Annotated in this window: 54 protein-coding genes (2 of these 54 running past the window's edge); 38 read left to right on the plus strand and 16 right to left on the minus strand. The window is 51.9% G+C overall.

The genetic code is table 11. From position 1 onward, the window contains the following. The 4 genes from LMED105_RS05435 to LMED105_RS05450 form a co-directional block, all read left to right on the plus strand. Window positions 1–235, plus strand: the final stretch of a protein-coding gene (locus LMED105_RS05435) for an Hsp20 family protein (protein ID WP_008249023.1). Its footprint begins 257 nt before the window's first position; only the last 235 of its 492 coding nucleotides appear in the window; its start codon lies off the left edge, out of view; its stop codon occupies window positions 233–235. A 98-nt stretch (window positions 236–333) separates the two neighbouring features. Next, entirely contained in the window at window positions 334–1,014 is a 681-nt protein-coding gene (pxpB, locus tag LMED105_RS16155) for a 5-oxoprolinase subunit PxpB (protein ID WP_008249025.1), read from the plus strand. After that, window positions 1,007–1,981 carry a biotin-dependent carboxyltransferase family protein gene (locus tag LMED105_RS05445; protein WP_008249027.1) on the plus strand — a complete coding sequence of 325 codons (975 nt, stop codon included), beginning with the start codon at window positions 1,007–1,009 and terminating at the stop codon, window positions 1,979–1,981. The genes pxpB and LMED105_RS05445 overlap by 8 nt, the downstream gene beginning before the upstream one ends. After that, entirely contained in the window at window positions 1,920–2,705 is a 786-nt protein-coding gene (locus LMED105_RS05450; protein ID WP_198006799.1) for a LamB/YcsF family protein, read from the plus strand. The genes LMED105_RS05445 and LMED105_RS05450 overlap by 62 nt, the downstream gene beginning before the upstream one ends. On the opposite strand, the gene LMED105_RS05455 is transcribed toward LMED105_RS05450, so the two are convergent. Further along, on the minus strand, window positions 2,706–3,149 hold the full coding sequence (locus LMED105_RS05455; RefSeq protein WP_008249031.1) for a YkgJ family cysteine cluster protein: 444 nt from the start codon (window positions 3,147–3,149) through the stop codon (window positions 2,706–2,708). Window positions 3,150–3,329: 180 nt separating this feature from the next. On the opposite strand from LMED105_RS05455, the gene LMED105_RS05460 reads away from it, so the two are divergent. The 3 genes from LMED105_RS05460 (at window position 3,330) to mnmH (ending at window position 7,121) form a co-directional block, all read left to right on the plus strand. Next, window positions 3,330–5,291, plus strand: a complete 1,962-nt coding sequence (locus tag LMED105_RS05460; protein ID WP_008249032.1) for a DUF294 nucleotidyltransferase-like domain-containing protein — start codon at window positions 3,330–3,332, stop codon at window positions 5,289–5,291. After that, window positions 5,288–6,022 carry a 3'-5' exonuclease gene (locus LMED105_RS05465; protein WP_008249049.1) on the plus strand — a complete coding sequence of 245 codons (735 nt, stop codon included), beginning with the start codon at window positions 5,288–5,290 and terminating at the stop codon, window positions 6,020–6,022. Before LMED105_RS05460 ends, LMED105_RS05465 begins: the two co-directional genes overlap by 4 nt. A 70-nt stretch (window positions 6,023–6,092) precedes the next feature. Then, window positions 6,093–7,121, plus strand: coding sequence for a tRNA 2-selenouridine(34) synthase MnmH (mnmH, locus tag LMED105_RS05470; RefSeq protein ID WP_040512491.1), 1,029 nt, complete (start codon window positions 6,093–6,095; stop codon window positions 7,119–7,121). Here the strand turns inward: mnmH and LMED105_RS05475 are convergent, their stop codons facing one another. The 4 genes from LMED105_RS05475 to LMED105_RS05490 are packed head-to-tail and all read right to left on the minus strand — an operon-like array spanning window position 7,122 to window position 11,305. Further along, on the minus strand, window positions 7,122–7,538 hold the full coding sequence (locus LMED105_RS05475; RefSeq protein ID WP_008249051.1) for a thioesterase family protein: 417 nt from the start codon (window positions 7,536–7,538) through the stop codon (window positions 7,122–7,124). Between the two features lie 18 nt (window positions 7,539–7,556). Continuing rightward, window positions 7,557–8,729 carry an iron-containing alcohol dehydrogenase gene (locus LMED105_RS05480; RefSeq protein ID WP_040512428.1) on the minus strand — a complete coding sequence of 391 codons (1,173 nt, stop codon included), beginning with the start codon at window positions 8,727–8,729 and terminating at the stop codon, window positions 7,557–7,559. A 30-nt stretch (window positions 8,730–8,759) separates the two neighbouring features. Further along, window positions 8,760–9,254, minus strand: coding sequence for a DUF4442 domain-containing protein (locus tag LMED105_RS05485; protein WP_008249053.1), 495 nt, complete (start codon window positions 9,252–9,254; stop codon window positions 8,760–8,762). A gap of 14 nt (window positions 9,255–9,268) precedes the next feature. Continuing rightward, complete coding sequence (locus LMED105_RS05490) at window positions 9,269–11,305, minus strand: NADPH-dependent 2,4-dienoyl-CoA reductase (RefSeq protein ID WP_008249054.1); 2,037 nt, start codon at window positions 11,303–11,305, stop codon at window positions 9,269–9,271. Window positions 11,306–11,523: 218 nt separating this feature from the next. Here LMED105_RS05490 and LMED105_RS05495 point away from each other — a divergent pair, with 218 nt between their 5' ends. From LMED105_RS05495 to LMED105_RS05510, 4 genes are all read left to right on the plus strand, one after another. Beyond that, window positions 11,524–14,025 (plus strand): ABC transporter permease, encoded by a 2,502-nt coding sequence (locus tag LMED105_RS05495; protein ID WP_008249055.1) that lies wholly within the window; start codon window positions 11,524–11,526, stop codon window positions 14,023–14,025. Between the two features lie 63 nt (window positions 14,026–14,088). Further along, window positions 14,089–14,571, plus strand: a complete 483-nt coding sequence (locus tag LMED105_RS05500; protein WP_008249056.1) for a group II truncated hemoglobin — start codon at window positions 14,089–14,091, stop codon at window positions 14,569–14,571. Window positions 14,572–14,575: 4 nt separating this feature from the next. Next, window positions 14,576–15,994, plus strand: coding sequence for a DNA recombination protein RmuC (locus tag LMED105_RS05505; protein ID WP_008249057.1), 1,419 nt, complete (start codon window positions 14,576–14,578; stop codon window positions 15,992–15,994). Beyond that, window positions 15,966–17,048 (plus strand): asparaginase, encoded by a 1,083-nt coding sequence (locus LMED105_RS05510; RefSeq protein WP_008249058.1) that lies wholly within the window; start codon window positions 15,966–15,968, stop codon window positions 17,046–17,048. Before LMED105_RS05505 ends, LMED105_RS05510 begins: the two co-directional genes overlap by 29 nt. 8 nt (window positions 17,049–17,056) lie before the next feature. Here the strand turns inward: LMED105_RS05510 and LMED105_RS05515 are convergent, their stop codons facing one another. The 8 genes from LMED105_RS05515 to moaA form a co-directional block, all read right to left on the minus strand. Beyond that, window positions 17,057–19,051: a TolC family protein gene (locus tag LMED105_RS05515; RefSeq protein WP_040512430.1), complete on the minus strand. Its 1,995-nt coding sequence runs from the start codon at window positions 19,049–19,051 to the stop codon at window positions 17,057–17,059. Window positions 19,052–19,074: 23 nt separating this feature from the next. Then, window positions 19,075–20,229 (minus strand): cadherin-like domain-containing protein, encoded by a 1,155-nt coding sequence (locus LMED105_RS05520; RefSeq protein ID WP_008249060.1) that lies wholly within the window; start codon window positions 20,227–20,229, stop codon window positions 19,075–19,077. 139 nt (window positions 20,230–20,368) lie between these two features. Further along, a complete protein-coding gene (locus LMED105_RS05525) occupies window positions 20,369–21,661 on the minus strand; it encodes an HlyD family type I secretion periplasmic adaptor subunit (protein ID WP_198006800.1) in 1,293 nt (430 codons plus the stop codon). A 62-nt stretch (window positions 21,662–21,723) separates the two neighbouring features. Further along, window positions 21,724–23,847 carry an ATP-binding cassette domain-containing protein gene (locus LMED105_RS05530; RefSeq protein WP_040512431.1) on the minus strand — a complete coding sequence of 708 codons (2,124 nt, stop codon included), beginning with the start codon at window positions 23,845–23,847 and terminating at the stop codon, window positions 21,724–21,726. 100 nt (window positions 23,848–23,947) lie between these two features. Continuing rightward, window positions 23,948–25,192 (minus strand): gephyrin-like molybdotransferase Glp, encoded by a 1,245-nt coding sequence (gene glp, locus LMED105_RS05535; protein WP_008249071.1) that lies wholly within the window; start codon window positions 25,190–25,192, stop codon window positions 23,948–23,950. 15 nt (window positions 25,193–25,207) lie between these two features. Then, complete coding sequence (gene mobA, locus LMED105_RS05540; RefSeq protein WP_008249072.1) at window positions 25,208–25,801, minus strand: molybdenum cofactor guanylyltransferase MobA; 594 nt, start codon at window positions 25,799–25,801, stop codon at window positions 25,208–25,210. Then, window positions 25,798–26,667, minus strand: a complete 870-nt coding sequence (locus tag LMED105_RS05545) for a formate dehydrogenase accessory sulfurtransferase FdhD (protein ID WP_008249073.1) — start codon at window positions 26,665–26,667, stop codon at window positions 25,798–25,800. The genes mobA and LMED105_RS05545 overlap by 4 nt, the downstream gene beginning before the upstream one ends. 18 nt (window positions 26,668–26,685) lie before the next feature. After that, window positions 26,686–27,804 (minus strand): GTP 3',8-cyclase MoaA, encoded by a 1,119-nt coding sequence (gene moaA, locus LMED105_RS05550; RefSeq protein WP_008249074.1) that lies wholly within the window; start codon window positions 27,802–27,804, stop codon window positions 26,686–26,688. A gap of 120 nt (window positions 27,805–27,924) precedes the next feature. On the opposite strand from moaA, the gene LMED105_RS05555 reads away from it, so the two are divergent. The 9 genes from LMED105_RS05555 (at window position 27,925) to LMED105_RS05595 (ending at window position 37,164) form a co-directional block, all read left to right on the plus strand. Further along, window positions 27,925–28,392, plus strand: a complete 468-nt coding sequence (locus LMED105_RS05555; protein ID WP_198006801.1) for a DUF3305 domain-containing protein — start codon at window positions 27,925–27,927, stop codon at window positions 28,390–28,392. A gap of 4 nt (window positions 28,393–28,396) precedes the next feature. Then, complete coding sequence (locus LMED105_RS16160) at window positions 28,397–29,071, plus strand: DUF3306 domain-containing protein (RefSeq protein WP_008249076.1); 675 nt, start codon at window positions 28,397–28,399, stop codon at window positions 29,069–29,071. 184 nt (window positions 29,072–29,255) lie between these two features. Further along, window positions 29,256–31,370, plus strand: a complete 2,115-nt coding sequence (locus LMED105_RS05565) for a 4Fe-4S binding protein (protein ID WP_008249077.1) — start codon at window positions 29,256–29,258, stop codon at window positions 31,368–31,370. Continuing rightward, window positions 31,367–31,993 carry a molecular chaperone gene (locus tag LMED105_RS05570; RefSeq protein WP_008249078.1) on the plus strand — a complete coding sequence of 209 codons (627 nt, stop codon included), beginning with the start codon at window positions 31,367–31,369 and terminating at the stop codon, window positions 31,991–31,993. The genes LMED105_RS05565 and LMED105_RS05570 overlap by 4 nt, the downstream gene beginning before the upstream one ends. Window positions 31,994–32,007: 14 nt before the next feature. Continuing rightward, the gene (locus LMED105_RS05575) at window positions 32,008–32,226 is read left to right on the plus strand and encodes a twin-arginine translocation signal domain-containing protein (protein ID WP_008249079.1); all 219 of its coding nucleotides are present in this window, start codon (window positions 32,008–32,010) and stop codon (window positions 32,224–32,226) included. A gap of 15 nt (window positions 32,227–32,241) precedes the next feature. After that, on the plus strand, window positions 32,242–35,181 hold the full coding sequence (locus LMED105_RS05580) for a molybdopterin-dependent oxidoreductase (RefSeq protein ID WP_040512432.1): 2,940 nt from the start codon (window positions 32,242–32,244) through the stop codon (window positions 35,179–35,181). A 25-nt stretch (window positions 35,182–35,206) separates the two neighbouring features. Next, the gene (gene fdh3B / locus LMED105_RS05585) at window positions 35,207–35,809 is read left to right on the plus strand and encodes a formate dehydrogenase FDH3 subunit beta (RefSeq protein WP_008249081.1); all 603 of its coding nucleotides are present in this window, start codon (window positions 35,207–35,209) and stop codon (window positions 35,807–35,809) included. Between the two features lies 1 nt (window position 35,810). After that, window positions 35,811–36,074 (plus strand): hypothetical protein, encoded by a 264-nt coding sequence (locus LMED105_RS05590; RefSeq protein WP_008249082.1) that lies wholly within the window; start codon window positions 35,811–35,813, stop codon window positions 36,072–36,074. Window positions 36,075–36,087: 13 nt separating this feature from the next. Then, entirely contained in the window at window positions 36,088–37,164 is a 1,077-nt protein-coding gene (locus LMED105_RS05595; protein WP_008249096.1) for a formate dehydrogenase subunit gamma, read from the plus strand. Between the two features lie 235 nt (window positions 37,165–37,399). On the opposite strand, the gene LMED105_RS05600 is transcribed toward LMED105_RS05595, so the two are convergent. Continuing rightward, window positions 37,400–40,318: an Rne/Rng family ribonuclease gene (locus tag LMED105_RS05600; protein WP_008249104.1), complete on the minus strand. Its 2,919-nt coding sequence runs from the start codon at window positions 40,316–40,318 to the stop codon at window positions 37,400–37,402. A 459-nt stretch (window positions 40,319–40,777) separates the two neighbouring features. Here LMED105_RS05600 and LMED105_RS05605 point away from each other — a divergent pair, with 459 nt between their 5' ends. The 4 genes from LMED105_RS05605 to LMED105_RS05620 are packed head-to-tail and all read left to right on the plus strand — an operon-like array spanning window position 40,778 to window position 43,745. Beyond that, on the plus strand, window positions 40,778–41,746 hold the full coding sequence (locus LMED105_RS05605; protein WP_156799556.1) for an RluA family pseudouridine synthase: 969 nt from the start codon (window positions 40,778–40,780) through the stop codon (window positions 41,744–41,746). Beyond that, on the plus strand, window positions 41,743–42,402 hold the full coding sequence (locus LMED105_RS05610; protein WP_008249108.1) for an HAD-IIIA family hydrolase: 660 nt from the start codon (window positions 41,743–41,745) through the stop codon (window positions 42,400–42,402). Before LMED105_RS05605 ends, LMED105_RS05610 begins: the two co-directional genes overlap by 4 nt. A 6-nt stretch (window positions 42,403–42,408) precedes the next feature. Then, window positions 42,409–42,786 carry a Rieske (2Fe-2S) protein gene (locus LMED105_RS05615; protein ID WP_008249110.1) on the plus strand — a complete coding sequence of 126 codons (378 nt, stop codon included), beginning with the start codon at window positions 42,409–42,411 and terminating at the stop codon, window positions 42,784–42,786. 2 nt (window positions 42,787–42,788) lie between these two features. After that, complete coding sequence (locus LMED105_RS05620; RefSeq protein ID WP_008249111.1) at window positions 42,789–43,745, plus strand: S49 family peptidase; 957 nt, start codon at window positions 42,789–42,791, stop codon at window positions 43,743–43,745. A 16-nt stretch (window positions 43,746–43,761) separates the two neighbouring features. Here LMED105_RS05620 and LMED105_RS05625 read toward each other — a convergent pair whose 3' ends face one another. Both LMED105_RS05625 and LMED105_RS05630 read right to left on the minus strand, forming a co-directional pair. Then, window positions 43,762–44,457 carry an SAM-dependent methyltransferase gene (locus LMED105_RS05625; protein ID WP_040512433.1) on the minus strand — a complete coding sequence of 232 codons (696 nt, stop codon included), beginning with the start codon at window positions 44,455–44,457 and terminating at the stop codon, window positions 43,762–43,764. Between the two features lies 1 nt (window position 44,458). Then, entirely contained in the window at window positions 44,459–45,040 is a 582-nt protein-coding gene (locus LMED105_RS05630; RefSeq protein ID WP_008249114.1) for a nucleoside triphosphate pyrophosphatase, read from the minus strand. A gap of 74 nt (window positions 45,041–45,114) precedes the next feature. On the opposite strand from LMED105_RS05630, the gene LMED105_RS05635 reads away from it, so the two are divergent. The 14 genes from LMED105_RS05635 to lepA all read left to right on the plus strand — a co-directional run. After that, entirely contained in the window at window positions 45,115–45,705 is a 591-nt protein-coding gene (locus LMED105_RS05635) for a DUF177 domain-containing protein (RefSeq protein ID WP_008249120.1), read from the plus strand. A 24-nt stretch (window positions 45,706–45,729) separates the two neighbouring features. Continuing rightward, window positions 45,730–45,912, plus strand: coding sequence for a 50S ribosomal protein L32 (gene rpmF / locus LMED105_RS05640; RefSeq protein WP_008249122.1), 183 nt, complete (start codon window positions 45,730–45,732; stop codon window positions 45,910–45,912). A gap of 65 nt (window positions 45,913–45,977) precedes the next feature. Next, window positions 45,978–47,060, plus strand: coding sequence for a phosphate acyltransferase PlsX (gene plsX, locus LMED105_RS05645; RefSeq protein ID WP_083797109.1), 1,083 nt, complete (start codon window positions 45,978–45,980; stop codon window positions 47,058–47,060). After that, window positions 47,060–48,037, plus strand: coding sequence for a beta-ketoacyl-ACP synthase III (locus LMED105_RS05650; RefSeq protein WP_008249126.1), 978 nt, complete (start codon window positions 47,060–47,062; stop codon window positions 48,035–48,037). The genes plsX and LMED105_RS05650 overlap by 1 nt, the downstream gene beginning before the upstream one ends. Before the next feature lie 37 nt (window positions 48,038–48,074). Next, window positions 48,075–49,019, plus strand: a complete 945-nt coding sequence (gene fabD, locus LMED105_RS05655; protein ID WP_008249127.1) for an ACP S-malonyltransferase — start codon at window positions 48,075–48,077, stop codon at window positions 49,017–49,019. A 13-nt stretch (window positions 49,020–49,032) separates the two neighbouring features. Continuing rightward, window positions 49,033–49,785 (plus strand): 3-oxoacyl-ACP reductase FabG, encoded by a 753-nt coding sequence (fabG, locus tag LMED105_RS05660; protein ID WP_008249130.1) that lies wholly within the window; start codon window positions 49,033–49,035, stop codon window positions 49,783–49,785. A gap of 82 nt (window positions 49,786–49,867) precedes the next feature. Beyond that, entirely contained in the window at window positions 49,868–50,107 is a 240-nt protein-coding gene (acpP, locus tag LMED105_RS05665; RefSeq protein WP_008249131.1) for an acyl carrier protein, read from the plus strand. Between the two features lie 84 nt (window positions 50,108–50,191). After that, on the plus strand, window positions 50,192–51,430 hold the full coding sequence (gene fabF, locus LMED105_RS05670; RefSeq protein ID WP_008249132.1) for a beta-ketoacyl-ACP synthase II: 1,239 nt from the start codon (window positions 50,192–50,194) through the stop codon (window positions 51,428–51,430). A 35-nt stretch (window positions 51,431–51,465) separates the two neighbouring features. Then, window positions 51,466–51,840: a hypothetical protein gene (locus LMED105_RS16780; RefSeq protein ID WP_156799557.1), complete on the plus strand. Its 375-nt coding sequence runs from the start codon at window positions 51,466–51,468 to the stop codon at window positions 51,838–51,840. Beyond that, window positions 51,827–52,429, plus strand: a complete 603-nt coding sequence (rpoE, locus tag LMED105_RS05680; RefSeq protein WP_008249133.1) for an RNA polymerase sigma factor RpoE — start codon at window positions 51,827–51,829, stop codon at window positions 52,427–52,429. The genes LMED105_RS16780 and rpoE overlap by 14 nt, the downstream gene beginning before the upstream one ends. A 16-nt stretch (window positions 52,430–52,445) precedes the next feature. Further along, a complete protein-coding gene (locus LMED105_RS16165) occupies window positions 52,446–53,096 on the plus strand; it encodes a sigma-E factor negative regulatory protein (protein ID WP_008249134.1) in 651 nt (216 codons plus the stop codon). A gap of 14 nt (window positions 53,097–53,110) precedes the next feature. Next, complete coding sequence (locus LMED105_RS05690; RefSeq protein WP_008249135.1) at window positions 53,111–54,091, plus strand: MucB/RseB C-terminal domain-containing protein; 981 nt, start codon at window positions 53,111–53,113, stop codon at window positions 54,089–54,091. Window positions 54,092–54,106: 15 nt separating this feature from the next. Continuing rightward, complete coding sequence (locus LMED105_RS05695) at window positions 54,107–55,582, plus strand: DegQ family serine endoprotease (protein WP_008249136.1); 1,476 nt, start codon at window positions 54,107–54,109, stop codon at window positions 55,580–55,582. A 124-nt stretch (window positions 55,583–55,706) separates the two neighbouring features. After that, window positions 55,707–57,402: the 5' portion of a translation elongation factor 4 gene (lepA, locus tag LMED105_RS05700; RefSeq protein WP_040512512.1), read on the plus strand. It continues 98 nt past the right edge of the window; only the first 1,696 of its 1,794 coding nucleotides appear in the window; its start codon is at window positions 55,707–55,709; the stop codon falls past the right edge of the window.

Below are 57,402 nucleotides of genomic sequence, written 5' to 3' on the forward strand. Positions count from 1 at the left end.
GCACAAAGGCATTGCATTTCGCAGTTTCGAGCGCAAATTCAACCTTGCAGACTATGTGCAAGTGGAAGGAGCCAACCTGAAAAATGGTTTGTTGGTGGTTGAGTTGCGCAAGGTCATTCCCGAGCAAATGAAAGCACGCCGAATTCCGATCGGTGAGGCGGGTCTTCGAACCATTGAGGCAAGCGATGCAAACCAGACCAACCTGGCCAACCAGGACAAGCAAGCCGCAGCGTGAATCATCTAAGCTAATTCGCGTATTGCAAAAAAAGCAGCCGCTGGCTGCTTTTTTTGTGTTTAAACTCAAAGTCTGTTGTTCCAACTTTTGGTGCTTCCATGCCCAAGGCTTACCTTCTTTCCGATCGCGCTATCCAGATAGACTGGGCCACCAGTGTTTACCCAACCGAGCTGGCGCTGTTTCGCGAGGAATTAATCCAGTCTTTTGAAACCCAGGACTGGCCTGTCTGTCAGTGTGTTCAGACGGATCAGTCAATTACTGTTTTGTTTGAAAATTCAATAGTTGTAACAGGGCGGTGCGAAGCCTTGCTTGATCAACTTGACCGCACACTGACCAAACTCGGGAAGGTTAGGATGGATGCCAACAAACCGGGCTGCCATCATCACATTGTTGTGCATTACGGTGGCGTGGCCGGGCAAGATCTCGACTGGTTGGCCGGGCAAACCGGGCTAAGCCCGACTGAAGTAATCGACTTGCACAGCAGCATTATTTATACCGTTCAGTTTTTGGGCTTTTTACCCGGCTTCGCCTACCTTACAGGTTTACCCAAACAGCTTCAGTTCCCGCGCCGGGAAACGCCGCGCCCGCGTGTACCAGCTGGTACATTGGCGATTGCCGCTCATTACTGCGCGGTGTACCCCTGGGAAAGTCCCGGTGGATGGCATTTGATGGGGCACGTCGAGCAGGTCCTTTTTGATCCTGAACGTACAGATCAGGAAGGGCATTCACTGTTCAAGGCTGGTGACACAGTTCAATTCATTCGGGCTGATCATGCTTAAAGTAGTCAGAGCTCAAGGGCAGGGTATTGTCAGCGACCTCGGGCGTTGGGGATACCAGCATGAGGGTGTGCCCATCGGTGGAGTGCTGGATCCCTTCTCGTTCGGTTTGGGTAACCTGGCTTTGGGTAACGCTGTCAATTCAGCGTGTCTTGAGCTTATGGGCCAATTCGATTTTGTATGCGCCAAGCCATGCCAGGTATTGTTTGCAAACCGCGGCGCCCAGGCTTTATTGAACAACAAATCGGTGTTGTGCGGTCAAGTTTTAACATTGCAGGAGGGTGATGTACTGCGCACCAAACCACCTCATTTGGGCTTCTGGAATATGTTGTGCGTGCAAGGTGGTGTGGATCTGCCTGAAATTATGGATTCCCGCAGCACTTGTCTTGCCGCCGGCTTCGGCGGTTTGCAAGGCAGGGCCTTGCAAGTCGGGGATGAACTTCATTTTACCCAGCAGTTTGCTCCCAGCATACGAACTGGTGTTCGTTTGGCCATGCCGCTTGCTCGCTCCGGGCATTTTGTTCCCTTGGTGCTTCATTTTTTGCCTGGTCCGGAATTTTTTGAACTCAGCGAGAATTCGCAACACCTGTTTACACGCCAACATTTTAGCCTGGGTACTCAAAGCAGCAGAATGGGCTATCGGCTTGAGGCTTCAGAGTCACCTTTATCGCTGAAACAAGCGTTGTCCTTGCGCTCTCATGCCGTTCACCCGGGGCTGGTGCAGCTGCCCCCCAGTGGGCAACTGGTGGTGCTGCTGTGCGAGGCTCAGGTCACCGGCGGCTACCCCCGTCTGGGCAGTGTGTTGTCTTGCGACCTCTGGAAATTGTCGCAACTTGGTGCCGGGGAAAGCGTAAGCTGGGTACTGGTGGATCAACAGCAGGCAAGGCGCTTGCACGCAAAGCATGAACATGAATACAAACGCTACCAACACGCCATTGAATGCAACAAGGCAAGCGGTGATGTGGATTAATGCTGATTTGGGCGAAGGTTGTGCCCACGACGAAGCCTTGTTCAAGATTATCGACTGGGCCAATATTGCCTGTGGCGGGCATGCTGGTGATGAACACAGTATTCGCCTGGCCTGCAAGTTGGCGCTCGACCACGGCGTACAGGTGGGCGCCCATCCCAGTTACCCGGACCGGGCCGGGTTCGGGCGTCGAAAGCCCGAGGGTTCAGCTACGCAGTTGCTGAGTGAATTGAAACAGCAAATGGAGTTCTTTGAAAACATCGCCGCGAAACTGGGGTGTACCTCTGGGCATTTCAAACCCCATGGGCAGTTGTACAACGATGCTGCTTTCCAGACCGCTGAAGCTGAGCTTCTAATCGATTTGGCCCAGGCTTTTCCACACCTCAAGCTACTGGCTTTGGCTGGAAGTCCGTTGGTGGCGTGGGCTCGTTCAGCTGGCATCGAGGTGGTTGAGGAAGCTTTCCCGGATCGAGCTTACCTAAGCACAGGCGCTTTGGCACCACGAAGCCAGACCGGTGCTGTGCTTCACGACCCAATTCAGGTCAAGACGCAGGCTGAATTGATTGTTCGAGGCGGGCCGTTGCAGTGCCTGGATGGTTCAAGCCTCGTGATTATTGCTCAAACACTGTGTGTGCACGGCGACAATGCTCAGGCTTTGGACAATGCAAAAGCCGTTCGTGCGGCTCTCACTGAACATGATCAAGACACATTCAGCGGTGCAAGTTGATTAACTGCCAGTGTTGATCTCAGGGGTGGGCAGGGTGATGTGATCCGGCACACCGGCCACGGGCACATAACGCACATTCAATGGAGCAAGGCCGTGTTTGGCGCGCGCCTGGTTACAACGCGGGTTTAATTCGCCTTTGGCATCAAATACATCGTATTCGCGGCATGGTGAGGGCCGGTTCTCGTAAATGGTACAGCTGACCGACTCACCAATATTGCCTGCCAGCGCAATGCAACGGGGTTTGCTTTGTGAGCTGCCTTTCATGCAGCTTCGGTACAGATTCATCTGCTCGGTCAATTCAACTGGCACCACGCCGCCTTCGGCTGCGGTGGTTTCCCCCCAATAAAAACTGATCCTGAACGTGGAGCAGCACACGCCGCAGCTTTGGCAAAGCGCTTCAACGCCGGCGCCATCAACAATGATTGTGGTGGGATTTGACTGCAATTTAACCTCGGGAAAAAACAGCCATGGGGAGAGTTGCGCGAATATATTCCTGCCCCAGGCGCAAAGCAAGCACTATTTTCAAGTGACGTGGCTTGGAAGAAACAAGCTTTTTGTAAGGTGCTGAGGCTACAATAGGGAAAACCATTATAAAAACCATTTAGCCCAGCAAATGGAGAGACTGTGAATCGACCGAATGCCGCTTCTGTGGCCGATTCGGGGGTTGCTGCCCCTGATTCAGCCCAAACCAGTACCAGCCCCAGCGGGCAAATGCTGGATTACATCAAACAACGGCTGGTCAAGCACGCCCCGTTCAGTGAAATTCCCCTTCGCGATCTGGACTGTCTGCTTGAGGGCTGCGCTGAAACCTACTTCGCACCCAACGAAGTGATTGTGCGGCCCGAGGACGGCCCGCCCCAGTTTCTTTACTATGTCGAGAAAGGCTCTACTGTGGGTCGCAAGGGTTTGGCGGATTTGTCCTCCACAGGGTTTCAATACGAGGCTGGTGAAATGTTCCCGGTCAATGCTTTTCTGGCCAAAAGGGCAGTGACCGCGACTTACAGCGCCCGCGAAGACTCCTTCTGTTTGATGTTTACTTTTGACGGTGTGCAAGCCCTGGCGCGTAAAAGCCCGGTGTTCTCCGATTATTTAACCCGGCGCACCATGCAGTTTCTCGACCTGTCCCGAAAGGCGATTCAGGTGGCTTACTCTTCGCAAACACTGGCTGAGCAAACGCTGGAAAAGCCTTTGCGCGATGTGTGCCGTCACGAGCCTTTTTCCTGTGCCCCCAGCACCCCCTTGAAACAGGTATTGGAGGTGATGCACGAGCACCGGATTGGCTCCATGATTGTGGTGAATGAGGCCATGGTTGTTGAAGGCATTTTGACCCGCCAGGATGTGCTGTCCCGCGTGGCCATGGCCCAAAAACCGCTGACCTCGCAAATTGCTGAGGTGATGAACACACCCGTTCATACGCTGGACGAAAGTTGTACCGCCCAAGATGCTGCCCTGTTGATGTCCAGGTTTGGCATTCGCCATGTGCCCGTGACGCGCAACGGCAAACTGAGCGGAATAGTGTCTGAGCGGGATATTTTTGCCATGCAGCGTTTGTCGTTGAAACAAATCAGCAGCAACATTCGTTCAGCGCAAGATGCAGATATGTTGCGTGCCTGCGCCAACGACATTCGCAGTTTTGCCAAGAACCTGTTGGGTCAGGGCATTGCAGCCAAGCAGCTCACTGAATTGATCAGCCATCTGAACGACGTGCTCACCGAGCGTATTCTGGAAGTGGTGGGCAACCGAATGGGCATTGATGCCAACAGCTACTGCTGGCTTAGTTTCGGCTCGGAAGGTCGTTCTGAACAAACCATTGCAACCGATCAGGATAACGGCCTGTTGTTCATCAGCGATCAGCCAGAAGTGGACAGACCTCGCTGGCTGGCCTTCGGCAAAGAGGTGAATCAAACCCTGGATCAGTGCGGCTACCCCTTGTGCAAAGGCAATATCATGGCCAGTAACCCTGAGTGCTGCATGACAGCGGGTGAATGGTTGAACAAGTTTGCGCGATGGATCGATGTGGCCACGCCTGAAAACCTGCTGCGTGTGAACATATTTTTTGATCTCCGTGCCTTGGCGGGCAACAAGGAGCTGGCGCAGCCGCTTCGGGATTACATTGTGACCCGTGCCAAAGAGTCCACCATATTCCTGCGCCTTCTGGCTGAAAACATCATGCGGTTTCGCCCACCCCTAAATTGGCACGGCAGCATAGACACCACTGAGATCGATGACATTCGCACTCTGGATTTGAAAAAGCAGGGTACCGCCGTATTTGTCGATGCGGCACGTTTTTTCTCACTGGTATTTGGGATTGATGAAGTGAATACTCGTCGTCGCTTCGAGGCCGTGGCCAAGCGGCTGAGTGTCGAAGAGCAACGCCGCGATGCTTGGGTGAGCGCCTTTGAGTTTTTGCAAATGATGCGCTTGCGCATTCAACTGGACGAGGGCGTGGCTGTGCCCGATCTTCCCGACCAGCCCAATGTGGTGAACTACGATGTACTCGACAACATTGATCGCCGCATTCTGAAAGAATGTTTCCGGGTAGGGCGCCGCTTGCAGCAGCGGATCGAAATGGAGCACATGCGTTGAGCACCACTTTGCAGGGTCAGCTGCTGCCTACTCAAGGCTGGGCTAGTTATATCAAGAATCGCTTGGTTCAAACGCTCGATTTTTCAAGCCCAAACCCTGACCGCTGGGTGGTGCTTGATGTGGAGTCATCGGGTCTTAATCCGAAGAAAGACCGGCTTATTTCAGTTGCTGCCACCGCGATTGTATTTGATGCACAACGGCGTCCACGAATTTCGCTCACTGATACGTTTGAAGTCGTCATCAAACAACCCCCCGAAATTGTCGATATGATCGAGTTTGAGGCTATCGACAAGAACAATATTTTGATTCATGGAATTGGTATCGGTGCGCAGCAAAAAGGGGTCAAAGCCGAAGTGGCTTTGTCTGAATTCCTGCGCTATGTGGGCCATTCCCCCTTGATTGCCTTTCACAGCTGGTTTGATGAAATCCTGATCAACAAAGCACTGCGCAAGGTGCTTGGCCGCACAACCCACAGGCATTGGCTGGATCTGGAACATTTGGCCGCTGTGCTGCACAAGGAAAATCACCAGCTGCCGCTGGATGTGTGGATGCAGCGCTATGGCATTGAATGTGAACAGCGCCACCAAGCCGCAGCCGATGTGCTGGCCACTGCACAATTGCTGATGAAGTTGTGGCCCATGCTGCAAAAACGAAAAGCCACCGACTGGAAAGGCGTTAAAACAATTGCCGGTGGCCTAAAAACCCTGCCGGGCCGGAATTTGCCAACCTAGTTGTAAAACCGAGGCCCTGTTTTGCGTTATTCTGCCGGGCTGAACCTTCGTTTTGACTTTGGCTTTTTTCATGCATGATTTTTCCGCTTACGACCTGATCATTGACGCACGCTCGCCCCGCGAGTACGGGGAGGATCACATTCCTGGTGCCGTCAACATGCCGGTGGTCAACAACGATGAATATGCAGAGGTGGGCACACTTCACCGAACCGACAAAATGGGTGCGTACAGCATCGGTGTGCGCTACTCGCTGGCCAACATTGCGCGTCACCTTCGCGAAGATTTACCCAAATATCCCAAAAACGCCAAGGTGCTGGTGTACTGCTTCCGGGGTGGCAAGCGCAGCAAGTTGTGGGTTGATGCGCTTGAAACCATTGGTTACGACGTCCAGAAATTGCCGGGGGGCTGGAAAGCCTACCGCCGCTGGGTGAATGACCAGCTTGAAGTAGCGCCCACGAAATTCAATTACCACGTGCTTAGCGGCCCCACAGGTTGCGGCAAAACCCGCCTGCTGTATGCCCTGCGTGAGGCGGGTTGCCAGGTGGTTGATCTTGAAGCAATTGCCCGCCACAGGGGTTCAATCATTGGTGCGCTGCCGGGTACCCCACAGCCGTCCCAGAAGTATTTTGACACCCTGTTGCTGCAGGAACTCGCGCAATGCGATCCAGCTCGACCCCTGTTTGTAGAAGCGGAAAGCAAGAAAATCGGCAATGTTCAGCTACCCACGTCCATGCTCGATTCCATGCGCAAAAGCAAAACCATTCGCGTGCACGCCGACATGCAGCAGCGGGTTGAGTTGTGGCGGCAGGATTACAAACACTTTGAAGAAGATCCGGAAGGCATGCTCGAACGACTGCGTTTTATTCGCAGCCTTGTCGGTGGCGCTGAATTTGAAGAATGGGAACAGTTGGCTGCAGCCCGCCGAATGCCCGAGCTGTTTGAACGTTTGATGACCCACCATTACGACCCGGCTTACCGACGCTCCATTTTGCGCGAGTACCCGAATATTGATGAATCACCTTTGATTGAACTGAATGATTTATCTCCAGCAGGCTTACTGCAAGTGGCGAAAAAAATTCGGGAACAATACGAACCCTGATTAAACCACCAGCAAGGTCAGCTTGCTTCGAATGCCTTCGGGTATCGGTGTGGGGGTGTTGCTGGCCTTGTTCACAAACACATGAATGAAATAGCCTTCTGCACACAATTCGCCCGCAGCATTGAACAAGCCCAGTTCATATCGCACTGAACTATTGCCCAGTTTGCCCACGCGCAGGCCCGCGGTAACCGGTTCCGGGTAGGCCAGTGGTTTCAGGTACTTGCACTGGCTTTCCACCACAAAACCCACCACCTCGCCGTTGTGAATATCGAGTCCGCCTTCTTCGATCAGGTAGCGGTTCACCACGCTGTCGAAGTAACTGTAATACACCACATTGTTCACATGACCGTAAATGTCGTTGTCGTGCCAACGGGTTTGAACGGTTTGATGCAGGGGGTAGTTGGCCAGTGTAGTCATGATTTGAAATGGATTGTTTTAGTACGCTGCTTGGTAAATCGCCAATGCTTCAGCTTCGCTCACATCGCGTGGGTTGTTGCTCAGCAGGCGGGTTTGAAGCATGGCAGCGCTGGCCATCAAGGGCAAATCTTTCTCGCCAATACCCACTTCACGCAAGCCAACCGGCAAACCGGTAGAAGGCGACAAAGTGGCAGTGTAATCAATGAAGGCCTGTGCCAATTGAGACGCATTGTCACCGTGGTGGCCCAGCTTCAATACCTGGGCCAGTTCTGCATATTGCTGTTCTGCTGCAGGCAGGTTAAACCGCAATACATGGGGCAACACAAGTGAATTGCTCAAACCATGCGGCACGTGAAAAATGCCACCTATTGGATAGGCCAGGGCATGCACAGCACCCACTGGTGCGTTGGCAAAAGCCTGGCCAGCCATGCAAGAACCCAGCATCATCGCCTGGCGCGCTTCGCGGTTTGCCGGTTCTTTGCACACGGTGTGCAAGTTGGCGGCCAGTAGCCTTAGTGCTTCGCAGGCCAAAAAATCCGCATACGCATTTTTCAGCCGTTTGCTGGTGTAGGCCTCTATGGCGTGCACCATGGCATCAATACCAGTGGCTGCTGTTACATGCTGGGGCAGGCTGAGTGTCCAGTCGGCATCCAGAATGGCCAGGTCGCCATACAACACGGGCGACACCACACCCATTTTTGTGTCCACACCAGTGGTCACAATCGAAATGGGGGTTACTTCACTGCCTGTGCCCGCGGTGGTGGGAACCAGCACCAATGGCAGCCTGTCGCTGCTCACATTGCCCACGCCGTACATGGTTTTCAGTTCTTGTTTACCGCGTGCCAACACGGCAATCAGTTTGGCCACATCGAGTGTTGAGCCGCCACCGATGGCCACTACCACATCGGCTTTGAAATCTACGGCCAGTGCGGTTACCCGGTGCACCAAGGCCTCGGGCGGGTCTGGTTCTACATCGTTGCAAATGTGCACGGCATGGTCAGCCGAAGTCAGGTTTTCACAAATGGTTTTGAAGGTTTGAGTGCCCGCAATAAAGGGGTCAACCAGCATGAACACTCTTGCCGTTTGCAGCCCGTGTTGGGTCAGCAAAGGGACCAACATGTCAGCCATTCGAAGCGAACTGCCCGATTCGCAAACTATCCGGTTCACTGTTCTGAATTCAAATGGCGCCATGTGCTTGTCTCCCTGCTGTTTTTCTCTAGTTTAGCCTTTGCGCTTTGGGGTCCAGGCCCAAATGGCGCGAACAAAGATAGGTTCTTTGCTTTCGCCGTCAGTAATGGTCACAGCAACATCCACTTCACCCCGTTCTTCGGTTTGCATCATGGTGATTTGTTCTTGTGTCAGCATGGCTTCGGCTTTCATGTCGCCAGCTGCGCGTTTGCGGTAATCCACTTCCATGCGCTTGATCACAGGTATGGCGTTGGCGGGTACATTCAAACCTACCAATGCGCCAGTGGCTGATTCAGCAATCATGATCATGGCCACAGCATGCACGGTGCCAATGTGGTTTTGCACAGTGGGCCGGTTTTTGATCACCACAATTGAATGATTGGGCTCAATCCACTCGAATTTCAAACCACTGGTTTTGAAGTATTTCACCGCACGGCCAAACAGCAGGGTAAAGGCACGGGTTTTCAAAGGTGTGGGCAGTTTGTCTACTTGCGCGTACACCTTTTGCAGCATCGATTTTTCGGTCATTTTTTGTTCTGCCTTTACAGGGTTACAGCCAGGCGAGTGGCTTGGTTAATTGCGCGTTTGGCGTCCAGTTCCGCAGCCACGGATGAACCACCCACCAAATGCACGGGCACGCCCAGTGCTTCAATCGGTTCAACCAGTTCACGCAAGGGATCTTGGCCAGCGCACACAATAATGTTGTCCACTTCCAGAATTTGCGGGCCGTGCGCGCTCATCACATGCAAACCACGGTCGTCAATCTTCAAATATTCAACGCCTTGCATGAAGTGAACACGGCGGCTTTTCAAACTGGCCTTGTGCACCCAGCCTGATGTTTTACCCAAGCGCTTGCCCAAGGGTTCGTCTTTGCGCTGGCACAACCACACCTCACGCGCAGGCTTGGGTGGCTCGGCTTGTACGCCATCAATGCCGCCTGCATTGTTCGGGTCAAAAGTAATGCCCCATTCTTTTTTCCAGCTCTCCAGGTCGAGCGTGGGGGAAGGGTGGGCAAAGTCATGTGTCAAATATTCCGACACATCAAAACCAATACCGCCAGCGCCAATCACAGCCACTTTTCGCCCCACTTCTTTCTTGTGCAGCAGTACATCGATGTAGCTCATCACCTTGGGGTGATCAATGCCTTCGATACCAGGCGTACGTGGTTTGATGCCTGTGGCGAGAATTACTTCTTCAAATTTTTCTTTGGACACCAGCGCGGCATCCACCACGGTGTTCAGGCGCACATCCACTTTCTTCAATTCCAGTTGGCGTTTGAAGTAGCTGATGGTTTCATGAAACTCTTCCTTGCCCGGAATCTGTTTGGCCATATTGAACTGGCCGCCAATTTCACTGGCCTTGTCGAACAGCGTTACATGGTGACCACGGCGTGCCAGTTCAGTGGCGGCTGCCAGGCCTGCGGGGCCTGCGCCCACCACTGCAATTTTCTTTTTGCGCTCCAGGGGTTTGTCCACAATTTCAAGTTCATGGCAGGCGCGCGGGTTCACCAGGCAAGAAGCACGCTTCAAGCTGAACGTGTGGTCCAGGCAAGCCTGGTTGCAGGCAATGCACACATTGATTTCATCAGCGCGGCCTTCTTTGGCCTTGATTGCAAATTCCGGATCTGCCAACAAGGGGCGAGCCATCGACACCATGTCGCAAGCACCATCTGCCAGCAATTGCTCGGCCACATCGGGTTTGTTGATCCGGTTCGATGCAATCACAGGAATCTTGATTTCCTTGCGCAAGCGGGCAGTCAGTTCAGCAAAGGCTGCACGGGGCACGGAGGTCACAATGGTAGGTACACGCGCTTCATGCCAACCAATGCCGGTGTTGATCATTGTGGCGCCAGCTTTCTCAATTTCCTTGGCGATGTAGCTGACTTCATCCCAGGTGTTGCCACCCTCGACCAAATCCAGCAGGGAATGGCGGTAAATGATGATGAACTTTTCACCCACGGTCTCGCGGATTCGGCGAACAATTTCAACCGACAAACGCGCACGGTTTTCAACTGAACCACCCCAGCGATCCGTGCGATGGTTGGTGCGTTTGCAAATGAACTGGTTCAGGAAGTAGCCTTCCGAGCCCATCACTTCAACACCGTCGTAACCGGCTTCCTGAGCAATTTTTGCGGATCGGGCAAATGCCGCAATCGTGCGGCGAATGCCGAAATCACCAATTTCCCGAGGCTTGAACGGGTTGATCGACGATTTCACGTTTGATGCGGACACGCTGAGCGGATGGTAGGCATAGCGGCCTGCGTGCAACAACTGCATCACGATTTTGCCGTCGTGTTTGTGCACGGCTTCGGTTACTTTCTTGTGGTGTTTGATGGCACCACTGCTGCTCAACTTGGATGCAAACGGGTATAGCCAGCCTTCCAGGTTGGGTGAAAAGCCACCCGTCACAATCAGGGCTGTGCCACCTTTTGCACGCGCCTCAAAATAGGCGGCGAATTTGTCAAATTCCTTGTACTTGTCCTCAAGGCCGGTGTGCATCGAACCCATCATGATGCGGTTGCGCAGGGTAGTGAAGCCGAGATCAAGCGGAGAATTCAAATGGGGGAATGCGTCAGACACGTTACCGTCTCCTTAAAAATCGGTAGTTTTTTGTAATGTATTTACTTATGTTACTGAAAAGTAATCTTTGTTGTTGGAGTCTGCGTTCAAAATAGCACGATCGGTCGATTTTTTGCGTGTTTTATTCGTGAAGAAATTACTGCGCCGCAATAAACAGGGGAACCTGTACCCCCACGCTTTGTCCTAAACTGGTGTTTTACCCAGCAAGCGCTTCCTTCATGCAGTCTTTTCAGTATTGGGCGCGGCAGTCTCGCCGTGCATCGTTCCGTATTTTGTTCGTGGCTTTGGTCCTGGCCGTGGCTGCCATTTCGTCTGTAGGGGTGTTCTCAGCTCGAATCGAAGCCGCCTTGGTGCGCGATGCCAGCCAGATGCTGGGCGGCGATCTGGTCATTGAATCCAAGCGGAACACCGACAATGCACCCTGGCTTTCAATTCTTGACAAGCCGGAATACGCAAATCTCAAGAAAGCAGAAAGCGTTGTATTTCCCAGCGTCGTGCCTTCCGAGCGCGTTGATTTGCTGGTTTCATTGAAGGCGGTGAACAACACCTATCCTCTTCGTGGGCAGATGACAGTGCGCAATGCACAGGGCCAGGATGAGAAAGTGGCCAGTGGCCCGCCTCAAGGCGAGTTGTGGGTAGACCAAGGCGTACTGGGTTCGCTGGATGTGCAGCTCGGCGATTCAATACAGGTGGGTGAAATCACCCGCCCTGTGACCCGGGTAATTTTGGTCGAGCCTGACCGTGGCGGTGGCTTTGTGAACTTCGCCCCCCGCGTGATGATGAACACAGCCGACCTGGAAGAATCCAGGTTGTTGGGCTTGGGGTCTCGTGCAACCTGGCGCATTTATTTCACGGGCGCGCAGCCCGTGGTGGATCAATTGATCAGTGAACTCACGCCCGTGCTCTCGCCAGTGGAAGAAATTGAAACGCTGGAAAATGGGCGACCCGAAGTAAGCAATACTTTGGAACGTGCCAACGACTTTTTGGCCATGGCTGCCTTGATCGGCACCATGGTGGCTTGCGTGGGCATTGCACTGGTGGCACATTTGTTTGCCAAAGAGCAAGCCAGCGAACTGGCCGTGCTGAAAAGCCTGGGTTATACACCCAAACGGTTGCTACGCATGTGGGTCATTGGCATGGGCATGCTGACCTTGGGTGCAGGCGCGTTGGGTGTTGCCTTGGGTTGGGCCGCGCATTGGGGCCTGCTGGCCTTGCTGGCTGAACTGGTGGGTGTTGATTTGCCTTTGGCTGGTTTGCATTACCTGCCCATGGGCATGTTGTTGTCGGCCTTGTTGCTGCTGGGTTTTGCGGCGGTACCCACCTGGTATGCACTGCGTGCGCCTGCTGTGGCTGTCATTCGGCACCAAACCTTGAAAAGCAGTCGGGGGCAACTTGTGTTGTCCGTGTTGTTTGGCGTTTTCACTGCGATCGCGGTGTGTTTGTTGATTGTGAACAATGTGGTGCTGGCCCTGTTGTTGTTTGCAGGTTTTGTGGGTACCTCACTGGTGTTCGCCCTGTTGTTCTGGGGGCTTTTAAAGGCGCTGGCTTATTTGGGCAAGGGCCGAAAAAGCGCAGGCACCCACATCGCGGTTTTTCAAAGCATGTCCAAACGTGCAAGTACTTTGGTGTTGCAGGGCGTCAGCCTGGCCCTGGGCTTGGCTGCACTGCTGATGTTGGCAGTGGTGCAGGGTGATTTGATTGACCGTTGGCAAGAAGCTGTGCCCGAAGATGCGCCCAATCGCTTTGTGTTCAACATTCAGCCTGATCAGGTTGAAGGTGTTCAACAAACCTTGAACACGGCCAGTCAAAGCCCTGTGAATTTGTACCCCATGGTGCGCGGGCGTTTAAGCGCCATTAACGACGAAATCATCACGGCCGAAACATTCAGCGATGAGCGCGCGCGCAACACTGTTGAACGTGAATTGAACTTGAGCTTTGCTGACACTTTGCCCACGCACAACTCCATTGCGGCCGGCAGCTGGTTTGATGAAACACCGGTGAAGGCCGAGGTGTCTGTTGAAGATGGCGTGGCCGAGCGTTTGGGCATCGGCATGGGCGACAAGCTCACCTTCGACATCGCAGGTACGCCGCTGACCGCAGAAATCACCAGCATTCGTGAACTGCGTTGGGATTCCATGGAAGTGAATTTCTTCATGGTGTTTCCAACCGAGGTGCTGCAAAGCTTTCCGCAAACCTGGATCACCTCTGTGAGCTTGCAGAAGGACAAAGCCATTCCTGTTTCGCGAGAATTGGTGCGCGAATATCCAAACCTTACCGTGCTGGACACGGAACTGGTGATCACCCAACTGCGTAAAATTTTGGGGCAGGTGGGCCAGGCTGTTCAGTTCGTATTTTTGTTCACTGTAGCTGCCGGCGGTTTGGTGGTGGTGGCTTGTGTCATGACAGGCGCACGGGTACGCACTCGCGAGGCTGCAATTTACCGCGCCATGGGTGCATCAACAGCCCAGTTGCAACGCGCGGCATGGCTTGAGCTTTCCGTGTTGGGCGCCCTGGCGGGCCTGGTGGCAGCCATTGCTGCGCAAGGCTTGGGTTGGGGCGTTGCACATTTTGTGTTCGAGTTTGAATACTTCCTGTCGCCTTTGCACATTGTCGCGGGTGTAGTTGCCGGTGCAGTGGTGTCGGTGCTGTTTGGTGCCTGGTCGGTCAACAAGGTGTGCCGTGCGCCTGTAATGCAAACCTTAAGGCAAGCCACTGCTTAAATCTGTTTCATGCCGGTACAATGTGGATTACGAATTTTCAGTAATCCACACACCGGCATTTTCATGAGCAACAACGATTCAATCAGTAGCGACAGCGCCCAACCCAAACCACCGATTGTTTACTTTGGCAGCACGCCCGAGGAGCAACAGGTGGGCGTGCGCAAGCTGGTCGATCTGTTCTACGACGAGATGGATCAAAACCCCAGTTTTGAGCGCATTCGCAAATTACACCCGGTGCACCTCGATCATTCACGCGAAAAGTTTTACCTGTTTTTGTCGGGTTGGTTGGGTGGCCCCGACTTGTACTCACCTCAATTTGGCCATCCGCGTTTGCGCATGCGCCACATGCCATTTCCCATCTCCAGTGAAGACCGCGACCAATGGCTGCTGTGCATGGTGAACGCCCTGCGCTCAATGCAACTGCCCGAGAAAGTGATCGAAGGGCTGATGCTTTCATTTTTCCGCACTGCAGACTGGATGCGCAATAAACCCGATCCCGAAGGCAGTGCCAAGGGCTTGAACACCATTTCGATCAAGGGCGAATAAGTTGATGGATGGGCAACTGATGTGGGCTGTGGTGGGTTTGCTGGTATTGGTGTTGATTGGTTTGGTGCTGGTCTACCGGAAAATGACGGTCGACAACTCCGCAGAATTGGCGCAGTTTCAGCAGCAGGTTCTTGCAAATCTGGATGAGGTCATGGATGCCCAGGCGCAGCAGCGTTTTGCATCTGAGGAATTGGGCAAGCAACTTCGCCTGCTCAACCAGGACATCGAAGCGCGCCAAAGCAAACAATCTGAATTGTTGACGCAAACTTTTGCGCAAGCCCGCACAGAAAGCCAACAGGCTGCCCATGGTTTGCAGCAGGTTATCGTGGGGCAATTTACCCAAGGCAACCAGCTGCAATCTGAAAAGCTGAACCAGTTTTCTGAAACCCTGCATCGCACCAATACGCTGATTCAAGATCAGCTCACGCAAATTCGTTTGTCAGTTGAACAGAAGCTGAAGGACATGCAGGAAGACAACGCCAGCAAGCTGGAGTTGATGCGTAAAACCGTGGATGAAAAACTTCACGCCACGCTTGAGACCCGTTTGGGCGAGTCGTTCAAACAAGTCAGCGAGCGCCTGGAGCAGGTGTACAAAGGGTTGGGTGAAATGCAAACACTTGCCACCGGTGTTGGCGATTTGAAGCGCGTGCTTACTAACGTAAAAAGCCGGGGCACCTGGGGCGAAGTTCAGCTACAGGCCCTGCTTGAACAAATGCTGACCCCCTCGCAGTTTGGCCGTAACATCAAGCCCGTGCCCGGCAGCCACAATATTGTTGAATTTGCGGTGCGCTTGCCCGGCAAGGAAGACGATCAACCCGTGTGGTTGCCCATCGATTCAAAATTTCCCAAAGAACAATACGAGCGCCTTCAGGAATGCTTTGACAGGGCAGATGCCGATGGCGTTGCCGTCGCCTCCAAAGCCCTTGAAATGGCCATACGCGCCGAAGCAAAAACCATTGCCGAGAAATACCTGGCGCCGCCGTACACCACCGATTTCGGCATTCTGTTCTTGCCCACCGAGGGATTGTATGCCGAGGTGGTGAAACGCCCCGGCTTGGTCGACGATTTGCAGCGCTTGCACCGCGTCACCGTGGCGGGTCCGATCACCTTAACCACCTTGTTGAACGCCTTGCAGCTGGGCTTTAAAACACTGGCACTTGAGAAGCGTTCCAGCGAGGTATGGACTGTGCTCAGCGCGGTTAAAACCGAGTTCGGCAAGTTTGGTGACATACTCGCCAAAACACGCGACACACTTGAACGCGCTGCAAAGAATATCGAGCAGGCCGAAACACGTTCACGCGTCATGCAGAGAAAACTGAAAGGTGTCGATGAGCTGCCTGAAAAAGACGCGATTGAGTTGCTCGGTTTAAATGACGGCAAGGTGGACCCGCTTGATGATGACGACACACCCACAAACGCTTGATACCCTGCCGCGTGTGGCCTTGGTGGCCACCGGTGGCACCATTGCAGGCACCCTGATCGAGGGCTCTGAAACCTGGGCTTATGAATCGGCACAGCGCAGTGGTGAAAGCCTTGTGATGAATATTCCGGGTTTGCTGCGCCGTGCACAATGGCATTTTGAGCAGCCCTATAGCATCGGTAGCCAAAACCTTGAATTGACCCACATGCTGCAATTGCGTGCCGCGTTGATCCGTTTGCTTCGGTCCCCCAATGTAGATGCAATATTGGTGACGCACGGAACCGACACCATGGAAGACATGCTGTACTTCCTTTATCTCACTTTGCCCGCGCCGCTTTTGACCAAACCATTGGTTTTTACCGGCGCCATGTTGCCTTCCGATGCGGACAATGCTGACGGACCTGTCAATTTAAGCGGTGCTCTCGACTTCGCGGTGCAGTGTTTACCGTGCGACCAGCCTGTTTATGCAGCACCATTCGGTTTGTGCATGCAGGGACTGTTTACAGCCGCGCAGTGTGTGGAAAAACAAAGCACGGCTGGTTTGGATGCATTTGATGGTCCATATTCCATGCTGTCAGATTCGAATTGGTTCAGTAGTCTGAATACCTTAAGTCCACCCGCTGATTTGGGTGTTCCTGGACAGTTTTCCAATCTGTTTGGTACAGATACGCTGGCGCATCCCTTGTTTGAAGCCATGGAGGTGCCCATTGTTTTTTGTGTGCCGGGTAACGGGCCGCTGCGTCAATTGAATGACCTTCTGAACCGCAAGCCTGCATCCGTTGTTGTTGCTGCACCGGGACACGGCAACATTCCCGAATTCTGCGTGCCCGTGTTACGTCGACTTCTATTAAATGGTGTTAGCGTGGTGCGTGCAAGCCGAGTGGCTGCAGGTGGCGTGGAGCAGGGTGGCGAATTCAATGCACTCGACGATTTTCGAGAAGGCACGCTGCCTGCGGGTACAGTTGGCGTTTATTCAGAATCGGGCAGTTTAAGCTTGAGCAAGTGTGTAGTCTACGAACGGCTGCGAGTGCTAACCCGCAGCCTGATAGGGCTGTAATTTTTATTTTATTCAACCTGCGCTTGAGCAACATTCAGATTTTTTCTGGTCTGGGTTTGCGCCGTACTGACAGGCATGTTTTGTTCCCGAATAATTTGCCAAACACCTTTGTTTTCTTGCCAGGTCAAAACTTTTTTCGAGCGTTCCTGATACAACTTTGCGCGGTAGTCCTGAACAAAGCTGATTTCGTATTCATTGGGTTTGTCGAAGCTCGGTATCACTAGTAAGTCGGAAATCTCGATATCGATTCCCTGTGCTTTCGTAATGCGATCTCGGCGGTTACTGACCCATGCTTCATAGCTGCCTTCTTCGGGTTTGAAGTTTGGCGCGTAAAACGCGATGTAACTGTTCAAGTCTTTGTTTTCCCAAGCCCTCGCCCACGCTTTGGTCTTGTCGATCAGGCTTTTAGACACTTCTGCGGGGTCTCCAAATGCAGCCACCTGTTGGCTTGCAAGGTCACCGTTGTCCAATTGGGCCAATTGAATGGGCGGCAGGCTGTTGGTCGAATTCACTGACTTCAATGCCTCATCGAATCCAATGTTGGGCAAATCAAAGTCTTCCAGATTGATAAGGCGAGTGGGGCACCCTTCGGCCTCAGCGCCACTGTGGGTTTGTTCTTTGTAAAACAGAACATTGCGCTTGGTGGGTTCATCCACATTCACCAGTTCATCGACAGCAAATAGCGTGATCAATTGGCCGGTGGCCGCCAGCAATTTCAATTTTGAAACACTTAAATCGGCTTCAATATTAATCAAAGCCCTTTGTGCCTGATAGTACTCATTCTCTGCACTCAGCAAATCGAGCAGGCTGCGTCGCCCCACTGCAAATTGCTGTTCATAGGCTGCGCGCGCCTTGGAAATTGCAGCCGCCTGTTCACGAAAGTAATTCAGCTTTTTTTGAGAACTGACCACATCAAAAAGCGAGGTTTGTGTGGACTGTCGAATGGCCCTGCAAATCACCAGTTTGTCGTCCAGACTGCGCAGTCGACGTTTGATTGCCGCATTACGGGAGGCATTGTCGGCTCCACCACGGTACAGGTTAATCGTAGCCAGCAAGTCGATCGACGAAATTTGGCGCTCGTCAAATGTGGACAGGTAGTTGCTGTACACATCGGTTTTTGCGCGTAAATCAAGGCGGGGGTGAAAGCCTTCGCTGGCCGCAGTTACTGCCTGTTTGGCGGTAGCAATGGATGCATTGGATGCCTTCAGTAGCGGGTGGTTGTTCAGGGCGAATACCAAACGTTCGCGGTTTTCAACCTCAAAGTTGGCATTGACTACGTATTCACCTGCCTGATTGACTGGCCAAACTGTGTCGGTAATTCGTTGATAGTTGGCCATCGCGGAAAAAGTGTTGGCTTTCTCGGTGGCCAGGTTACCCAAAGCCAAAGTGTACCGGCTGCGCGCCTGTTCCAGATCGGATTGACGCGTTACACCGCTTTTTACCTTTTCCTCAATGCGGTTCATCAGTTCTTGGTGATACTTCAGATTGTCCTCGGACAAACGAGTCAGGGCCTGAAAACGTGACACATCAACATGTGCACTGGAGGCATCAAAAGCGACCTGATTGGCCTTGTTCAGATATCGGTAATAGCTTTGCATCGCCTCGGAGTAGGCTGCAAGGTAGCGGGCCTGAGAGGCAAAACCGTTGTACAGGTTTTGGCGCGCCTCAATGCCATAGGAGTTTGCGTTGTAGGTACGCGTGTCAGCGTCTTCGATCCGGGTTCGTTCGCGACCTGCAGAGCCCCGTGCATCAACCGTGGGCAACAAAGTGCCAAACACCACGTTGGCCTCTTCCATTTGCGCTTCGAGCGCATGTACATCTGCGTCCAGTGCAGGGCTGTTTTGCAGGCCTTTGATCACGCTTTGTTGCAATGGGTTCGGCGCATTGTTTTCTGTGGGCTGCTCTGCGAGTATCGCCTGGTTTTCCTGTGTCCAGGCCGAAGGCGGGGCCAGGGTAAGAAGGGCGATGATCAATGAAGTGGATAAGTTGTAGCTTGTGTTCATATTGGCTCGTTCGTTAAATTGCATCAACAGACAGCAGCAGCTTCTTCAGCAGGTGCGCAGTTCGCAGAGTCAAAAGCACTGGCGCTGAATCCTGAGGCCCAAGCTGTTTTACTTTGGATGTATTCGTTGGCCTGGTCGCGGGCTTGATCCAGATAGGTTTGTACATTTTCCTGAACGGCTTCAATTACAGAATCGACCGTGTATTGTTCAGAGGAATATTCGTGGTCGCCCATCTGCGTATTGCCCGTGTAGTCGCTGCTGTCGGTGTTGTCAGCGCAATCGGTGTTGTCAGCAGGGTAATCGTTGTCGTTCACGGCTACGTCAATGGCGTCGACCTTCATGTACACATGGGCAGTGTCGGTCAGGCAACTGTCATCGCCGATGGTGTAGCTAATAACATCCTCTCCGCAAAAACCTTCATTGGGTGTGTAGTGCAACTTGCCATCCTTGATTTCCACTGTCCCGTTTTCGGCGCTTGCTTCGTTGATTCTTAAATCACCGCAGCCTAGGTCGTTTTTTAGAACGTCGACGATCACTGGGCAATCTGCCTTTGTGCTGGCGCAGTCATTGACCGCGTCAACCTCTGGGCAGTCCGGATCAGTTTTGCAATCTGGTTCGTCCACAGGCGGACAGGTGGGCGGTGTGGGGCACTCGCAGTCTTCTTCTTCGTCCACCGGCGGATCAACCGGTGGTGGTTCTTCATTTTCATCCACTGGCGTTGGGGGTGGCATGTCTTTACATTCCACACTCGCAGGGCCTTCTTTCTCAACCACTCGAACTGTGTTGGTACCATTTTCGCCAACCTTGCTATCCATGCTGGGCAGTGGGTCTTGGTTAACCCGCTCCACCACATAGCCCTCGCTTAGTTTTGGAAGGTCTTCGGGCACATCGTTGTCTTGTGCGCCGACAGTGATGTATTTGCGGATCACATCTTTTTCAGGAGGGGTAGCAGCGTCGAATGGAACAATTTCACCGGTCTTTGGCTTGATCAGCCATTCCGTAGGTCCCTCCAGAGGGCGAACCATTTCAGGCGCGGTAATTTGTCCGTCTGTATAAGGACCTAGTTGAACAACCACCTCTGTTTGCGGTTTCCGCTTCAGGGCTGGGCGAGGTTTTCTGGCCAAGCCAAGGGTACTGGGATCGCATTCTTGGGCATTCACAACTGGCTTTTCGCTCATGGGGGTCCTCGGGTTCGATGTCATTGATAAGTGATCGAGCCGCGAGTTTGGTTCCAAATCACCCGCGTGCCAAACAGGTGATTGGGTCAGGATTAACGGGAGTTAACTCTATCGAGTTATTGGAATGATTCGGTTGGGTTTACTGCTCGGTAAAAGCCTGGATTGAACCGCGTATAACTGGTTTTGTGAGGTAGGACAACACGGTTCGATCTTCAGTTTCAATGCTCACATTGGCCACCATGCCAGGCATCAGTCGAATTTTCTCATTCACATTCAGGCGTGGTACTTTCACTTTCACACTAAAGTAGGGTCGACCGAACTCGTCAAGTAAACTGTCTGCGGAGATACTTTCCACAGTTCCTTCCAATCCGCCGTATATGGAATAGTCATAGGCAGTCACACGAATGTTGGCGATTTGTTTGGGTCGAATAAACGCAATGTCTTTTGGGTTGATTCGGGTCTCGAAAACCAGTTGCTCATCAATTGGCACAATTTCGATCACCTCTTTTCCTGCGGGGACAACAGCGCCTCGGGTGTTGTACAAAACTCGTTGCACAAGACCGTCCACCGGGGTTTTTAATGTGGCTTGATTCACTCTGTCCGTGAGCTCGATCTGGTTCTGCTCAAGACTGGCCAACCTCGCCTTGACTTCCGAGAGTTCGGTGCGCGCTTCATTAATCTGCTTTAGGCGAGTTTCCTCAATTTTTTCGCGAGCCTCGCGAATGGCAGAGTACAAGCGACTGGTTTGCGCCTTGGCTCCTTCATAATCGCCTTTTGCTTTGGCGACGTCGCGTTCAAGTCGCAGTACTTCAACCGGGGAAACTGCACCGCTTTTTAGCAGTGGCCGCATACTGCTCAACTCTTGTTCGGATATTTCCAGGTTTCGTTTGGCAGCGGTGGCGTTGCTTTGTGCCTCATCGAGTTCGCGTTGCCGTTGGTCAAGCTGTTGTTCATAAATTTGCGTTTGTGAAGCCCATTCCTGAAGTTTGGTTTGTAGCAGTTTGGATTCCTGCAGGTACAGATCGGGGTATTGCTGAATTAGCGAGGCAGGTATGTTCGGCGTGGTGTTGTTAAGTTGGGCCATCAGCCGGGCTTCACGAAATTGAAAAGACGCATCAACCGCTTCCTTTTCCTTCAGGCTTGATGAAAACCGGGTGATGTCGATTTGAACCAGCTTGTCGCCAGCCTTGACCAATTGGCCCTCGCGCACAAACACCTGGTTGATAACTCCGCCATCCACAGCCTGAATCACCTGCAAGCGCTGGGAGGGTACAACACGCGCCTCGCCGTGAGCTGCTTGGGGTACTGTTGCAATTGCAGACCATGCCAACAAGGCCAACAAGGTAAGGGCACAGCCATGTACCAGGCGTTTTGTGAGCACTTGTTGTTCATGCCAAAGCCTTGACTGCTCAAGCCCCGCTGTTGCCGGCATGTGGTGTTCGCCATTTTTCCCAAGAAGCCAGTTTATGAATCGTATGGTGTGGCGCTGAGTTTTCATGGTTCAACCTGCGTTGTTTGCTTTCGTTGTGTGGCCAGAGCATTGGCCGCATGCAGTACTTCAGGTTTGTTGCCTTGTGCGTGAATTTGCCCGTTGTGCATCAGGGCAAGGCGACTCGCACAAGCCAACAACCCAAGCTTGTGGGTGGTAAACACCAACATGCTTCGTTCGGGTAGTTGTTGCAGGTGCTGCAACAAGCGGTTTTCCATATGCTGGTCCAGGCAAACAGTGGGTTCATCCAGCAGTATCAGTTGTGGTTGGCCTGCCAGCGCTCTGCAAAGCGAAACTGCCTGTTTTTGTCCCGACGACAAGTTGTTACCCTGGCTGTCTATAGCCATGTGAATACCGTCTGGGTGCTGGTCTACCCAGTCTTTCAAGCCAAGTTGTTGGAGAATTTCCCAGCAATCGCTTGAGTTGATGTGCGGGCGCATGAAGCGAATATTGTCGAGCAAACTACCCTTGAGTAACACAGGGGGTTGACTGGCGTAACCCACTTTGGATTGAAATTCACTGTTTTGATAATGTTCGATCGACAATTTGTTGACCACAAGTTGACCCTGATCGCATTTAAGTTGTTGGGCAAGCAGTTTGAGTAGGGACGTTTTTCCAGACCCTGTGGTGCCGATAACAGCTAGCCTGCCACCGGCATGCAATTGAAGGTTCACATTGCGCAGCAAGAAATCAAATGGTTGATTGGCTTCTTTGTTGCGCCCCGGTTTAATTACGCTGGCGAATTCAAGCGACATGTTGTTGATTCGTTCAAGCGCTGAACGTTGAACCGTGGTTGGGGTTTGTTGCCCCAAGAACTGGTCAAGTTCTTCGAAACTGGCTTGGGCTGAATGTGTTTGTACTAGATGAGCCTGTAGTTTTTGAATTGGTGCGAAACAGCGCATGGTGAGCATGGACACTGCGATCAATCCACCCACGGTTAGTTGCTTTTCAACAATGAAATAAACGCCTAGCGTGATAGTAAGTACCCAACTACTTTGTTGTAACAGATGTATTCGTTGATTCACTACAAACATTTGATCGCGAACTGCGTTGCCGCTTAATCGCGATTTAAGCTGAAGCTTGTTCAATAATTTGCCATGGGCTTGCTCAACGCCATGTGCCTGAATGCAGTCCAGGCCAGACAGTGAATCAAGCCATTGGCTTTGTGTTTCCCGACTTTGTCGCATTTGCGTTTGCCCAAGCCGTGAAATTCTCCTGTGCGATGTTGCAATGAACAGCAAAGTTAGTCCGATAACCCCGCCTGCGATCAACAGAAACAGCGGGTGAATCAGGGCTATTACTGCCAAGAAAAGTACTAAAAACGGAAGGTCAATCAGTGCAAGAAGAAATACACCAGTGACCAATTCACGCAGTTGCTCGAATGAACGCAAATGCTGTAGAAGCAGGCTTGGTTCAGTTTTGTAGACGGGTACATTCAAAAGTGATTTCGACAGATGCATCGTGCATCGGGTGTCGATCGAAGTTGCGGCAACCTCCATCAGGCGATGGCGCGCATGTTTCAAGGCATGTTCAAAACCCAGGCAAAGAAATACACCCAGTAGCAATGCAATCATTGAGGCATAGGCTTGGTTGGGAATGATGCGGTCATACACCTGAAGCGAGAAGAGTGGGCCCGCCAGTGCCAACAGATTGATCAGCAGGGAGGCATAAATCACCGGCTTAAAGCTTCCATTTTCGAAATCAAATGCTTCTCGTAACCACTTGCTGTCGCGAAGCTGTTGCCAAAAGTCAAGCAGGCCTGCCGGTGCTTGTTCATTTCCTTGAACTGTTTTTGGCGCTTCAATTTGCAAGGCCCATTTCAATGAAACCGGCGTGGCATTCGATGAAGTCAGTTCTTGAAGTCGACCACACTCACCGTTGTGCAGCGTGGCCAATGTGTGCAGGCCTAGGTGTTTGATTTCACTGACCGACACCTGATGAAAAAGCTGCCACGAAATATTGCAGGCGGATAGATAAGCCAACAATTGATTTAGATCGATGTCGTGTTCCGAGTCAGCCAGATCGGTTTGTAATTCCCATTGGCTGGGCAGAAATTCCAGTCCCATTTCCTCAAGCAGGCTGCACAAAGCGCGTTGCAATGGTTTGATGGGGCGCGGGTCTTGGAGCATGTCACAGGCCAAAATTCAAGAGCGCTCATGGTAGCGCTTGAATCTGGCCCTGAAAATCACTCACTTGGTTCACTCCCCCGGGCGGGGTGTGTGCGTACTTCTATATCAAACCTTCAAAGGGCAACGCCAGAACGGTGTCCCCAGCCTTCAAATCACCTTGGTCATGTTCCAGCACCAGCAAGCAATCGGATTCAGACATACTGCGCAAGATTCCTGATCCTTGGGCGCCGCTAAGGTGGGCAAGCAAAAGACCTTTTCCCATGGTCAGGCGGGCTCGTTGATACTCGGTACGTCCTGGGCGTTTGCGTACATTTTGAGCCAATTTTGCAGACACCATTGGAATTGGCAGTGCGTTGGCATTGGCCAGTTTGAACAAAGCGTCACGCACGAATGCATAAAAGGTCACCATGACTGCGACTGGGTTGCCGGGCAGGCCGAACAAGTACGCAGAGTCACCATTGGTTGAATTGTGCACCTGGCCAAAGGCCATTGGACGGCCAGGGCGCATGGCAATTTTCCAGAAGTTAACGCTCCCCAGTTTTTCCATGACCTGCTTGGTGTAGTCTGCTTCACCCACAGATACGCCGCCCGATGTAATGATCACATCGGCTTGTTCCATGGCCTGCAGCATCGCGTGTTCAAGGGCTTCCGGGGAGTCATGAACTACCCCCATGTCAAGCAGTTCAATAAACCTCAAACGAGTCAACATGCCATACAAAGTGTAACGGTTGCTGTCGTACACGCAGCCTTCATCCAGCGGCTGACCCAAGGAGCGTAACTCGTCGCCGGTGGAGAAAAATGCAACACGCAATTTTCTGCGTACCGAGATTTCGGCAACGCCCAGTGAGGCGAGCAGGCCCAAGTCAGCTGGTCGAAGTACCTTGCCAGCGGGCAGGGCGGGTTTGCCAATCGTTAGGTCTTCACCGGCAAGTCTGCGGTTGTCTCCGGCCTTGACAGCCCCTGGTGGAAAACTGATTTGGTCGCCGCTCACGGTGGCATTTTCTTGCACCAGCACGGTGTCGCAGTTCAGGGGCATCACTGCGCCGGTCATAATGCGCACGCATTCGCCATTGCCACAAGTGCCGGTGAAGGCTTTTCCCGCATAGGCGGTACCGATCATTGTCAGGTGAGTGATGTCGGAATTCTGTATGTTGCTGCTGTTGAAGGCATAACCATCCATCGCAGAATTGTCGTGAGCCGGCACATTGATGGGGGACAACAAATCCGCAGCAAGTACCTGGTCCAGCGCCTCGCGAATGGCCACCGTGCGTGTGCCTGTAATCGGCTTGAGAAGCGACAGTATTTTTAGTCGCGCTTGTTCCACTGTTTGAAAATCAGTTTCCATGCTTTGCCTTGCTACTCAGGATTTCTGCTCAAGTTCTTTGAGTTCTTCAAGCGTGTTGACGTTGTGAAAGGCGGCTTCATCGTCAAACTCAACAGCCTCATGAGGAATATTGGCGTACCAGGCGTCAATTTTCCGGCCGCCCTTGCGCAGGAATTCTTCCATACTGGGCAACAGTTCGGTTCGCATCATGCAAAACACCGGGTGGTGGCGACCTTTGGTCGAAGCCACTGTCAACATCAGCCCAACATTTTTCTCGAAGGGGGCGCTCAGTTTTTCAACCAGATTCACCGGGAACATGGGCACATCGCAAGGCACGGTCACCAAGAAAGGCACTGTGGCGTAACTAAGGGCTGTCTGCATTCCTGCCAGAGGGCCTGCAAAATCGGGTTGCTGGTCGCATATTACAGGTATGCCGAATCCTTCGTAGACACCAATGTTTCTGTTGGCATTCATGGTCATGCTGCCGACCTGCCCATTGAGTCGCATCATGGCATGAAGTGCCAGTGGTGCGTTTTTGTAATTGCGTAATCCTTTGTCGATGCCACCCATTCGGCGGCCCATGCCACCGGCGAGGATAACGCCGGTGATGTCATCCAGAGAGATACTCATGCGTATTGTGTGTCAGTTAAAGTGTTGAATCGATGGGTGCCGGTGTAGAGCAAGTAATGCTTGCCCTGGCAGCGCCCCAGCATTGTGATATTCAATTTCTGGGCGATTTCATAGCCCATTTGTGTCAGGCCCGAGCGCGATACCAACACGGGTATGCCCATTTGTGCGCATTTAATGACCATCTCTGAGGTTAACCTGCCGGTGGTATAAAAAATTTTGTCCTCACCAGTCATGCCGTGTAACCACATTTGGCCAGCGATGGCATCGACGGCGTTGTGACGCCCAACGTCTTCAACAAACAGCAAAATTTCTCCGCGGTTCTCGCCGCTATTCGAACACAGTGCGCAACCATGCACAGCGCCAGCCTGTTTGTAGATTGACTCGTGTTTACGAACATTGTCCATCACGCCGTACAGCACGTCTTGCGAAAGGTGATAGGCGTTGCTGAGTTGAACCTTGTCCAGATCTTCCATCAAGTCCCCGAAAACGGTGCCTTGTCCGCAGCCCGAAGTTGTAGTTTTCTTCTCCAGCTTCTGGGCCTTTTCTGTGGTTTCCCAAATGGTTTGGCCGGTATTTTTCAACACAGCTGAAGTGACCGCAACACTCTCTGTTTCCCAGTCCACATGAATTGCCGCGATCTCCGAGGGATCAGACACTAATCGCTGATTGCGCAGCCAGCCCAGCGCCAAGGCCTCAGGTTGTGAGCCCAAGGTCATGATGGTCAGCAGTTCTTTTTTGTCGAAGTACAGGGTGAGTGGGTGTTCACCAGAAATTTGAACCGGCACCTGTTCTCCGCGCTCGTTGGTGGCCGTAATTTCAACGGTGCTGGGTATGCTCGCCTGAGTGGTTTGTATTTGTGCTGCCATAACTTTTTCAATAAACCCCTATCCGCCGATGTAAGACATTTCAATTCTGTCCTTGGGCTGAGTGGTGTTTTCAGTTCGAATTTCGCTGTAGCGATCGGCCCTGACAGACCACAGATTTCTGATCGCATCGTTCAGTTGCTTGCCAATTTCTTCTGATGGAGAGTTTGAGCGAATCAATGGTTTTAAATCGTGCCCTTTGCTCGCAAACAGGCAGGTGTATAGCTTGCCTTCGGTGGACAAACGAATACGGGTGCAGTCTTTACAGAAGGCTTGCGTTACTGAGGAAATCACGCCGATTTCACCTGCGCCATCGCTGTATTTCCAGCGTTCAGCCACTTCACCCGTGTAATTGGCATCCAGCATTTGCAACTGCGACACCTGTTGGGAAATCATATTGACGATACGGGCGGAAGGAATAACTTCGTCCATTTTCCATCCGTTGCTACTGCCTACATCCATGTACTCAATAAAACGCAGTATGTGGGGTGTGCTTTTGAAGTGTTTGGCCATGGGTAACACTTGGTCGTCATTCATCCCACCTTTGACAACCATGTTCACTTTGATTGGACCAAGGCCTGCCTCGTGTGCCGCCTCGATGCCATCTAGCACCTCATCCACGGAGAAATCGACGTCATTCATGGCCTTGAAAACCGCATCGTCTATCGCATCCAGGCTCACTGTGACACGGTTCAATCCGGCTTCTTTCAATGTTCTCGATTTTTTGCGTAGCAGGGTGCCGTTGGTAGTCAACGTGATCTCAACTGGCTTTCCGCTTGGTGTGCGCAGGCGTGCCAGTTGCTCAATCAAAATTTCGATATTTTTTCGAAGCAGGGGTTCGCCACCAGTGAGGCGAATTTTCTCGACACCCAGTGCAACGAATTCGCGAGCAACCCGCTCGATTTCTTCAAAGCTGAGCAAGTCTTTGTGTGGCAAAAACTGGTAGTCTTTGTCGAAAATCGACTTAGGCATGCAGTACACGCAACGAAAGTTGCACCGATCCGTGACAGAAATACGCAAGTCGTGAAGCCTGCGATTGAAATGATCTTTTGCGGGTACTTCACTGTTCTGCGGTGCGCTGAAATTCAGGGGAATTACGCGCGAATTGTCCTGGACCAGTTGAATAACTCGGTCTGTCATCGTTCAATCCCTCGCCCCATGGGGCAAACTCCTATTGTGATACTTGTGGTGTATCTTCTAATCTAATAACCATGAATTGTGCCCGTACTGGCGGGCACCGGCAACTCACAGAGGTGTTTTTTGAGCGCAAAATTTTTGGTGCTGGGTGAACTGGCTTTGAATGTCAAAATCGGGAAAGTGGCCCAGAACTCTCCTTGGCAGCCATTTCGCTGGCAAGTACTCGAGATGAGCCCGATTGATGTTCCAATGATGCAAGGTGAAGATGAGCGGGTTCAGATCATCAATGTCGAGGTGTATCAAGATCAGTTACAGGGCTATTTTCTCAATTTAGACACTGAGACTCCTTTTGTTTTCTTCGGTGTGCGTTACCCGGAAGAAAATAAAACGCTAATGCCTTCAATATTCGAGGCTACTTTTAGCTACGACGAGGCGGCACGCTGGATGGACTCCAACGAAGAGGTACAAACCTTGCCGTTGCCCGCGCCAGTGGCGAGTTGGCTGGCGGAACTGGTTCAGGCGAAATACCAGCCTGAGCCCAAACAGCGCAGGCGTCCACAGTCTTTCTTAAAACCTGAAGAGCGCAGTTAATTCGATGAGCGAAAATTTTTTAAGTCGTTGGTCCAAGCGGAAGCTTGAGGTTCGAGCCCAGGAGCAACTGGCCGAACAAGCGTCCGTCTTGCAGACAGAAGCACCTTTATCTGGTGTCGATTCCGGACAAGGTGCCGCGGCGGATGAATTAAGCACACCAAAGCCACTGGAGCAGACGGCGGCTACCCAGCCTGAGTTGCCTTTGCCGACGGAAGAAGATCTCCAGGCGGTAGAGCAGGGTGGTGATATCAAGGCTTTCATGGTCGAAAAAGTGTCCACGGAGCTGAAAAACAAGGCATTCAAGGCACTTTTTTCCCGCCCGGAATTCAATGTGATGGATGGTCTGGACATCTACATTGATGATTACAATAAATTTACACCGCTGAGTCAGGAGGACATCGGGAAAATGACCCTGTCCAAGCAATTGCTCAGCAGGCCTGACCTTGAAATATTGAAAAAGTCCGAGATTGATGAGGGGCTTGAGCGCGTTGGAGCAGTGCTTTCCGAAACTGATGACTCTGGGTCTCCTGTGTTAGACGAAATCGATGTGTCTGAACATTCCGATCTTGAAAAATCAGATTTACAGAATGAGACTAGGGTTATCCCTGACACACTGCAAGATGCTGATTATAAAAAAGAATTAGAAAATCGTTCGTTTGAATCGCCAGATAAAAAATAACGAATACTTGGTACATTTTGTCTGTGGCGTGTCCAGCCCGATACAGACAAAATGCACCAACACTCATGCTTGTATACAAGAGGTATTTCTAGGCGACTGATTCTAAATAAGAAAATTCTCCCCGCTGGTCTGGCACAAGTTTTGCAATTAATTGCCAAATAACCAAAATAGAAGTATCAATACAATGACCAACTCGGATGTGTTTGTGTGTGGTTGCCAGGGCAGCGGCGAGACAGTCGATAAAGCGTTGCAAAACGTGAGAGTCGAGGGTATTCGTTTCATTTCAGCCCAGCGCGCTTGCCGCGACGGAATCACCGCAGTGCTGGACGCCAAGAACCAAACTGCTGGCGCTCGCTGTTTTGTGGGTTGTACGCAGGAACAAGCAGTATTTGAATCTGTTGCCGACGGCGCAACATCCCAAACTATTGAATTCTTCAATTTGCGCGGCCTGTTGCGAGGTCAGCCGACGGGTCAAAGCTCGCCCGAGGCCGCAGCCACGGTGGCAGCGTTGGCCGCCTACGAAACTGATTTCCAGGTTGAGCCCGTGCCGGCTGTGGTGTTTAAATCGCAAGGCCGTGTCGCCATTGTTTCCAACAGTGACAAGCAGTTGCACCATGCGCAAACCCTTTCGAACAACCTGACGGTTGATTTGTTGGTGGCTGATCCCGCAGGTCTCGTGCTACCAGCCAAGCGCGATCTAAACGTACTCGCATTAAGTGTCGATTCTGCCGAAGGCTACCTTGGCGCATTCTCCCTGAATACACGAAAGACCAATCCGGTCGACATGGAAATGTGCACGCGCTGCGGCGCCTGTGTGGATGCCTGTCCCACCCAATCAATTTCCAAAGAATCGCTGACCATCGATTTGAACAGTTGCGACCAATCCGGCGCCTGTATCAAGGCTTGTGGCGATTTCAAGGCGATTTCATTTGCCGACATGAGTACCGTGGCCGCGCGCCAGTACGACATGGTCATCGACTGCACCATGCCCGGTCTGTTTGCAGATCGCCAGGCGCCCTTGGGGTACTGGCATGTTGGTGACAGCGATCAATTGCTGCTCGAAGCAATGCTCGACGCAGTACAAACCGTGGGCGAATTCGAGAAGCCCAAATTCTTTGAGTACAAGTCAAGCATCTGTGCGCACAGCCGCTCGAACAAGGAAGGCTGCAATAGTTGCATCGACGCTTGCAGCACCAAAGCGATCAAGTCAGCTGGCGAGAAAATTGAGGTGAATCCTCACCTGTGCCTTGGTTGCGGTGCCTGCACCACGGTGTGCCCAACTGGAGCCATTCAGTTTGCTTTGAGTCCCGCGACTGTTCAGGGCCGTTCAATCAAGTCCGCACTCAAGGCCTTCCGTGCCAACGCTGGCAAGAAGGCCGAAGTTGTGTTGCACGGCCCAGACCTTGAACACAACTGGCTGGAGTCGGCAAAAAAAGCCGCGAAGCCAGCATCGGGCAAAGCTGCAATTTCAGACTTCAGCTTGTTGCCAATTGAATTGAATCACAGTGCCAGTGTCGGTCCGGATCTTTGGTTGTCTGCACTGGCTTTTGGTGCAGACCGCGTCACCATCATGCAGTCTGCTGTTGAAGCAAGTCACTATGGCGAGCCCTTGGCCGCACAGGTGGGTTGGGTCAATGCCTTGCTGGAAGCCATTGGCTTGCAGCGCCGTGTTCGGGTGCTGCATGTCGGCCAAACAGACCAGTTGTTTGCCCCCAGCGACCTGCAGGCAAGTGGCGTAGCGCCAGCCAGCTTCGAGTTGTCCTCGAACAAGCGTACCCGCATGGAATTTGCAATCGACCACTTGGTCGAATATGCCCAACTGAAAGCAAAAGTGAGCTTTGCGGAACCGATCGCCCTGCCAGCAGCTGCGCCGTTCGGCGCGGTGTTGGTCAACAAAGACAAATGCACCTTGTGCATGAGTTGCACAAGCGCTTGCCCCGCTTCGGCGCTAATCGACAATCCTGAAATGCCACAACTGCGCTTCATTGAACGCAACTGCGTGCAGTGTGGTTTGTGTGTCGAGACGTGTCCCGAAAATGCCATGCAGCTTGTTCCACAATTGCTGCTTGGACCCGCTGCACGTGAAAAGCGCGTGTTGAATGAATCGCAGCCTTTCCATTGCATCAGCTGTGGTAAAGCTTTTGGCACCAAGCACATGATCGACAACATGTTTGCCAAATTGAGCCAGCACAGCATGTTCGAGCGCAATGCGAATCGCTTGAAGATGTGTGCCGATTGCCGCGTGACCGACATGTATAGCGCCAAGGATGAAATGACCATTTTTGAGGTGAAGAAATGAGCATCCAGGTTCAACAGGATGACAACCTGATCGCTGGTGAAGACTGGGCCCGTGCCGATTTTTACGGTCTGTTGTCCCAGTTGTTTTCAGGCAATGTGACAGACGAGTTCTTGGCGCGTTTTCGCGAAATTGATCGCGAGTTGCTCGACATCACAACCCCTTTGGGTTTCGAGTTTTCGGAGCTGATCCGAGTGGTCGGACAGTTTGACAGTAAAAAGATCAATCAAGAGTTTGTGGATAATTTCATCGGCGTTGGTCGCCCGGAAGTCATGCTCTATGGCTCGTATTACATGGCAGGTTTTTTGAATGAAAAGCCCTTGATTGCCTTGCGAGATGACCTGGCCAAATTTGGATTGACCCGTGATGAAAGCCTGGTGGAGACAGAAGATCACATCGCATTTTTGTGTGAGGTGATGCGCTATCTGATTTTGGCGGATGACCCACCCGTATCGTTCGCCGAACAACGTGCCTTTTTCCAGGCTCACATGGCGAGTTGGTACGGTCGCATGGCTGACGACATAGAGGCTGCCAGCAATACCGATTTTTACAAAACAGTGGGTCGATTGACCCGCGTATTTTTTGATGTTGAAACACAGTCTTTCGATTTTGAAAGTGCCGTTTGATTGGAGGTGATGAGATGACCAAGAAAATGATAAATCAAGACAAACCCAAGCTAGCAAGACGCCAATTCCTGGTGGGTGCTGGTGCGGGTGTCGCTGCTGCCGGTGCTGCACTGGTGGTTAGCAAACAACCTGAAGTGGCCGAACAAGCCGCTGCCGCAGGCACCGAGAAAAAATCGAAGGGTTATCAGCTCTCTGAGCATGTGAAAACCTATTACAGAACCTTGCTGGTGTAATTCAAGGAGACCAGGATGTTAAAGCGAAGAGACGAAAAGACAGTGGCCAAAGTGATTCCCAATCACAACCACAGCCTGCTCAATAAAATCGGATCCCGTTTGGGCGCCACTATGGACCGCCGTGCTTTTCTGAAGCGCTCCGGTATTGGTGTGGGTGCGGGTGCGGTTGCAGGCAGTCTGCCGTTTGGCATGGTGCGTAAAGCAGAAGCGGCTGCCGAAGGCGGTGCCGCAAGCGGCGCAATCGAGATCAAGCGTACGATTTGTACACACTGTTCAGTGGGTTGTGCCACAGACGCAGTGGTACAAAACGGCGTGTGGGTTCGCCAGAACCCCGTGTTCGAAAGCCCCATTAACCTGGGCGCCCATTGCGCCAAGGGTGCTGCACTGCGTGAACACGGCCACGGCGAGTATCGCCTGAAGTACCCCATGAAATTGGTGGATGGCAAGTACCAGAAAATTAGCTGGGACGAAGCACTGGACGCCATCACCAAAAAAATGCTGGCTCTCCGTGAAGAAAATGGACCAGACTCCGTGTTTTTTATCGGTTCGTCCAAGCATAACAACGAGCAGTCTTACTTGCTGCGCAAGTGGGTGTCCATGTGGGGCACCAACAACACCGATCACCAAGCTCGTATTTGCCACTCCACCACAGTGGCTGGCGTTGCAAATACCTGGGGTTACGGTGCAATGACCAACTCCTACAACGACATGCAAAATACAAAGTGTGCGTTGTACATTGGTTCGAACGCTGCTGAAGCTCACCCTGTGTCTGTATTGCACATGCTGCACGCCAAGGAAACCGGTGCGAAAATGATCGTGGTTGATCCACGTTTCACTCGCACGGCTGCCCGTGCAGATGAGTATGTTCGCATTCGCTCTGGTTCAGACATTCCATTCCTGTTCGGTATGCTGTACCACATTTTCAAGAACGGCTGGGAAGACAAAAAGTACATCAACGACCGTGTGTACGGTATGGACCAGATCAAGGCCGACGTAATGGCCAACTGGACTCCCGACAAGGTGGAAGAAGCTTGTGGCGTGAACGAAGCGCAGATGTACAAAGTGGCTGAAATGATGGCTAAGAACCGTCCCAGCACATTGGTTTGGTGTATGGGGCAAACCCAACACTCCATCGGTAACGCCATGGTTCGTGCCTCCTGTATCGTGCAGTTGGCATTGGGTAACATCGGTGTGTCTGGCGGCGGTGCAAACATTTTCCGCGGACACGACAACGTCCAGGGTGCCACCGACGTGGGTCCAAACCCGGATTCATTGCCCGGTTACTACGGCGTTGCAGAAGGCTCCTGGAAGCACTGGTGCCGAGTTTGGGGTGTGGATTACGAATGGATCAAGAGTCGCTATGCCGAAGGCATGTCAACCAAAGCGGGTATGACAGTGTCACGTTGGGTTGATGGTGTACTTGAAAACCCGGAACTAATCGACCAGAAAGCCGGTAACTTGCGTGGCCTGTTCTTCTGGGGCCATGCACCCAACTCTCAAACCCGTGGTTTGGACATGAAGAAAGCCATGGACAAGCTTGACCTGCTAGTGGTGATTGATCCCTATCCTTCAGCCACTGCCTCAATGGCGGCAATGCCAGGTGACCCCGCAGGTTTGAATCCAAACCGCGAGGTGTACCTGTTGCCTGCGGCAACTCAGTTCGAGTGTTCCGGCTCTTGCACTGCTTCCAACCGTTCGCTGCAGTGGCGTGAAAAAGTGATCGAACCCATGTTCGATAGCCGCACCGACCACATGATCATGTATCAGCTGGCTGAGAAGCTGGGCTTTGCAGACGAATTCAGCCGCTCACATACCTTGGTTAAAGGCAAGGGCGGCATGATGGAACCAGAAATGGAATCCGTCTTGAAGGAAATCAACAAAGGCACCTGGACCATCGGTTACACCGGTCAAAGCCCAGAGCGCTTGAAGCTGCACATGAAGAACATGCACACCTTCAACGTTCGTACATTGAAAGCTGAAGGCGGTCCTTGTGATGGTGACTACTTCGGTTTGCCATGGCCTTGCTACGGCACAGCCGATATAAAGCACCCTGGCTCGCCCAATCTGTACTCAACCGAGAAATCAGTGATGGACGGTGGTGGTAACTTCCGCGCCAACTTCGGTGTTGAGAAAGACGGTGTTAATTTGTTGGCCGAAGCTGGCTCACACCCAGTGGGTGCCGAGATTACTACTGGTCACCCTGAATTCACCGCAGACATGCTCAAACAGTTGGGCTGGTGGGACGACCTTACTGAGGCTGAGAAAGTCGAAGCCGAGGGCAAGAACTGGAAAACCGACCTTTCCGGCGGCATCCAGCGCGTAGCCATGAAGCACGGTTGCCACCCATTCGGTAACGCCAAGGCGCGCGCTGTGGTGTGGAACTTCCCGGATCCAGTGCCCAAGCACCGTGAACCGCTGTACTCGACCAAGCCAGATTTGGTGGCCAAGTACCCAACTCACGATGACAAGGCCGGCTTCTGGCGCTTGCCAACGTTGTACAAGTCAATTCAAGAGAAGAACGCCGACATCGGCAAGTCCTTCCCATTGATCATGACTTCAGGCCGACTGGTGGAATACGAAGGTGGTGGTGAAGAGACCCGGTCCAACCCATGGTTGGCTGAACTTCAGCAAAACATGTTTGTTGAAATCAACCCCAAGGCGGCGAACGACCGCGGCATCAAACACGGTGATCAGGTTCGTGTAATGACGCCAACCGGCGCGAAGATTCAGGTACAAGCCTTGGTCACTCGTCGTGTTGGTGAAGATACAGTCTTCTTGCCATTCCATTTCTCTGGGCATTGGGAAGGCAAAGACCTTCTTCAGTATTACCCAGAAGGTGCGGCACCTGTTGTACGTGGTGAAGCAGTGAACACTGCAACTACTTACGGCTATGACAGCGTGACGATGATGCAGGAAACGAAGACCACCGTATGCCAGATTGAAAAGCTGGTTTAAGCACTAATGCAAAGGAGATAAGAAAATGGCACGTATGAAGTTTCTATGTGATGCCGAGCGTTGCATTGAGTGCAATGGCTGCGTCACCGCATGTAAAAACGAGCACGAGGTAGAGTGGGGCATTAACCGCCGCCGCGTGGTAACCATCAACGACGGCGAACCCGGAGAGCGTTCAATTTCCGTGGCCTGTATGCACTGTTCAGACGCGCCTTGCCAGGCCGTTTGTCCCGTGAACTGCTTCTACAAAACCGATGAAGGTGTTGTATTGCACGACAAGGACTTGTGTATCGGTTGCGGTTACTGCTTCTACGCTTGTCCTTTCGGCGCACCACAATTCCCGCAAGAAGGTGCATTTGGTCAGCGTGGCAAGATGGACAAGTGCACATTCTGTGCCGGTGGTCCGGAAGAAGATGCTTCTGAAGCCGAGTTTGAGAAGTATGGTCGTAACCGTTTGGCCGAGGGCAAGTTGCCTCTGTGCGCCGAAATGTGTTCAACCAAGGCATTGTTGGCAGGTGACGGTGACGTAGTTTCCGACATCTTCCGCAATCGCGTGGTTGTTCGCGGCAAGGGTGCCGAAGTGTGGGGCTGGAGTTCAGCCTATGGTCAACCTGCCAAGGAGGGCGCGTAATATGGCGCTTCGCGGCAAGTTGATTCTTTCCGGGGCCTTCGCGGGCCTTATTTTGGCCACCGGCTGTTCACCCCTGGAAGACGCCAACAACGGCAAGGGGTATGCAGGCAAGGCTGACACTCCTGCATTTGAAACAGGCGGCGGTCAGTACACCGCCGGCGGTTTTAAGGCAGGTGACAAGGAAAGCTGGGAAGAAACCCTGAACGTCCGAGCCAAAGCCCAGAACGAATACGTTCGTACTGGCGATTCGGCAAAGGCCCAATAAGGAGAAGTCGATCATGACACATTCAACCATTCGGGCTGCCGCGCGGCCAGGCTTGGGCAAGGCGTTGTTGGCCTTGTTCACCGCCCTGGTTTTTGCGGTGTGCTCACTTTGGTCAATGGGGGCCATGGCGCAAGATGCTTCTGAACGCTCACAAGCGCAAGTTCAAAAGCAACAAACGCAACCCCTCAACAATTCGCCAGTTTGGGAAGGCGTTGCGTCTGGTGAATCGTTCACCACCGTAACCAAAGGCCGTGAAACTGGTGTGCTGATCAACAAAAGCGGTGAAACTTGGCGCCAAATGCGCAATGACTGGATTTCCTACTATGGCGGCTGGGCCGTTGCGTTGGTATTTCTTGTAATTGTGGGTGCTCACTTGGTGAAAGGCCCTGTAAAGTTGCCCGAGCCACGCACCGGCAAGTTGATTGAGCGTTTTACTTCCGCAGAGCGTGTGGCCCACTGGACCATGGCATTTAGTTTTGTGGCGTTGGCGCTTACCGGTTTGTTGTTGATGTTTGGCAAGTATGTGCTGGCTCCATGGATGGGTTTAACGCTCAACTCATGGCTTGCATCAATCAGCATCGTGATTCACAACTTTGTGGGTCCGTTGTTTGCAGTCAGTATCATTGTGTTTTTCATCATGTACGTGAAAGACAATCTGCCAGAGAAAAACGACATTGAATGGCTCAAGAAGGGTGGTGGTCTGTTTGGACATGCGCCAGCCGGTCGCTTCAATATGGGCGAGAAAATCTGGTTCTGGGGTGGCGTTACGGTGCTTGGTATCGTAGTGTCTGCAACTGGGCTTATCCTCGATTTTCCGAACTTTGACCAAGACCGCTTGCTCATGCAACAGTCACATGTAATTCATGCCAGTGCTGCGCTTTTGTTCATCATCATGTCCATGGGCCATATTTACATTGGTTCGATTGGTATGGAAGGTGCACTTGAGGCAATGCGTGACGGCTATGTGGATGAAACATGGGCCAAAGCTCACCACGATGCTTGGTACGATGACATCAAAGCTGGCAAAATTTCGCCAGTGCGCTCCAAAGAAGGTGCAACAGCCATGGGTTCTCAAGTAATGGCCCGATAAAAGGCGCCATCACACTTGAAGAAAACTTAAGCAAAATATAACCCACTCAGCGATGAGTGGGTTTTTTTATGGCTCAACAAAAAGCCCAATGAAAGAATAACTTTCATTGGGCTTTTGTTAATGCTTAGTTGAGCTGCAGGCTGCTAACTACCTGTATTCAACCACTTCTATTGAACCGGTGTAGCGTCAATTCAGTGGCTGAGGGATATAGTTTCCTGCTGCTTTATTTGCCTACTTAGTTTGAACCGCTTCTGAATTCAGGTTTGGTTTCAACCAAAACAAGGTTTTCTGTCGCAATTTGAACAACTGGTTTGCGTTCACGAGGAACACGCACTGGTTTAGGTATCGCCGCCAAACTGGATTGAACCACAGACCATTTTTCATGGTCGGTTTCTACCCACAACATACCTGCACTACTCAACATTTGTTCCAGTTCAGCCTTATTCAGCTTTGCAGCCTGCTTGGCAGGTTGTTCAGCTTCAGCAGCCTCCACTGTGTCAACAACAAGGGGTGCTGCTTCCACGGTGGTTTCTACTGCCGCTTCAACAGGCGCTTCTATGGTTTCTGCCACAGGTGCTGAGCTCGTCTCTTGAACTTGGGTTACTGCCGCAATCACCGACTGTACTGCCTGCACTTCCGCGACAGCAACGTTGGATTCATCGGGATTGTTTTCGGTGGAGCCCATTTGAGTAGGCTCTGCAGGCAAGCCCATTTCAGAGACATTCATGCCAGTGGCTGCAATCGGCTGTTCAGTACTTGCCTCGGAAACTTCATTTGGCTTGTCTGCCGAAGTTTCTGAATACTGTTGTCCAGTTTCAGCATTGTCACGTGCAGCACCATCACGATTGCCACCACGACCGCGGCGACGGCGACGGCGACGTGGCTCATCGCCACCCGCTTCTTCGTCACTGCCATACGACATGGTTTCAGCAATCTTGTTGGCGAGGTCTTCATCATCTGCTGCGTCAGCGGCCTGGAAGGTGTCTTCCGATTGCATCGCAGCCTGGTCAACAGCTGCACCAGCTTCACCTTCACCGGCACCACGGCCTCCGCGACCACGACGGCGACGGCGGCGACCGCCATTACGTTCGCTTTGTTCAGCGGAAGTTTCGGCAGCATCGGCGGCAACGGCTTCTACTGCGGCCAAAGGTTTCACTTCCAGTACTTCGGCGCCCGCTGCACGATCATCACGTGGTTTGCCTCGGCCACCACGATTTTGTTGACCAGAACGTGTTTGTTGGGCGTCGGCGGCTTTTGTCTCGTCGCCAGTTGATGCGCCAGTGGCCTCATCTTCGCGACCACGGCCACCGCGTCGCCGATTTCTACCTCCGCGACCATTGCGTTGATCGTTGCGATCACCTTGCGAACGGTTCTGTCCACGGCCACCACGGTCATTGGGCTTTTGTTCGATAACCACTGCTGGTGCTTCCGCTGTGGTGTCTCGCTTGAACCAGCTGATGATTCGCTGAATCAATGAAGGGCCTGCAGGTATAGCTGCCGCAACAGCCAATTCGGTTTTGGGTTTGCGTTCCTGATGGGGAGGCGCAGGCTGGGTCGGAATAACGCCTTTGATCACCGCTTCCTGACGTTTTACCGCTTCACCTTCCGTTTTTTTATCGTAATAGCTTTGCTCGTCTTTCGATGTGGCTAGTTCGAAACTTTGGCGCGGGTCTTCCAGGCGTTCATCGTCATGGCGCAGGCGAGTAATTTCGTAGTGCGGCGTTTCCAAGTTTTTGTTTGGAATCAGAAGCACATTGACCTTCAGGCGTGCCTCCAGTTTGTAAATCTCTGAACGTTTCTCGTTCAGCAGGAATGTAGCCACATCCACCGGAACCTGCACATGCACGCTTGCAGTGCCTTCCTTCATGGCCTCTTCTTGCAGAATACGCAGCACATGCAAGGCAGTGCTTTCCGTGTCGCGAATTACACCAGTGCCATTGCAGCGTGGACAAGTGGTATGTGAACCTTCATTCAGCGCGGGACGAATACGCTGACGGCTCAGTTCCATCAGGCCAAATCGGCTGATTTTGCCCATTTGTACGCGTGCACGGTCAAAGTGAAGGCTGTCTTTAACCCGATTTTCCACTTCCTTCTGGTTGCTGGCTTTCTCCATGTCGATAAAGTCGATCACGATCAAGCCGCCCAGGTCACGCAGGCGCAACTGTCGGGCCACTTCTTCAGCAGCTTCCAGGTTGGTGCGCAAGGCGGTGTCTTCAATGTCAGTGCCGCGTGTTGAGCGAGCCGAGTTTACGTCGATCGACACCAGTGCTTCAGTGTGGTCGATCACAATCGCGCCGCCCGAGGGCAGGGGAACCATACGGCTGTAGGCGGTTTCAATTTGGTGTTCAATCTGGAAACGGCTGAACAACGGAATGTCGTCGCGGTAGCGTTTCACCAAATTCATCATGTCAGGCATCACATGCTGCATGAATTGTTTGGCTTGATCGTAAATTTCATCAGTATCAATGAGTACTTCACCGATATCCGGGCTGAAGTAATCGCGGATGGCTCGAATCACCAAGCTGCTTTCCTGGTAAATCAGGAATGCGCCATTGGCTGATTTGCCCGCACCATCAATCGCAGTCCACAGCTGCAACAGATAGTTCAGGTCCCACTGCAGTTCTTCAACTGAGCGCCCAATACCCGCGGTACGGGCAATGATGCTCATGCCCTTTGGGTACTCAAGCTTGTCGAGTGCTTCCCGCAATTCCTGGCGCTCTTCGCCTTCAATACGACGCGAAACACCGCCGCCTCGAGGGTTGTTGGGCATCAGCACCAAATAACGGCCTGCCAGCGAAATGAAGGTGGTCAGGGCAGCGCCCTTGTTGCCACGTTCTTCTTTTTCAACTTGAACAAACAGTTCCTGACCTTCTTTGACGACGTCTTGAATGCGGGCTTTGCCGGCTTCAACGCCTTCCTTGAAATACTGACGGGAAATTTCCTTGAATGGCAGAAAACCGTGTCGGTCCTCACCATAGTTGACGAAACAAGCTTCAAGACTAGGTTCTACGCGGGTAATAATGCCCTTGTAAATGTTGCTTTTCCGTTGTTCACGGCCCGCTGTTTCAATGTCAATGTCGATGAGTTTCTGGCCGTCGACAATTGCGACCCGCAACTCTTCTGAATGAGTTGCGTTAAATAACATGCGCTTCATGCACACTCCAATGGCACCGCAGTGCGAAAAGAGATGCTGAAAAAGCGGAAGGAACAAAGAGATGCAAAAACGAATACAACAAAGCGCCGCTCGGCTTTAACCAAGAGCGGCGATTAAACTAAGGCATTGATATTTAATAATAAATATTGGTTCAAATTTCACCTGCGTAAGGTGGGCCTGCGTCGTTTTTGTTAGTACCCAGCGCTTCTTGTGCGCGCTGGTGCGTAAAATTCTTTGTTTCCAGCTTAAGGCGGGCATTCAGCCGCGCGCCTCTTTTTCAGCCATCATTGCCACCATCCAGGGTAGGCGGCACACCCACTAAATAAAATCGCGGTGGGGCGTATCCAGAAGTGATTTCGGACGCTTCCCAAGCGATAATCCGATTATATGCTGAACCCGCCCAATTGGTAAAACAAAGAATTGAAAACACAGGAAAAACCCAATCCCGACAGGGCTGTTTTGCTCGAAATTGACGAAAAACATCAAGACCAGCGATTGGACAACTTTTTGTGCAACGTGTGCAAAGGTGTGCCCAAAAGCCATGTGTTTAGAATTATTCGGTCCGGGGAAGTTCGCATTAACCGAAAGCGCGCTGAAGCAAAAACCAAGCTGTGTGTTGGTGATGTGGTGCGCGTACCGCCAATTAAGGTTGTTGAAAAACAAGATCTTGATTCACTTTCTTTAAGTGCTGGTTTAAATAAAACTCAGCTTTTAAAAGCTGCTGCTGACCTACCGATACTGTTTGAAGACGAGCATCTGTTGGTGGTGAACAAGCCGTCTGGCATGGCGGTTCATGGCGGCTCGGGTTCAAGTTTTGGATTAATTGAATGTATTCGTGCACTTAGGGCGGAAACTCATCAAGATTTGGAGCTTGTTCACCGAATTGATCGCGAAACTTCCGGAATATTGATTATTTCCAAAAAACGCAGTGCACTCAGAAAGTTACAAGAACAACTTAGAGCCAGGTCCTGGAAAAAATACTACAAAACCTTGGTGTTGGGTCATTGGCCAGAAGCTCTCCGGCAAGTCGATCTTCCATTGTTGAAAACACAGTCGAGCGAGAAAGAGGCCAGGGTTTTTGTGGATGAATCTGGTGATAAAGCCTGCACAAAGTTTAAGGTAATTCAGTGTTATAAATCATCTTATTCAAGCTTTACCTTAATTCAGGCTCAAATTTTGACCGGTCGAACTCACCAAATCAGAGTGCACACCAGTGCCAACAAGTTTCCAATTGCTGGCGACGATCGCTATGGCAATTTTGAAATGAACAAGCAGCTGGCCAGGCAGGGCTTGAAACGCATGTTTTTGCATGCAGCTCGCTTGCAACTTGTTCATCCCGCCACAAATGAAACTATAGTACTGGAGGCGCCTTTGGCTCCAGAATTAGATGGCTTTTTAAAATCGTTACAGGCAGTACAAAGCAGATGACCTACAAAATGGTGGTGTTTGACTGGGATGGCACCATACTCGACTCAACCGGTGCAATTACCCGTTCCATTCAGCGAGCCTGTCTTGATGCAGGGTTGCCCGACCCTGGCGAAGAAATTGCCTCTTATGTGATCGGGCTAGGCTTGAGCGATGCCTTGCGTCATGCCGCCCCTGGGGCCAACGAGGCCCAGATCGCCTTACTGGTTGAAAGTTATCGCAAGCATTATCTCAGTAAAGATCACGAGCTGGAGCTGTTTACCGGCGCCGTCCCCCTTTTGAAAGAACTGAATGAAATGGGGGTTATCTGCACTGTAGCCACCGGCAAAAGCAGGCAGGGCCTGAACCGTGCCATGGCCAATTCCGATACGGCCCGTTACTTTATGAGCTCGCGATGTGCCGACGAATGCCACAGTAAACCTCACCCCCAGATGATTCTGGAGTTGATGGAAGAATTCGACACAGACCCGGCTCACGTGGTCATGATCGGCGATACCACACACGATTTGAATATGGCCAATGCGGCTGGTGTGCATGCGCTTTCCGTTCAAACCGGGGCACATCCCCCCAAACTTTTGAACCAGGTGCCTCATTTGCAGTCTTTTCGTTCTATCAATGAATTGGCCCCATGGCTAATTCAAACCATCTCATCACGCTAATTTACTATGCAGCAAATTCAAGTATGTCAATCAAGTGATCTTGAAGAGGGCGGTACGGGTTACCGCTTCAGGGTGCTGTACAACAGCGAGGAAACCACCGCATTCATCGTGCGGGTTGATGACGAAGTCAGGTGTTTTTTGAATCGCTGTTCGCATGTGCCTGTTGAGCTTGATTGGAACTATGGCGAGTTTCTCGATGATTCGGGTCGAATTGTAGTCTGTGCAACGCACGGGGCCAGTTACGATGCCACCAATGGCAATTGCTTGGGCGGTCCATGCGACGGTAACCCGTTGGTGCGATTGAATGTCGAAGAAAAAGACGGTGCAGTGTACTGGACCCCGACCGACTTGATTACAGTACCAGCCGATGGTATCGAGGACTGAATATGAGTGATGAAAACAATCAATGGGAGCGCAAGCTCCTTGAAAAACTGGCCTCTGAAGCGCTGGTTGAGCAACGAAGAAAGCGTCGCTGGGGTATTTTTTTCAAGTTGATCGGTTTGGTGTACGTGGGCATTTTGATTGCCTCTGTATTGGGGCTTACAGCCACTCCCAGTCTTGAGGTCAGCCGCCATACCGCTTTGGTGGATCTCGATGGCGTCATCGCCAGCGATAGCCTGGCCAGCGCCGACCGAATCAACTCCAGCCTTCGCACAGCATTTGAAAGTGAAGGTTCAGTTGGCGTCATTCTTCGCATCAATAGCCCGGGTGGGAGTCCCGTTCAGGCAGGCCTGATCAACGATGAAATCAAGCGCCTGCGCGCTAAATATCCGGAAAAGCCTTTTTATGCGGTGGTGGAAGAGGTGTGTGCATCCGGTGGGTACTATGTTGCCGCGGCAGCCGATAAAATTTACGTCGACAAGGCCAGCTTGGTTGGTTCTATCGGTGTGGTGATGAACGGTTTCGGCTTCACAGGGACCATGGAAAAACTCGGTGTCGAACGCCGTTTGATTACCGCAGGTGAAAACAAGGGTTTCCTGGATCCCTTCAGTGAAGCAGACCCTTACCAGACTGAGTTTGCAAAGCAAATGGCAGAGGAAATTCATCAGCAATTTATTCAGGTCGTGAAAGAAGGCCGGGGTGAAAAACTGGCCCAAAACCCTGAGTTATTCAGTGGTTTGGTCTGGACTGGCGCCAAGAGTGTCGAACTGGGCTTGGCCGATGAGCTGGGTTCAATCGACACTGTCGCGCGTGATGTGTTGAAGGCGGAGGATATTCTGGACTACACCGAGCAGGATTCGTTTGCAGAGCGTTTTGCTGAGCGAGTAGGCGTGGTGTTTGGCCAAGGTGTTCGCAGTGTATTCCCAGAGTTTGGTGCACGCCAAACCCTGGGTTTTCAATAATTCGGTTTTAAACAGCTCAGGCTGACAGCCACAAAAACAGGCAAGGTGACTTGCCTGGGCTGGGCACTCTCTTTTTCCAGTGTCCCACCGTCTTCGTGTGGATTTGTTGCTCGTCGCCAGTCAAATCCCAGCCTATACATAGCAATGTCGAGTCTGAAAGTTGTTTCAGCAGCGCGTCTATCAGTTTTTCGTTTCTGAAAGGCGTTTCAATGACGATTTGAGTGCACTGTTGGGTCTTCGACTCCCGTTCGCTTTGCTTGATCCACGCATCGCGCTGCCCGGGGTCAAGGGGGGGATATCCGTAAAAGCGGAAGTTTTGACCATTCAAGCCGCTTGCCATCAATGCCAACAAAATAGAGCTTGGCCCAACCAAAGGGTGGACTGGGCATTCCAGTCGATGCGCCAACGCAACAATTTCTGCTCCGGGGTCGGCCACGCCAGGGCAGCCTGCGTCACTCATCACCGCGATGGGGTCTCCAGCCTTGCATCGCTGAATAACATCATGGCGTTGCTGTGGATTCAATTGCGCAATTTCAAGTATTTGAAGGTCTCGAATGGCTACTGGCATATTGAATAGTCCCAGCGCAGCCCTGGCTGGTTTTGCGTTTTCCACCAACCAGGTGTTGCATTGCCGCACCAATGCCAGATCTGCCTCTAGCAAAGGCTGTTTTGGTGTTTTCTGGCTTAGTGGGCTTGGGACTAAATAAAGCATGTCAGGGTAGGGTCAGTTCGAATTGTCGAAGCGCGTTTGCCACTTCGATCAGGGGTAGTCCTATCAGCGCCGTCGGGTCACTCGATTCGATCCTTTTGAGTAGTGAAATGCCCAATCCTTCGCTTTTTGCAGAACCTGCGCAGTCGTAGGGCTCCTCCGCAATTAAATAACGTTCAATTTCAGCCGCGTTCAACGCCCGAAACTCCACAGAGGTGGGTACCGTAAATTCAATGGATTGAGACGTTTCCTTGCAGCAAATACAAACCGCGGTGTGGAACACAATTGTTTTTCCACTCATGCTGCGTAACTGTGCCCGAGCCCTGTCATGGGTGCCTGGCTTGCTAATCGCCACGCCATCCACGTCTGCCACCTGGTCTGATCCAATGACAATGGCGGCGGGGTGTTCGGCGGCAACTGCCATGGCTTTTTCCCTGGCCAGACGTTGGCAAGTATCTAGCGGAGATTCATCGGGTTCAGGTGATTCGTCAATTTGCGGCGATTCGCACCTGAAGTTGATTTGCAGGCGGGTCAGCAACTCGCGGCGGTACTTGGAACTTGAAGCTAGATACAGTGAACGGGTCATTTGAATAGCGCGCTGGCTTTGACAGATTACGTTAGGCAGAGTATTATCGCGCGTTTCCTGCTTTTCTTATCGGCATGCGCCAAAAAGGCCCATTAAAACAGTTTGATGAATTCGACGCGTGGTCGTTTTCTCGCTTGGGTGAAAGCATCCGCAGTGAAGATGTAAAGTTTGATTTCCCAAGATTGGCGAGCGATGAGAACATACTGGCCAGTCATGTCGAAAGTTGGGAAGTGTCCGGGCGAATCAACGCCAAGTCTGAAAGCGTTATCCGGTTCAAAGGCCGGTTTACCGCAGAGCTTTCTTGTGTAGTGTGTGATTCAGGTGTGCAGCACGCCATCGACTTTGATCGTCATTTGATTTTAATGACTTCCGAAGCTCAAGCTGATGGCTACGATGAAGACACACTAGATGAAGACACCGACGTTGTTGCATGCCCGGGTGCGATAAACTTGCGAGATTGGCTGGAAGACGAAATTTTGTTGGCATGCCCCATGTTCCCCAAGCATGACGCCTGCGCTGAAGAAGCAGGGCGAAGCTGGCGAGAAGAGGGTGCCGACCTTGAAGATACTGACGACCATCAGGATGACACTGCTGATGGCCCAACACAGGAAGTACAGCGTCCTTTTGCCAACCTGAGCGATTTGCTCAAGGGCAGCAAGAAGTAACACTTTTATACATGGAGCTTTAAAATGGCCGTTCAACAGAACAAAAAATCACCTTCGAAGCGTGGCATGCACCGCTCACACCAGAACCTGACAGCGCCAACCTTGTCCGCTGATTCTTCTTCCGGTGAAACACACCTGCGTCACCACATCAGCCCCAACGGCATGTACCGTGGCAAGAAAGTAGTAAAAACCAAAGCCGACGAGTAATTATTTACAAATCAAAAAGGCAACTGCAGTCATGTTGCCATGAAAACCAAAAGGTCTAAGAACGGATGGTTCGCATAGCGATTGATTGCATGGGTGGAGACCACGGTTTATCGGTCACCATCCCGGCCTGTTTGCGCTTTCTCAAGCAGCACCCCGATGTTCAGCTAGTGCTCGTCGGAAAGCAGGCTGAAATTGAAGCAGCTTTGGCCAAGAAAAAAGCGTTGGAGCATCCCCAAATCACCATTCGTCACGCCAGTGAAGTGGTTGAAATGGACGAGCCGCCAGCGCAAGCCTTGCGCAATAAGAAAGACTCATCCATTCGAGTGTGTGCCAACCTGGTGAAAGACGGGTTGGCGTCTGCGTTCGTCAGTGCGGGCAATACCGGAGCACTGATGGCTATTTCCCGTTTCGTGCTCAAAACCCTCGACAGTATCGATCGCCCGGCAATTGCATCGGCCTTGCCCAATATGAAAGGCAAAGGCACTCTGATGCTCGACCTTGGCGCCAATGTGGATTGTGAGCCGGCTCACCTGTTCCAGTTTGCGGTCATGGGATCTGCGTTCGTAAAAGGCACCGAGGGAATTGAAAAACCCACGGTGGGTTTGCTGAACATTGGTGAGGAAGTCATCAAGGGCAATGATGTAGTCAAAAAAGCTTCTGAGTTGTTGCGCGCGAGCGAGCTAAACTTCTATGGCAACGTGGAAGGAAATGATATTTACAAAGGCACCACCGACGTAGTGGTGTGTGATGGTTTTGTGGGCAATGTCGCCCTGAAAACCTCTGAGGGCCTGGCTCAAATGCTGGGTGACATTATCAAGACAGAGTTCAAGAGAGGCCTTTGGCCCAAAGTTGCTGCTGTTTTTGCAGCACCAGTGTTGCTTCGATTCAAAAAAAGGGTGGACCACCGCCGCTACAACGGAGCAGCGTTGCTTGGGCTTAAAGGGATTGTGATCAAAAGCCACGGCTCGGCAGACGCCTATGCCTTCTTCTATGCGATCAAGCGTGCTTACGATGCAGCAAACGGCAATTTGCTGGACAGTATCAGGCTCACCATGTCGCACTACGTGCCATTGGCCGCTCCGGCGTCTAACAGCACGCAAGAAGCTGCAGCGCTACCACCCGAGGCAAAACCAGACCAAGTGATTTGATGTCTCAATACAGTGCAATCCTTGGCACCGGCGCAAGCCTGCCAAGGCGTGCGGTTTCAAACCAAGAGTTGACCGAGTTTCTTGCCAACAAAGGCGTGGAAACAAGTGCAGAATGGATTGAAACGCGCACCGGAATCAAGCAAAGATACCTTTGCGAAGCCGATGAAACCAACTGTCAAATGGCCAGTAAGGCCGCTTTGCAAGCCTTGAATGCCGCAGGGGTGTTTCCCGATCAGGTTGACTTGATCGTATTGGCGACCTCAACTCCCGACCAGGTTTTCCCATCTACCGCGTGTGCAGTTCAAGCTGAAATTGGCGCTAAAAAAGCAATGGCTTTTGATATTCAAGCCGTTTGCAGCGGCTTTGTCTATGCGCTGACTGTCGCTGATTCCATGATTCGTTCTGGTCAGGTCAGGAATGCGTTGGTTATTGGTTCTGAGGTATTTAGCCGCCTGATGGATTGGAGTGACCGCACCACTTGTGTGCTGTTTGGAGATGGTGCTGGTGCTGTATTTTTACAAGCCAGTGACGAGCCGGGTATTTTGGGCTGCAAGTTGCACTCCGACGGCACTCTGGGCTGTATTTTGAACACCACTGGTCGCATCGACGGCGGGAAAATTGTGGGTGATCCTTTTTTGCGCATGGATGGGCAAGCGGTGTTTCGTCAGGCTGTGTCGGTGCTGGGCAGCAATGCGCTTGAGTTGTTTGAAAGCCTGAATTTCAAGCTTGAAGACCTGGATTTCTTGGTGCCACATCAAGCCAATGTTCGAATTTTGCATTCGGTTGCCAAAAAACTGAAGCTTCCTGAAGAAAGGATAGTGATCACGGTTGGCATGCATGGCAACACGTCGGCGGCGTCTGTTCCCTTGGCTTTGAACCACGCCGTAGAGCAAAAACAGATTAAAAAAGGCGATAACGTGTTGTTACAAGGTGTCGGGGGCGGTTTTACGTGGGGCAGTGTGCTCGTTCGCATGTAAAATAGCGCAAATTGCAAATTAGATGAATTCCTCGAAAATGACAAAAAAAATCGCCTTTCTGTTTCCTGGGCAGGGTTCGCAAGCCGTGGGTATGCTGAATGCATTCAAAAGCAATCAATTCACGGCCAGCGTTTACGCCACAGCAGCACTGGAGGCCGAGCAGGCACTGGGGCAAGACCTTGCAGCATTGATTGAACAAGGGCCGGCTGAATCACTCAACTTGACTACCAACACACAGCCAGCCATGTTGATGGCCGATGTGCTGGTTCTGCGCGCCTGGCTTGCTGCTGGCGGTGCCATGCCCAATTTGGTCGCAGGGCACTCTTTGGGTGAATACGCAGCGCTGGTTGCAGCGGGTGTTTTCAGTCTCTCCGAGGGTTTGGGGCTGGTTCGTATTCGTGCCCAAGCCATGCAAGAGGCTGTTCCTGTGGGGCAGGGTGGCATGGCCGCCATTCTAGGCTTGACCGATGAGCAGGTTAAGCAGGCTTGTCAGCAGGCTTGCGTGAATGGTGAAGTGGCTGAAGCCGTGAACTTCAACGCACCTAGCCAGGTGGTGATTGCCGGTAGCGCCCAAGGGGTGAAAACGGCTTGCGAGGCCGCCAAGGCATTGGGCGCCAAACGTGCCCTTGAGTTGCCTGTGTCCGCGCCTTTCCATTCCAGCCTGATGAAGCCAGCTTCCGTCAAATTGGCGGCTGCTTTGAGCAACACAAATTTCAGTACTCCATCAATGCCTGTGTACAACAACATTGATGTGGCTGTAGAATCCGATCCCGCAAGAATTCGTGATGCGCTGGTGCGTCAGGCCTATGGCCCGGTTCGGTGGGTTGAAACCATTCAAGCCATGACCACTGCCGGCACAACACTGTTTGTGGAATGTGGTCCAGGCAAGGTGTTGGCGGGTTTGGTGAAGCGAATCAGCGATGTACCTGTGGTCAATATTTTTGATCCGGACAGCATTCATGCGGCGCTTGGCGCCGAATAAAAGGATTAGCCGAATGACCATGTTTGATTTGACCGGAAAAGTAGCCTTGGTAACGGGTGCCAGTCGTGGCATAGGCCGTGAAATCGCCGTAACCTTGGGCCGAGCAGGGGCTACCGTGGTAGGCACGGCCACCTCTGAGGCGGGTGCAGCTGACATTTCTGAAGGTTTAAAGGCCGCAGGCGTAAAAGGTTTTGGTGCGGTACTTAATGTGACCGATACGGCAAGTCTTGAGCCCTTGTTTTCAAGAATTGCTGAAGAATTAGGGCCCTTGGCGATTTTGGTCAATAATGCCGGAATTACCCGTGACCAGCTCTCCATGCGCATGAAAGACGAAGATTGGGATGCGGTGATCGCCACCAACCTGTCTGCCGTGTTCAAGTTGTCCAAACTGGCCATGAAACCGATGATGAAGGCACGTACTGGTCGTATGATCAACATCACTTCAGTGGTGGGCACAAGCGGCAACGCCGGGCAGGCCAATTATGCTGCGGCCAAAGCTGGCGTGGCGGGAATGACGAAAGCGCTGGCGCGTGAACTGGGAAGTCGCAATATCACGGTAAACTGTGTGGCGCCCGGATTCATCCAAACTGACATGACTGATGCACTGAACGAAACGCAAGTGGATCAGTTGAAGCAACAAATCCCGTTGGGTCGTATGGGGCAGGTAGGCGACATTGCTGCGGCAGTGCTATACCTGGCCAGCGATCAGGCGGGGTATGTAACTGGAACCACATTACACGTGAATGGTGGAATGTGGATGGGCTAATAGCAAGGCATTTAGAATATGATCTGTCATATCGCTTTGCTATTCTCACTCGATTTTATTAAAAACCCACGGAGGCTCCGTAATGGAAAACATTGAACAGCGCGTTAAAAAGATTGTGGCCGAGCAACTCGGCGTAAAAGAAGAGGAAATCAAGAACGAATCTTCTTTCGTAGATGATCTGGGCGCTGATTCCTTGGACACAGTGGAATTGGTCATGGCTTTGGAAGAAGAATTTGAAACAGAAATTCCTGACGAAGAAGCTGAAAAGATCACCACAGTTCAACAAGCGATTGATTACGTTAAGACAAACTCTAAGTCTTAATGGCTGAATTTGAAGGGGTGCGGAGGAAGCCTGCCTTCCTCGGCCCCTGCCTGTTCAAGCAAACATTGGATATAGGGAGGGCTTGTGAGCCGTAGACGAGTTGTTATTACCGGTTTGGGCATCATTAGCCCTGTGGGTAATTCTGTAAGCGAGGCTTGGACAAGCCTGACCCAAGGCAAATCTGGCATTTCGACCATTACCCGGTTCGAAACGGAAGCCCTGACAGCAAAAATTGCCGGCGAAGTCAAAGGCTTCGACGTGGCTGAATATATTCCCGGGAAAGAAGCTGCTCGAATGGATACATTCATCCATTATGGGCTGGCTGCAGGCATTCAGGCATTCAAAGACTCTGGTCTTGAAGTGACCGAACAAAATTCTGAAAGAATTGGCGTAAGCATTGGTTCCGGTATCGGTGGTTTGCCGATGATTGAAGACACGCACACTGATTTGATCAACAAAGGGTACCGTCGTATTTCCCCATTTTTTGTACCAGGTAGCATCATCAACATGATCTCCGGCCACATGTCCATTATGTACGGCCTGAAAGGTCCTAATATTGCCATGGTGACTGCGTGTACAACGGGAACGCATTCAATTGGTGAGGCTGCGCGAATTATTGAGTACGGTGATGCCGATGTCATGATTGCCGGTGGTGCTGAATCCACTGTTTCACCACTGGGCATCGGTGGTTTTGCTGCCATGCGTGCCTTGTCTACCCGCAATGATGACCCAACAGCTGCAAGTCGCCCCTGGGACAAAGACCGTGATGGTTTTGTTTTGGGCGAGGGCGCCGGTGTGCTGGTGCTTGAAGAATACGAGCATGCCAAAAAACGTGGCGCAAAAATTTATGGGGAAGTGGTGGGTTACGGCATGAGTGCCGACGCGAGCCACATGACAGCCCCGTGTGCGGATGGTGATGGTGCAGCGCGCTGCATGAAAGCCGCTTTGCGCAATGCCGGGATGAACGCTGATGATGTGAACTACGTGAATGCACATGGTACTTCGACTCCCTTGGGGGATGTAGCCGAAACCATGGCAGTCAAGCGTGCACTGGGTGATCACGCTTACAAAACTGTGGTGAATTCAACCAAAAGCATGACAGGTCATCTGTTGGGTGCTGCGGGTGGCATTGAAGCCGTATTCACTGCACTGGCCGTTCATCACCAGGTTTCGCCACCCACAATCAACTTGATTGAGGCTGGCGAAGGTTGCGATCTCGATTACTGCGCCAACACGGCCCGCGAGATGAACATCAAACTGGCCTTGTCTAATTCCTTTGGCTTTGGCGGTACCAACGGTACCTTGGCCATTGCACGGGTGTAACGGGGCGCTCCTTGTCAAACATTCGGTCGGGCAGCATGTTGAATGAATTTACATTCGCTGCCCGAGTTGTATCTGCCTCGCGCAAACCCGAAAAGCTTGTGTTCAACTTCACCTCGGAATGCGATTCAGACACATACGTTAAGTTTGATCCCCGGTTCTTTCTGATCCGCGCAATATCAAACGGACAGGAGCACCATCTGGTTTCTTTTTATCGGGCTTGGGTTTTGCCGTTCGGCATATTCCTGTTTTCACAACAATCTGCATTTTTGAAAGCCAGGGTGCTGTTTGTACCTGCTTCTTCACCGGCGTTTCGTAAGCTGCGTGTTTTGGCGTGTCGGCTACAGTCGCATGAAAACGCCGAAAAGCCTTCACTTTCCAGTTATTTTTGGAGGATGAATGTCCTCCGATAAAGACGATGATCTGTTGATCGTTCAGCGCGTTCAGGCGGGTGACAAACTCGCATTCAACTTGTTGGTGAACAAATACCACAGGCGAGTGGCCCGCTTGCTCACGCGCATGGTTCGCAATCAGGAAGACATTGAGGATGTGGTTCAGGAAACATTCATCAAGGCTTACAGGGCCATCGGTAATTTCCGGGGTGACAGCGCCTTTTACACCTGGATCTACCGCATTGCCATTAATACCGCCAAGAATTTGCTGGTGACGCAGGGACGGCGTCCTTCTACCCTGAAAGAATCAAATGACGGGGACAGTGAAACTTTTGAAGACAATGCTGCTCTTAGTAACATTGATACGCCGGAATCGCTCTACCAAACCAAGCAGATCGGTGAAGCGGTCAATGAGGCCATGGCGGCGTTACCCGAAGAGTTGCGATCTGCAATTGTCATGCGCGAGATTGATGGCCTGAGTTACGAAGAGATTGCCGCGGCAATGGATTGCCCAATCGGCACGGTTCGATCCCGAATCTTCCGTGCGCGAGAATCCATTGCGGCAAAAATCAAACCTTTGTTGGAACCCAAAGGCAGTAAGCGTTGGTAAACCGGTGAGTGTAGAAATGAACAGAAACGAACAAATTTCCGCGATGTTGGACGGCGAGCTTGATGAAGCTGAGCTTAAACTCTTGCTTGGCGCCATGGGTGCCGAAGAGGCCCAGACCTGGCAGGGTTATTGCGCGGTGGGCGACTTGATTCGTTCAAGCGAGATGATCGCATTTCACTCGCCAGATTTGGTGGGGCGCATTTCGGCAAGTTTGGAAAACGAGCCCACAGTGGTTGCGCCAGTTCTGGCTGCTCAAATGGGCCGTCAAACTGCACTGCAGCGCGTATTTGCCGCTGGGCGTTCGCGCCGTTTGCTGGCTTCGGTGGCTGCCGTGGGATTTTTCAGTTTCGCATTGAACCAAGCCATCCCACCCTTGGATAGCCAGGTACAAATGGTTCGGACACAGGCTGTCGAAAATACATTTACCGATGAAGAGTTGGCACTTTGGCAAGAATATTTCATGGCTCATCAACAGAACAGCATTCGAGGCGGATTGTCGGGTGTGTCGCCAATAGCCAGGGTAGAAGCAGACCGTCCGATGCTGGATAACACCGAAACCATTATCGTGAACAACTCTGGCGCTGGTGAATGGATGAATGTGTGGGAACCTTCCCCCTACAGCACCGATCCCAGTGTTGAGTTCAATTATGTTTCATCCCGCCGCTAAGTGACATTGAAACTATGAAGATGTACCGCCCGTTTCACTTTGCCAAACATGTTGCAACCGGCGTTTTGTTGGCTTCGGTCGCTTTCGCTGCGCACGCGGATCAAAGTCTGTGGAGTTTGGTGTGGGCTAGCCACGATCAAGCCAAATCCTTGAGCTATTCGGGGTTGCTGATCACCGAATCTGGCAAACACTCTCAAACCAGCAAGCTTTTGCATCAGGCAACTGCAGGTGGTGAGTTCGAGGTGCTTGAACGACTCGACGGTCAGCCTGCAAAGTGGATTCGGCACAACGATCAAATTCAATGTGTGATCCCCGATCGTAAAATGATCCTGACTGAGCGTCGCCATACCTCGATTGCATTTCCCAGAGTGCTGGCCGGGGCGGACGGTTCCAATTCCCTTGAAAAGCTATACACAATCAGTGAAATGCCAGGTCGCCGTGTTGCGGGCCGTGCGGTGCGTGTATTGAAGTTGACCCCGAAAGATGATTTGCGTTACGAATATAGGCTTTACGTCGATCGCGAAAACAAGCTTTTAATGCGCTCGGAGCTGTATTCTCCGCAGGGTGAGGTGCTTGAAAACGTGGGGTTTAAGGAAATATCATTTGAACCGGCACTGATAGAAAATCCCTCGTTGGCCAAGGCAGGGCCTGGGTGGCGAACCAGTAGCACAGAGGTGCGTACACTGACCCCCAGCGAACTGACCTATGATCTTCCAGACATCGCGTTTGGATTCAAGAAGGCTGACACGGTTTGCAGGGTGAAATCCAAGGACGATCAGATTCATCAAACCGTTTATTCGGATGGTTTGTCTACATTGTCAGTGTTTGTTCAGAAAATACAAGCCAGTCACTCAATGCCGCAAGTGCCTATGAGCCACGGTGCAGTGATGTCGAAGTCTGAAACTCAGGGCCAGCACCTAGTGACAGTGCTGGGTGAAGTGCCCGAGAAGACCTTGGGACTTTTTTTAAAGTCCGTTCGTTGGAAGTCTCAATAACAAGGAAATTTTTAAATGAGATCTGAAGTGTTGAATTCCCGAAATTTTGTATGGATGGCCTTTTTTTTGCTGGCCACATTGCTTTTTGCAGGCTCGATTCCAGCCCATGCCCAAGCCAACTCACGCGGCTTGCCCGACTTTTCCGATTTGGTGGATCGCGTTGGTCCCGCTGTGGTCAATATTCGCACCACCCAAAAAGTAAGCCAGAACCCTCAGGGCTTCCCCGGTTTTCCGGGTATGGATCCCAATGATCCGTTTTTCGAGTTTTTTCGCCGCTTCATGCCTCCAGGCACGCCGATGCCAGGACAGCCGGGCCAAGCACCTCGTGGAGGCCAGCAGGCCCCGGAACGTGAAGTACCGAGCGGTGTAGGCTCAGGTTTTGTAATCGATTCAGACGGCTACTTGCTGACTAATCACCATGTAGTAGACGGGGCAGAGTCAATTATCGTCACCTTCCCGGACAAGCGGGAATTCAAGGGCAAGGTGATTGGTTCAGACCAGCGCACTGATGTTGCTTTGGTGAAAATTGAAGGCAAGAACCTTCCATTTCTGAAAATTGGCAACGTGAACAACACCAAGGTAGGTCAATGGGTGGTTGCGATCGGTTCACCTTTTGGTCTCGAGAATTCAGTGACCGCGGGTATTGTGAGTGCCAAAGGCCGCGATACGGGTGAGTATTTGCCGTTTATTCAAACTGACGTGGCTGTCAATCCCGGCAACTCTGGTGGCCCACTGTTGAATCTTGATGGCGAAGTGATTGGCATCAACTCCCAGATTTACAGCCGCACTGGCGGTTTCATGGGTATTTCTTTTGCCATTCCAATTGATGAAGCCATGCGTGTGGCCAAGCAATTGCGTGAGAACGGCAAAGTAAGTCGCGGGCGTATCGGCGTTGGAATCGGAGAGGTGGACAAAGACGTGGCCAAGGCTTTGGGACTAGATTCCGCTGTGGGTGCCTTGGTGGGGTCTGTTGGCAAAGACAGCCCAGCCGACAAAGCGGGTGTAATCGCTGGTGACATTATTTTGCGCTTTGATGGCAAGAAAGTGGAGAAGGCCTCGGATTTGCCACGAATAGTGGGTGAAACCAAGCCGGGTAGCAAAGTTAATATGGTTTTGTGGCGCAAAGGTGCTGAGAAAACTGTGTCAATTACAGTGGCAGAATTTGAAACTGAGGCTGCAAAGCCAGCGGCGGCACCTGCTGAAAAACCAAAACCAGTTGAGGCTGACAAACTTGGCTTGACCGTGACCGATCCAACCGGTCAGGAAAAGTCGACTTTGAACCTGGCTGGCGGTGTGGTGGTGCACAATGCTGTCGGTATGGCCGCAGCGGCGGGCATTACGGCGGGTGACGTAATTCTGCGAGTGGGTCGAACCGACATCACCTCGGCCAAGCAATTTGCAGACTTGGTCAAGGCGATTCCAAAAGGGCAGGCAGCCCCAATGTTGGTACGTCGTGGAGAGAACTCTTTCTTCGTGGTGTTGACACCCTGAATCTTTAGTTCTGAACAACTCGATAGCCCTAGCGAAATATGCTGTAAAGCAAGGCCTGATCGGGTAAAATGAGACGTTACCGAAATTCTCAGGGGGCCAAGCAGCCCCCTTTTTAATGATGCAAATGCAGCACATACGCAATTTTTCGATCATCGCCCACATTGATCACGGGAAATCCACGCTTGCCGACCGCTTGATTCAAAAATGCGGTGGTTTGAGTGATCGGGAAATGGATTCTCAAGTGCTTGATTCGATGGACATTGAGCGAGAGCGTGGCATCACAATCAAAGCGCAAACCGCCGCGCTTACCTACAAAGCCAAAGACGGCAACACCTATTTGCTCAATTTAATTGACACACCAGGGCACGTCGACTTTTCTTACGAGGTGAGCAGGTCGTTGTCGGCCTGTGAGGGCGCTTTACTGGTTGTTGACGCCTCGCAGGGTGTAGAGGCCCAAACCGTGGCCAATTGTTACACCGCTTTGGACCTGGGTGTCGAAGTACTGCCGGTGCTGAATAAAATCGATTTGCCGCAAGCCGATCCAGAAAATGCCAAGTCTGAAATTGAAGATGTGATTGGCATTGATGCTTCCGAGGCCATCGCCATTTCCGCAAAAACCGGTCTCGGCGTGGACGACGTACTGGAGTTGATCGTCAACAAGGTTCCACCCGCTCGCGGTAGCCGAGATGCTCCTTTGCAAGCCTTGATTATCGATAGCTGGTTTGATAACTATGTGGGTGTGGTGATGTTGGTCCGCGTGATCAACGGTGTACTAAACCGCAAAGACAAAATCAAACTGATGGCCACAGGTGATACCTACATTGCCGACGACGTGGGTGTTTTTACGCCCAAGTCGGTTGCGCGCGATTCGTTGTCCGCTGGCGAAGTAGGTTACATCAATGCCGGTATCAAGTTGCTGGAAAGTGCCAAGGTTGGAGACACAGTAACATTGGCAGGCAAGCCTGCTGACAAACCCTTGCCCGGCTTCAAGGAAGTACAGTCTCAAGTGTTTGCGGGTTTGTTCCCCGTAGAATCAAACCAATATGAGGCTTTGCGAGAGGCCTTGGACAAATTGCGTTTGAACGATGCTGCCCTGAATTACGAACCTGAAGTATCTCAGGCGTTGGGATTCGGTTTCCGTTGTGGTTTCCTGGGCATGTTGCACATGGACATTGTGCAAGAGCGTTTGGAACGAGAATTTGACATGGACCTGATCACCACCGCCCCCACGGTGGTGTACGAGATCAAGCAGCGCGATGGCACCATTCTTCGCGTAGACAATCCATCTAAAATGCCTGATCTTAGCAAGGTGGACGAAATTCGTGAACCGATTGTAGTGGTCAATTTATTAATGCCACAAGAATATGTCGGTTCAGTCATGACCCTGTGTACTGGTCGGCGTGGTACGCAAACCAATATGGTTTACCACGGGCGTCAGGTGCGTATTACGTTTGAAATGCCCATGGCCGAGATCGTGCTCGACTTTTTTGACAAGTTGAAGTCGACCTCGCGTGGTTATGCATCCATGGACTATGCATTCAAGGAATACAGGCCAGCAGACATCGTGAAAGTAGACATGTTGATCAACGGTGAGAAAGTGGATGCCTTGTCGATCATGGTTCACCGAAGCAATGCGGTTTACCGAGGCCGAGCAGTGGCGGGCAAAATGCGGGAAATCATTTCCCGTCAAATGTTTGATGTGGCCATTCAGGCGGCAATTGGCGCCAACATTATTGCCCGTGAAACTGTAAAAGCCCTGCGTAAAAACGTATTGGCCAAGTGCTACGGGGGTGATATTTCACGCAAGAAAAAACTGTTGG

Origin of the sequence: Limnobacter sp. MED105, from assembly GCF_000170915.1 — a bacterium.
In the GTDB taxonomy this organism is placed as follows: domain Bacteria; phylum Pseudomonadota; class Gammaproteobacteria; order Burkholderiales; family Burkholderiaceae_B; genus Limnobacter.

What these genes read in the sequence shown, in the direction of transcription:
- pxpB (WP_008249025.1), top strand. Translation starts at nt 334, where the DNA reads ATGCCCAAGGCTTACCTTCTTTCCGATCGCGCTATCCAGATAGACTGG.
- LMED105_RS05445 (WP_008249027.1), top strand. Translation starts at nt 1,007, where the DNA reads ATGCTTAAAGTAGTCAGAGCTCAAGGGCAGGGTATTGTCAGCGACCTC.
- LMED105_RS05450 (WP_198006799.1), top strand. Translation starts at nt 1,920, where the DNA reads ATGAATACAAACGCTACCAACACGCCATTGAATGCAACAAGGCAAGCG.
- mnmH (WP_040512491.1), top strand. Translation starts at nt 6,093, where the DNA reads ATGCATGATTTTTCCGCTTACGACCTGATCATTGACGCACGCTCGCCC.
- LMED105_RS05475 (WP_008249051.1), bottom strand. Translation starts at nt 7,538, where the DNA reads ATGACTACACTGGCCAACTACCCCCTGCATCAAACCGTTCAAACCCGT.
- LMED105_RS05480 (WP_040512428.1), bottom strand. Translation starts at nt 8,729, where the DNA reads ATGGCGCCATTTGAATTCAGAACAGTGAACCGGATAGTTTGCGAATCG.
- LMED105_RS05485 (WP_008249053.1), bottom strand. Translation starts at nt 9,254, where the DNA reads ATGACCGAAAAATCGATGCTGCAAAAGGTGTACGCGCAAGTAGACAAA.
- LMED105_RS05495 (WP_008249055.1), top strand. Translation starts at nt 11,524, where the DNA reads ATGCAGTCTTTTCAGTATTGGGCGCGGCAGTCTCGCCGTGCATCGTTC.
- LMED105_RS05500 (WP_008249056.1), top strand. Translation starts at nt 14,089, where the DNA reads ATGAGCAACAACGATTCAATCAGTAGCGACAGCGCCCAACCCAAACCA.
- LMED105_RS05505 (WP_008249057.1), top strand. Translation starts at nt 14,576, where the DNA reads ATGGATGGGCAACTGATGTGGGCTGTGGTGGGTTTGCTGGTATTGGTG.
- LMED105_RS05510 (WP_008249058.1), top strand. Translation starts at nt 15,966, where the DNA reads ATGATGACGACACACCCACAAACGCTTGATACCCTGCCGCGTGTGGCC.
- LMED105_RS05515 (WP_040512430.1), bottom strand. Translation starts at nt 19,051, where the DNA reads ATGAACACAAGCTACAACTTATCCACTTCATTGATCATCGCCCTTCTT.
- LMED105_RS05520 (WP_008249060.1), bottom strand. Translation starts at nt 20,229, where the DNA reads ATGAGCGAAAAGCCAGTTGTGAATGCCCAAGAATGCGATCCCAGTACC.
- LMED105_RS05525 (WP_198006800.1), bottom strand. Translation starts at nt 21,661, where the DNA reads ATGCCGGCAACAGCGGGGCTTGAGCAGTCAAGGCTTTGGCATGAACAA.
- LMED105_RS05530 (WP_040512431.1), bottom strand. Translation starts at nt 23,847, where the DNA reads ATGCTCCAAGACCCGCGCCCCATCAAACCATTGCAACGCGCTTTGTGC.
- glp (WP_008249071.1), bottom strand. Translation starts at nt 25,192, where the DNA reads ATGGAAACTGATTTTCAAACAGTGGAACAAGCGCGACTAAAAATACTG.
- mobA (WP_008249072.1), bottom strand. Translation starts at nt 25,801, where the DNA reads ATGAGTATCTCTCTGGATGACATCACCGGCGTTATCCTCGCCGGTGGC.
- LMED105_RS05545 (WP_008249073.1), bottom strand. Translation starts at nt 26,667, where the DNA reads ATGGCAGCACAAATACAAACCACTCAGGCGAGCATACCCAGCACCGTT.
- moaA (WP_008249074.1), bottom strand. Translation starts at nt 27,804, where the DNA reads ATGACAGACCGAGTTATTCAACTGGTCCAGGACAATTCGCGCGTAATT.
- LMED105_RS16160 (WP_008249076.1), top strand. Translation starts at nt 28,397, where the DNA reads ATGAGCGAAAATTTTTTAAGTCGTTGGTCCAAGCGGAAGCTTGAGGTT.
- LMED105_RS05565 (WP_008249077.1), top strand. Translation starts at nt 29,256, where the DNA reads ATGACCAACTCGGATGTGTTTGTGTGTGGTTGCCAGGGCAGCGGCGAG.
- LMED105_RS05570 (WP_008249078.1), top strand. Translation starts at nt 31,367, where the DNA reads ATGAGCATCCAGGTTCAACAGGATGACAACCTGATCGCTGGTGAAGAC.
- LMED105_RS05575 (WP_008249079.1), top strand. Translation starts at nt 32,008, where the DNA reads ATGACCAAGAAAATGATAAATCAAGACAAACCCAAGCTAGCAAGACGC.
- LMED105_RS05580 (WP_040512432.1), top strand. Translation starts at nt 32,242, where the DNA reads ATGTTAAAGCGAAGAGACGAAAAGACAGTGGCCAAAGTGATTCCCAAT.
- fdh3B (WP_008249081.1), top strand. Translation starts at nt 35,207, where the DNA reads ATGGCACGTATGAAGTTTCTATGTGATGCCGAGCGTTGCATTGAGTGC.
- LMED105_RS05590 (WP_008249082.1), top strand. Translation starts at nt 35,811, where the DNA reads ATGGCGCTTCGCGGCAAGTTGATTCTTTCCGGGGCCTTCGCGGGCCTT.
- LMED105_RS05595 (WP_008249096.1), top strand. Translation starts at nt 36,088, where the DNA reads ATGACACATTCAACCATTCGGGCTGCCGCGCGGCCAGGCTTGGGCAAG.
- LMED105_RS05600 (WP_008249104.1), bottom strand. Translation starts at nt 40,318, where the DNA reads ATGAAGCGCATGTTATTTAACGCAACTCATTCAGAAGAGTTGCGGGTC.
- LMED105_RS05610 (WP_008249108.1), top strand. Translation starts at nt 41,743, where the DNA reads ATGACCTACAAAATGGTGGTGTTTGACTGGGATGGCACCATACTCGAC.
- LMED105_RS05615 (WP_008249110.1), top strand. Translation starts at nt 42,409, where the DNA reads ATGCAGCAAATTCAAGTATGTCAATCAAGTGATCTTGAAGAGGGCGGT.
- LMED105_RS05620 (WP_008249111.1), top strand. Translation starts at nt 42,789, where the DNA reads ATGAGTGATGAAAACAATCAATGGGAGCGCAAGCTCCTTGAAAAACTG.
- LMED105_RS05625 (WP_040512433.1), bottom strand. Translation starts at nt 44,457, where the DNA reads ATGCTTTATTTAGTCCCAAGCCCACTAAGCCAGAAAACACCAAAACAG.
- LMED105_RS05630 (WP_008249114.1), bottom strand. Translation starts at nt 45,040, where the DNA reads ATGACCCGTTCACTGTATCTAGCTTCAAGTTCCAAGTACCGCCGCGAG.
- LMED105_RS05635 (WP_008249120.1), top strand. Translation starts at nt 45,115, where the DNA reads ATGCGCCAAAAAGGCCCATTAAAACAGTTTGATGAATTCGACGCGTGG.
- rpmF (WP_008249122.1), top strand. Translation starts at nt 45,730, where the DNA reads ATGGCCGTTCAACAGAACAAAAAATCACCTTCGAAGCGTGGCATGCAC.
- plsX (WP_083797109.1), top strand. Translation starts at nt 45,978, where the DNA reads ATGGTTCGCATAGCGATTGATTGCATGGGTGGAGACCACGGTTTATCG.
- LMED105_RS05650 (WP_008249126.1), top strand. Translation starts at nt 47,060, where the DNA reads ATGTCTCAATACAGTGCAATCCTTGGCACCGGCGCAAGCCTGCCAAGG.
- fabD (WP_008249127.1), top strand. Translation starts at nt 48,075, where the DNA reads ATGACAAAAAAAATCGCCTTTCTGTTTCCTGGGCAGGGTTCGCAAGCC.
- fabG (WP_008249130.1), top strand. Translation starts at nt 49,033, where the DNA reads ATGACCATGTTTGATTTGACCGGAAAAGTAGCCTTGGTAACGGGTGCC.
- acpP (WP_008249131.1), top strand. Translation starts at nt 49,868, where the DNA reads ATGGAAAACATTGAACAGCGCGTTAAAAAGATTGTGGCCGAGCAACTC.
- LMED105_RS16780 (WP_156799557.1), top strand. Translation starts at nt 51,466, where the DNA reads ATGTTGAATGAATTTACATTCGCTGCCCGAGTTGTATCTGCCTCGCGC.
- rpoE (WP_008249133.1), top strand. Translation starts at nt 51,827, where the DNA reads ATGTCCTCCGATAAAGACGATGATCTGTTGATCGTTCAGCGCGTTCAG.
- LMED105_RS16165 (WP_008249134.1), top strand. Translation starts at nt 52,446, where the DNA reads ATGAACAGAAACGAACAAATTTCCGCGATGTTGGACGGCGAGCTTGAT.
- LMED105_RS05690 (WP_008249135.1), top strand. Translation starts at nt 53,111, where the DNA reads ATGAAGATGTACCGCCCGTTTCACTTTGCCAAACATGTTGCAACCGGC.
- LMED105_RS05695 (WP_008249136.1), top strand. Translation starts at nt 54,107, where the DNA reads ATGAGATCTGAAGTGTTGAATTCCCGAAATTTTGTATGGATGGCCTTT.